Genomic DNA, 42904 nt, shown 5'->3' with positions numbered 1-42904 from the left:
CACGCCGGCGTGGGCGTAGCTGATCACGCCGGGCTTGGCCTTGGCCTGCGCCACCATGTCGCGCAGCGACTTGAAGGGCGAACTGGCCGGCACCGCGATGCCGAAGGTCTGGCCCGAGGTGCGGGCCAGGTAGCTCAGGTCCTTGAGCGGATCGATCTGCACGGTGCCGATCTGCGCGAAGCGCGTCACCGAGATGGGGATCTGCCCGATCGTGTAGCCGTCGGGCCGCGCCGAGGCCAGCGCCTTGGTGCCGATCATTCCCGAGGCGCCGGCCCGGTTTTCCAGCGCAATGGGCTGGCCGAGCTCGCGCGCGGCGATCTGGCAGACGGCGCGCATCGAGCGGTCCGCAGTGCCGCCCGCGGGCCACGGGCAGATGAAGCTGATGGGGCGGTCCGGATAGTCCGCGGCAAAGGCGCGGCCGGTGGCAGTGGCGAGCGCGGCGGCGCCGAGGCCGCCCAGCACCAGTTGGCGCCGCTGCAGGGTGCGATGGAAGTCCATGTGTGTCTCCGACAATTTGTAGTTCGATGAAAGCTGGGCGCATTCTTCAGCAGACAATCATTGCAATCCAATGAAATAGCGGACTCTCTTCATAGCCTGGAGGTTATGAAGAGGAAAAAGCCCGCAAGCCCCACGATGAGCCAGATCGACCGCGTCCTGCGTTCCAACCTCAAGTTGCGCCACCTGCAGATGCTGGTGGCGCTCGACCAGTTCCGCCACCTGGGCCGCGCGGCCGAGTTCCTGTCGGTCACGCAGCCGGCGGTGTCCAAGTCGCTGGTGGAGATCGAACGCATGTTCGGCCTGGCGCTGTTCGAGCGCTCCACGCGCGGCACCGAGCCCACGCCCTACGGCGACAGCGTGGTGCGTTTCGCGCGCTCGGTGCTGGCCGACTACGACCGCACGCGCGACGAGATCGCGGCCGTGGCCAGCGGCGCCGCGGGCCGCACCAGCGTGGGCGCCATGGTGGTGGCCATGCCGGTGCTGCTGGCGCGCGCGGTCGAAATGCTCAAGGCCAACTCCTCGCAGACCACGGTGCTGGTGGAGGAGGGCGACCTCACGCGCCTGCTGCCCAAGCTGCGCCTGGGCGAGCTCGACCTGTTCGTGGGACGGCTGGAGCCCGGCTACGCGGCGCCCGACCTCGACACCGAGGCGTTGCACCCCGAGCCCATGCAGGTGGTGGTGCGCCCGGGGCATCCGCTGGCCGCGAAGCGCCGGCTGGGCTGGGCCGACCTGGCGAAGGAGTGCTGCGTGATGCCGCCGCCCTGGGCCTCGCTGCGCGTGAAGCTCGACCAGATGTTCTTTCGCGACGGTGTGCATCCACCGGCCGACATCATCGAGTCGGCCTCCTTCCTGGCGCAGATCAGCTTTTTGCAGCAGCGCGATGCGGTGGCCTTCATGGCGCGCTCCGTGGCGCGGCATTTTCAGCAGCAGGGCATGCTGAAGGTGCTGACGCTCAAGGTGCCGATCGAGTTGCCGCCGGTGGGCCTCATCACCATGCGCGGGCGCAGGCGCACGCCCAGCACGCAGCAGCTGCTCGAATGCCTGCGGCGCGCGGCCAGGGCCAAATCCCCGGCTTGAGGCGGCGCCGTGGCTTTCCGGCACGGCATCCCCAATTCATGGGTATGCACCCTGCAGTGCCTTCGAAGACCATTCGGGCATGTACTTGCATACCCTGGTCGCCGGTCTGCCGCATGCGGACCGCACGGCATTGGACGAGGCCAGCGAACTGCGCGCCTACCAGTGCGATGAACCCGTTCTTGCCTCGGGCGAGTGGACGGACCGGGTCTATTGCGTGGCGAGCGGGCTGCTGCACGTGGTGAGCCATGGGCGCGCGAGCGGCGCCGATGTCGTGACCGACCTGATTGGCCAGCACGACTTCTTTCTTGGCCCGTCGCTCAGCGAAGACCGCTACCAGGCGAAGCACACGCTGGTGGCGGCGCAGGCTTCATCGGTGTACCTGATTCCCGTGGCGGCCATGCGCGGGCTCTGCGAAAAGCACCCGCAGGTGGCCGTGAAGCTGCTCGGCATTGCCATCGAGCGCACGAGGGCGCTGCGTGGGCAACTCGGCCTGGGGTAGGCACCGGCCGGTTGCCGTCGCGCGCTATTTGCCCGGCGGCGGATTGGCAGGTGCCGTCTGCGGCGCGCTCTGCGTCGGCGTCGACGGCTTGACCGGCCCTTCCTCGCGCGTCTGCGTCAGGAAGTTGTAGGCCAGCGCCAGGATGAATACCACGATGGCCGCGCCGATACCCCACCGGAACACCCGCGCGTTGTCGCGTTCGTCGGACTTGAGTTGTCGAGAGGGCTTCATGCGCCCAACGCTGCGCCGGTGCGCAGGCCTGCGATGTCGGACATTGGAGACGGCCGCATGGCGACGCGTGCTTACGCCTTCGCCTGCGCGATGATGCCGCGCACCAGGGCCGACAGCGTGCAGAGGTAGCGCGCGTCGGCCGAGAGCGAGCGGCTCATGGCGTGGATGAGTTCGCCGAAGTCCTCATCCCCGGGGCCGCTGCCGGCATCGAGCCGGTGGCGCGACATCGCAACGCAGATGCGGCTCTGCACCTGCATGTAGTGGGCGCGCAGCAGCACGCTGCGCGCGAGCAGTACATCCAGGTTCAACAGGTCCAATGCGGTCATGGATGTTCCTTCACTTTTCGCGGAACGACCTCGGCCCAATGCGGTGTCGAAGAAGATTCGGACGGAGGCCGGGCGCGCCGCGTAGGAAGCTTTCTCGTGTGCTGCGACAGCACAGACTACATGGCTGCCTGCCTGTCGCTGGCGCCGCGCCGCAACGCCGGCAGGCCTGCGTCAGAGCTGACCCTGGCCATCGCCGGTGCGGTCGTGCACCCAGCGCATCGCCTGCTGCTCCGCGTGCCGCAGCGCCTCCGCCTCGGTGGCATAGGCGATCTCGTCGGTGTCGTTGGGCAGCGTCTCCTTTTCCTCCGCGCCGTGCCCGCGGCCGAGGCACACGACCACGGGGCGGTACACGCCGGGGCCCGTGCGCTGCGCACCGTACTTGAAGTGCCAACCCCTGTAGATGAAGTCGATGCCCGGTTCCCCGGCGCCGCTCCCGGCGGCTGCGTCCTGCGTGATCATTGCGAATCCTCCTTGAGCGTGAAGGCGTCGAGTGCTCGAGTTGAATCGCACCAAAGCTAGGCGGCGGGCGCGATGCGAGGCGTCGGACGACGTGCCGTCGGGCAGTCCGCTGGCCCCGGCAAGATGCCGCCGCTGCCATTTGTAGGCGCAGTGGCAAAATTTGAGGATCGAACGCCGCGCATCACAGGCCAGGAGGCTCCGGTCCCGCAATGACTCCCTTGTCCCCATCGAACCCGCCACCGTCCTCTTCGGATGCCAGTGACGGCGAGTCCGAGCGCGCGCCCACCGCACTGGGCTTCCCGGTCATCGGCATCGGCGCCTCCGCGGGCGGGCTGGAAGCACTGATCCGCTTTTTCGGGAACATGCCGCCCGATGAGGGCATGGCCTTTGTCGTCATCCTGCATCTCTCGCCCGAGCACGAGAGCAACGCCGCCGACATCCTGCAGCGCGCCACCCGGATGCCCGTCGCGCAGGTCACGCGGCCGACGCCGGTCGAAGCCGACCACGTCTACGTGATTCCACCGGGCATGGAGCTCACGATGAGCGACGGCCACCTGCAGGTGGCCGCCAGCGAGCGCGCCACGGGACTTCATGCGGAGGTCGATGTGTTCTTTCGCACCCTGGCCGAGGTGCACAAGGAGCGGGCCATCTGCATCGTGATGTCGGGCATGGGCAGCGATGGCGCGGTCGGCCTCACCCGCGTGAAGGAGAACGGCGGCATCACCATGGCGCAGTCGCCCGGCGACGCGGCGCACGACGCCATGCCGCGCGCGGCCATCACCACCGGCATGGTCGACATCGTGATGCCGGTGGCCGACATGGGCCAGCGCCTGGTCGAGCTCTGGCGCAATGCGCAGCACATCCGCCTGCCGCACGAGGAGCCGGCGGGCCCGGTGGCCCAGGGGCCCGACAGCGGCGCGGAGGCCAGCCTGGCCGAGCAGGCATTGCAGGAGATCATGGAGCTCCTGCGCACCTCCACGCGGCACGACTTCCACCACTACAAGCGGGCCACGGTGCTGCGCCGCCTGGAGCGCCGGCTGCAGGTGAACCGCCTGGCCGACCTGCCGGCCTACCGCGACTTCCTGCGCGACCACCCCGAGGAAGCGGCGCCGCTGCTGCAGGACATGCTCATCAGCGTGACCAACTTCTTCCGCGATCCCGATGCCTTCGAGGCCCTCGAGCGCGAGGCCATTCCCGCGCTGATCGAGAGCAAGCAGCCAGGCGAGCAGGTGCGCGCCTGGGTGGCGGGCTGCGCCACCGGCGAGGAAGCCTATTCGCTGAGCCTGCTGCTGCGCGAGCAGGTCGACCGGCAGTCCAAGCCGCTCGATATCCAGATCTTTGCCACCGACATCGACGAGCGAGCCATTGCCGTGGCGCGCAAAGGCCTCTATGCCCAGGGCATTGCGGAAGACATCTCGCCTTCGCGGCTGCGGCAGTTCTTCGTGGCCGAGCAGGACCAGTACCGCGTCGCCACCTCGGTGCGCGAGCCGGTGCTCTTTGCATTGCACAACCTGCTGCGCGATCCGCCGTTCTCGCGGCTGGACCTCATATGCTGCCGCAATCTCCTGATCTATCTCGACCGCGCAGCCCAGGCGCATGTGCTGGAGATGTTCCGCGTTGCGCTCAAGCCCGGCGGCTACCTGTTTCTCGGCACTTCGGAATCGATCGACGTGGCGGGCAGCCTGTTCGCTTCCGTCGACAAGAAGAACCGCATCTACCGCGCCGATCCTCAGCTCTCGCCCGGACGCCACGTGCCCCTCATCAGCGATGCGCCGCCCGGGCACGGCGCGACCGGTTCCATGCAGGCGCTGCGCTCGCACAAGCGCAGCGAGCGCCTGAGCTTCGCGCAACTGCACCAGCGTGCGCTGGAGCAGTTCTCGCCGCCCAGCGTGCTCGTCAACGCCGACCATGACGTGCTGCACCTGTCCCATGGCGCGGGCCGCTTCCTGGAGCGGCCCGGCGGCGAACCTTCGAACAACCTCCTGAACAACGTGCGGCCCGACCTGCGGCTGGAATTGCGAACCGCGCTCTTCAAGGCCGCGCAGACGAACCGCAGCGTGGAGACGCGGCTCGTGCAGAAGCGGGACGACGGCCGGCAGATGTTTCTCAACATCACCGTGCGTCCGCTGCAGCAGAAGGAAGACGAGAAGGGCGGCGCTGCGCAGCTGACGCTCGTGGTGTTCGACGAAATCGAGGAAAGCATGCAACCCGAAGGCGGCGAGCCGGCCGATGCGGCGCGCGAGCAGCTCATCGGCAAGATGGAAGACGAGATCCGCCAGCTCAAGCTGCATCTGCAGGACACCATCGAGAGCTCCGAAACCGCGACCGAGGAGCTGAAGGCCTCCAACGAGGAACTGCAGGCCATCAACGAGGAGCTGCGTTCGGCCACCGAGGAACTCGAAACCAGCAAGGAAGAACTGCAGTCGATGAACGAGGAGCTCGTGACCGTCAATTTCGAGCTCAAGATGAAGGTGGAAGAGCGCGGCCACATCAACGACGACCTGCAGAACCTGATTGCCTCGTCCGAGATTGCCACCGTTTTCGTGGACCGCGGCATGCACATCAAGCGCTACACGCCGCACGCGAGCAAGCTGTTCAACCTGATTTCGTCGGACCTCGGGCGTTCGCTGTTCGACATCACCAGCCGGCTCGACTATCCGGAACTGGCGCACGACACCGCGGCGGCCTTCAAGGAGCTGCGCGCCAGCGAGCGGCACGTGGCCAGCGCGGACGGGCGGCAATTCCTGGCCCGCATTCTCCCGTACCGCACGGCGGAAGACAGGATCGAAGGCGCGATCCTCAACTTCTTCGACATCACCGAGCTGCGCGCCGCCGAAGAGCGGGTGCGCGCGGGCGAGGAGCGGCTGCGGCAGGTGGCGGCCACGACGCGCGACTTCGCCATCATCACGACCGACGAGCGGGGCCTGATCACCACGTGGAACGCGGGCGCGCAGCGCATCTTCGGCTACTCGGAAGAAGAGATGCTGCACCAGCCGCTCGCGATGATCTTCACCGCCGAAGACCAGGCGAGCGGCGTGCCTGAGGCGCAGATGCGCCGCGCGCTCGAGCTGGGCCGCGCCGAGGACGAGCGCTGGCACCAGCGCAAGGACGGCAGCCGCCTCTTCTGCAGCGGCGTCACCACGCCGCTGGAGCCCGCGGCGGGCGGCGGCTTTGCCAAGATCGCGCGCGACATGACGGGTACCAAGCAGCACGAGCTCGCGCAGGAGCATCGCCTCTTCAAGGAAAAGAAGGCCAGCCTCAGCGCGCAGATGGCCAACGAGCTCAAGGACAGGTTCCTGGCCGTGATGTCGCACGAGCTGAAGCAGCCGCTCAACCTGATCCAGATGAATGCCGAGCTGCTCATGCACATGCCGGGCACCTCCGAAAACCCGGCCGTGCGGCGGGTGGGCGAGACCATTAAGCGCGCCGTGGCGAGCCAGACGCGCATCATCAACGACCTGCTCGATCTCTCGCGCATCCGCACCGGCAAGCTGCGGTTGAACCGGGTGGCGGTCGACCTGGGCGAGCTGGTGCAGGCCGTGGCGCATGCCGCCGTGAGCGGCGCGGCCGGTAAGCAACTCGCACTGGAGCTGGACTGCGATGCCGGCGTAGCCTGCGACGGCGATCGCGTGCGCATCGAGCAGATCGCCTGGAACCTGCTGAGCAATGCGGTCAAGTTCACGCCCGATGGCGGGCGCATCCGGGTCCGCGTTGCCGCGGCCGACGAGAGTTTTGCCAAGCTCACGGTGAGCGATACGGGCTGCGGCATCGCACCGGAATTTCTTGCGCATGTGTTCGGCATGTTCAACCAGGCGAGCAGCGATGTGACGCCGCCCAATGGCGGCCTGGGCATCGGCCTGGCGCTGGTCCATGAACTGACGCGGGCCCACGGCGGCCGGGTGGAGGTGCATTCGGCGGGGCTGGGGCAGGGCGCCGAATTCAGCGTGTGGCTGCCGCGCGTGGGCGCGGCCGTGGAGCCGCCGGCGGACCGGGTGCCGGCCGAAGTCAGCCTCGTCGGCTGGCGCGTGCTCGCGGTGGACGACCATGCCGATGCGCTGGCTCCGTTCGCCGAGGTGCTGCGGCTCGAGGGCGCCATGGTCGACATTGCGCAGAGCGCGAAGAAGGGCCTGGAGCTGCTGGAGTCGAACACCTACGACCTGCTGGTATCCGACCTTGGCATGCCCGAGATGGACGGCTACCAGTTCATTGCCGAGGTGCGGCGGCGGCCGGCCACGCGCGAGCTGCCTTCCATCGCGATGTCCGGCTTCGGCCGCCGCGCCGATGCGCGCCGGGCGCTCGAGGCCGGCTTCAACGCGCACCTGCCCAAGCCCGCGTCGATCGAGGAACTCAAGGCCGCCATCGGCCGGCTGTGAGAGCTTGCGCTAGCGCGGCGTGCGGAAGATGAAGCCGCTGGCCGGCGCGATCCACGCGGCCTCGCCGGTGGCGTGCACCGCGGGCGCCGCGGCGCCGCAGCCGGTGAACAGCGTGCGCTCCTCGGCCAGCAGGAACTGGCGCGCGGGCGCGCCCTGATCGGCGGACCCGGCCTGCCGGACGTGCAGCGTCGCACCCGCAAGGCGCAGGGTGTCTCCGGGCTCCGGCGACAGCACGGTGGCATCGGGCCATGCGGATCGAAGCGCATCGAGCGACTCGGCCGATGGCTGCGGGCGCGCCGCGGTCCAGAGCAGCCACTTCACCTGGCCCGGCGCCTCGCTTCGCGCAACGCCATGCGGCGCGGGGTCGATCAATGCCCACTGGCCGCCTTCGCCGCCGACGAAATAGCTGTGATGCGAATCCGGCGCGCCAGCCACGCGCACGACGCGTGCCGACAGCCGCGTGGCGAGGCCGGGCTCGAGCGCGTAGTGCGCATGGCCCTGGCCGTCGGGGTCGATGCGGCCGATTTCCTCGTAGGCGGCTTCTTCGATGTTCACTGCGCGGCGGCCCGAAGGCCCGTCGGCCAGGCGCGGCATGTTCAGCACGATCCGTGTCTGGCTTCGCGCATGGGCCATGCAGGCGGCGGCGCTGCCGAAGCGTGCCAGCTGTTCGAGCGTGCGCCGCGTCACGTTCATCAGCTTGAGGCCGCGGCGCGGATCCGCTGCTTCCGCGGGCTTCAGCCACATGTGCTCCACCGTCTCGCGGCCGTCGGGTTTCACGTCCTGGCCCGCCGGCATCTGTGCAATGAAAAAGCGGGTATCGAAGCGGCGCGGCATGCCGGGCGGCGTGAGCCAGTGGCTGAAATAGGCCAGCCGGTCCATCGCGAGGCGCCAGCCTTGCGCCTCGCACATGGCCAGCAGCGCATCGGTGCCTTGCTCGGCGGCGTGGCGCATGGCTTCGAGCCGGCTCGGCGGCAGCCGGTCGAGTTCGACCAGGCGGTCTTCGGCATCGCTTGCGAACAGGACGCCCGCTTCCTCGAAGCATTCGCGCACCGCGGCGGCGTAGTAGTCGAGGCCGCCATCGGCCACGCCCAGGCGCGCGCTGGCCGCGGCATCGTCCAGGCCCTTGCACATCAGGTGCAGGCGGCGGTCGTGCGTATCGACCACGCCACCCGGAAACACGCTGGCACCGCTGTTCTGGTCATCGGCCTTCTCGGCGCGGCGCAGCAGCAGCACTTCCATGCCGTGGGCGCCGTCGCGCAAGAGGATCAGGGAGGCTGCAACCCGGATGGGGCGCGGCATGGACGGCGCCGGACCCGGCGGGATCGTGGTCGAAGGCTTGGCGCTCATGGGCGCCGATTGTCGGGCCAACACGGGGCCCGGCCGCGACTTTAGTCCTTGGGTGTCAGCTGCCCCGCCGCGCCGCCGGCGCTGGAGTTGGCCGACTTGCCGAGCGAGGCGCCTTCGTTGACCTTGGGCGTGGCCACGGGGCCTTCGGATTTTTTCGTCACCGGTGCCCGCTGGCTCGATGCGGGCCGGACCAGCCGCGGGGTGCGGTCCTGCTTCGACTTCGATGGGCTCATGCATACCTCCTGGCATCTTGCGCCGGTTGCGCCCGGCGCCTGAGCCCACGTTATCGCAGGCACGGCGCGCCGGTGTCGGACAGCCTGCATGCCGGCGTAGGACGCGGCGTGAGAACACGGCGTGAGAACGCCCTAGATCGCGCGCTGGTTCACCCGCTTCGAGAGCTGCTCGGCGCTTTCCCTGCGCTCGCTGTAGCGGTCGACCAGGTAGGCGGCCGCTTCGCGCGTGAGCAGGGTGAACTTCATCAGTTCCTCCATCACGTCGACCACGCGCTCGTAGCAGGCGGAGGGCTTCATCCGCCCGGCTTCGTCGAACTCCAGGAAGGCCTTGGCGACGGACGACTGGTTGGGGATGGTCAGCATGCGCATCCAGCGCCCGAGCACGCGCAGCTGGTTCACCGCGTTGAACGACTGCGAGCCGCCCGACACCTGCATGACGGCCAGCGTCTTGCCCTGCGTGGGCCGCACGGCGCCCACGCTCAGCGGAATCCAGTCGATCTGCGCCTTCATGAGGCCGGTCATGGCGCCGTGGCGTTCGGGCGAGCACCACACCATGCCTTCGGCCCACTGCGCCAGTTCGCGCAGCTGCCGCACCTTCGGATGATCGTCGGGCGCGCTGTCGGGCAGCGGCAGTCCGGCCGGATCGAAGATGCGCGTTTCGCCGCCCATGGCCTGCAGCAGCCGCGCGGCCTCTTCGGTCAGCAGGCGGCTGTAGGAGCGCTCGCGCAGCGAGCCGTACAGCAGCAGGAAGCGCGGCGCATGGTGCGCCGGCGCGGCGCTGGGAAAAAGGCGCTCGGGCGAGGGCCGGTCGAACAGCCCGGCGTCGATGTTCGGAAGCTCAGGCAGCGCGGTCGACACGGCGGCCCTCCGCGTCGATGACCATCTCGCCATCTTCCTTGGTGAACGGCCCTTTTTGCGGCGAGGGCAGGATGTCGAGCACCTCTTCCGAAGGGCGGCACAGCCGCGTGCCGATCGGCGTGGCGACGATGGGTCGGTTGATGAGGATCGGATGCGCGACCATGAAGTCGAGCAGCTGCTCGTCGGACCACTTCGGGTCGTCGAGCCCGAGTTCGTCGTAGGGCGTGCCCTTGCGGCGCAGCAGCGCGCGCGGCGACATGGCCATGGCGGCGAGCAGCTCGCGCAGCGTTTCCTTGTCGGGCGGGGTCTTGAGGTATTCGATGACCCGGGGCTCTTCGCCGCTGTTGCGGATCAGCGCGAGTGTGTTGCGCGAGGTGCCGCACGCGGGGTTGTGAAAGATGGTGATGGAGGAGCTTGTCGATTGCATTCTTGAAATTATGCAACTATTATTGAATTATGGAAGAACAAGACATCGTCAGATCCCTCGCCGCGCTGGCCCAGCCGGTGCGCCTTCAGGTGTTCCGCGCGCTGGTGGTTGCGGGCCCGGCAGGGCTCACGCCCGGCGCGCTGGTCGAGGCGCTCGGCGTGCAGGCCACCAGCCTCTCGTTTCACCTGAAGGAGCTGACCCATTCGGGGCTGGTGACGCAGGAGCGCAGCGGCCGCAACCTGATCTACCGCGCGGCGTTCGAGCAGATGAACGCGCTCATCGGCTACCTCACCGAGAACTGCTGCCAGGGCGAGGCTTGCCTGGCCGGTGCGCCGCAGGCTTGTCCGTGCTGAGAAAAAATCCGTGAGCTCCAGCTCCAGCTCCAGCTCCACCGCCGCCGCCGCGGCATCGTCCGCGCGGCCGCCCGCCATCGGCTTCTTCGAGCGCTACCTCACGGTCTGGGTCGCGCTGTGCATCGTGGTGGGCATTGCGCTGGGCCAGTGGCTGCCGGGCGTGTTCCGCGGCATTGCCGCGCTGGAGGTGGCCAAGGTCAACGTGCCGGTCGGCGTGCTGATCTGGGTGATGATCATCCCGATGCTGCTGAAGATCGATTTCGCGGCGCTCGGGCAGGTGAGGGCGCATTGGCGCGGCATCGGCGTGACGCTCTTCATCAACTGGGCCGTGAAGCCGTTTTCGATGGCGCTGCTGGGCTGGATCTTCATCCGCCATGTGTTCGCGCCGCTGCTTCCGCCGGCGCAGCTCGACAGCTACATCGCGGGTCTGATCCTGCTGGCGGCGGCACCGTGCACGGCGATGGTGTTCGTGTGGAGCCAGCTGTGCAGGGGCGACCCGTACTTCACGCTGTCGCAGGTGGCGCTCAACGACGCGATCATGGTGGTGGCCTTCGCGCCCGTGGTCGCGCTGCTGCTCGGGCTCTCTTCGATCACGGTGCCGTGGGACACGCTCTTGACCTCGGTGGGCCTGTACATCGTGGTGCCCGTGATCATTGCGCAGCTGCTGCGCAGGCATCTGCTCAAGCAGGGCACGGCGCACTTCCAGGCGGTTGCGGCGCGGCTCGGGCCATGGTCGATCTCGGCGCTGCTGCTCACGCTGGTGCTGCTGTTCGCCTTCCAGGGCGAAGCCATCATCCGGCAGCCGCTGGTGATCGCGCTGCTCGCGGTGCCGATCCTCATCCAGGTGTTCCTGAACTCGGGGCTGGCCTATGTGCTCAACCGCAGGCTGGGCGTGGCGCACTGCGTGGCCGGCCCGTCGGCGCTGATCGGCGCGAGCAATTTCTTCGAGCTCGCGGTGGCCACGGCCATCAGCCTGTTCGGCTTCCAGTCGGGCGCCGCGCTGGCCACGGTGGTGGGCGTGCTGATCGAAGTGCCGGTGATGCTGCTGGTGGTGGCGGTGGTCAACCGGTCGCAGGGTTGGTACGAAAGAGGCGCGCGGACCGCTTGACGGCCATGGGTTGAAGAGGCGCTGGCGCTGCCCCTGCAGGGCGTGTTCTCCGACATGGCCGGGGCGGCTTTGGGGCCATGATCCGGCCAACCCGCTCGTTCCATGCAGCAGCGCCCATGAAGATCGCGACCTTCAACGTCAACGGCGTCAACGGCCGGCTTCCGCTCCTGCTGGAGTGGCTGGCCGAGTCCCGTCCGGACGTGGCCTGCCTGCAGGAGCTGAAATCGCCGGACCAGAATTTTCCCGCCGCGGCAATCCGCGAGGCGGGCTACGGCGTGGTGTACCACGGCCAGCGCGCATGGAACGGCGTGGCCATTCTGGCGCGCGGAAGGGAGCCGATCGAAACCGGCCGCGGGCTAGACGGAAACTCCGACGACAGCCAGAGCCGCTATCTCGAAGCGGTGGTGGGCGGCGTGATCGTCGGCTGCCTGTACCTGCCCAACGGCAATCCGCAGCCCGGCCCCAAGTTCGACTACAAGCTCGAATGGTTCGAGCGGCTGAATGCCCATGCGCGCCTTCTCTTCGGCTGCGGCATGCCGGCGGTGCTGGCCGGCGACTTCAACGTGGTGCCCACCGATGCGGACATCTACAACCCGGCTTCATGGCGCGACGACGCCTTGCTGCAGCCGGAAAGCCGCGCGGCCTTCGCCCGCCTGCTGAAGCAGGGATGGACCGACGCGATCCGTGCGCGCCATCCCGACGAGGCGATCTACACCTATTGGGACTACTGGCGCAACCGCTGGCCGCGCAATGCCGGCCTGCGCATCGACCACCTGCTGCTCAACCGCGAACTCGCGCCCCTCTTGGCCGATGCGAACGTGGACCGCGAGGTGCGCGGGCGGCCCGGGGCGAGCGACCACGCGCCGGTCTGGGTCGAGCTCGACATGCCGGCAGGCTGATCAGGGAGGATTGTGGACGAAAGAGTTACATTTACGCACTCATCGAGCAGCCTGAACAACGTGCCCCCTTTCCCGCGAGATCCACTCCAGTGACCATCGGAACAACGGCAGATGCCTGCTTTCCCGGCTTCGATGACGGGTTCGTCATGGCCTTCCAGCCGATCGTGGATTTCGAGCGGCGCGAAGTCTTCGCGCACGAAGCCTTGGTGCGCGGCACGTCGGGAGAGGGCGCCTTCGAGGTTCTTTCGCGCGTGAATCCGCGGCACCGTTTTGCATTTCACGAGGCGTGCCGGGTGAAAGCCATCGAGACCGCCTCCGCACTGGGCATGGAGACGCGGCTGAGCCTCAACATTCTGCCCAACGACGTGGCCGGGCGGCAGGACGAGTGCTTTCATACCGCCATGGTGGCCGCGCAGCGCTGCAATTTTCCGGTGAACCACCTGATGTTCGAGATCACCGAAGGCGAACGCGTGGCCGACCTGCCCGCGCTGGCGGCGGTGTTCCGCGCTTACAAGGACTACGGCTTCACCTCCGCCATCGACGACTTCGGCGCCGCCTATGCGGGCTTCGAGCTGCTGGCCGGCTTCCAGCCCGACGTGGTGAAGATCGACATGGGCCTGGTGCGCAACATCCACAACGACCCGGTCCGGCTCAGCATCGTGAAAGGCTTCGTGGGCACCTGCGACGAGCTCGGCATCCGGGTGGTGGCCGAAGGCGTCGAGGCTTCGCAAGAGGTTCACGCGCTCCGGGCGCTGGGCGTGGACCTGTTCCAGGGCTACCTGTTCGCGAGGCCCGGCATCGCGATGCTGCCAGCCGTGGCGTGGGACGCTGCCTGAGGCGCCGCCTCACGCATTGCTGGTTGCACGGACCTCCTCGATGGTGGTCTGCCCCGACAGGACCTTGTCGATGCCGTCCTGGCGCAGGGTGCGCATGCCTTCGCGCATTGCGGCTTCCTGCAGTTCCTCGGCGCGGGCGCCGCTCTGCACCAGGCGGCGCAGCGTCCTGGAGATCACCATCAGTTCGTGAATGCCCACGCGGCCGCTGAAGCCGGTGTTGTCGCAGTGGGTGCATCCGGGGCTCGCAAAGGCCAGCAGCTGGCCGTCGCGGCTGTGGTGGCCGTGCCAGGTGCTGCGCACGGCCTCGCGTTCGGTCGGCGCCTCCTGCCCCGCGAACGCGTGCATGTAGTCGGCCAGCAGCTCCTCGATCTCCTCGGGGCGCATGGGGCGGCTCTGGACGCAACGGCTGCACAGGCGGCGCACCAGCCGCTGCGCGAGCACCGCGAGCAGCGAGTCCGCGAAGTTGAAGGGATCCATTCCCATGTCCAGCAGCCGCGTCACGGTTTCGGGTGCGCTGTTGGTGTGCAGCGTGGAAAGCACCAGGTGGCCCGTGAGCGAGGCCTCGATGGCCGTACGGGCCGTTTCCTCATCGCGGATCTCGCCGACCATGATCACGTCCGGATCGGCGCGCACGAAGGCCCGCAGCGCCTTGGCAAAGGTCCAGTCGATGCGCGGGTTCACCTGCACCTGGCGCAGGCCGGGCTGGGTGATTTCGATCGGATCTTCGGCGGTCCAGATCTTTCGCTCCGGCGTGTTGATGTGCATCAGTGCCGAATGCAGCGTGGTGGTCTTGCCCGAACCCGTGGGCCCGACGCACAGCACCATGCCGTAGGGGCGCTCCACGGCCTTGGTGAGCTCCGAGAGATTGCGCGGCGAAAGCCCGAGCTTGTCGAGCGCAACAGGCTTGGCCGAAGCCAGGATGCGCATCACCACGTCTTCCAGCCCGTTGGCAGTGGGAATGGTGGCCACGCGCAACTCGATGCGGTGCTGCGGCGAATATTTGGCGAAATTGATCTTGCCGTCCTGGGGCTTGCGCTTTTCGCTGATGTCCAGGTCGCACATGATCTTCACGCGCGCTACCACCGCGTTGCGGTAGCTGGCCGGCAGCTCCAGGTGGGTGTGCAGCCGCCCATCGCGGCGAAACCGGATGCGGGTCTTTTCCTTGCCCGGATAGCTTTCGATGTGGATGTCCGACACGCCTTCGCGGTGCGCGTCCACGATCATGCTGTTGATCATGCGCACCAGCGAGTTGTCCGATTGCTCGATGCCTTCTTCCTCGACGGCCGGCGCGGGACGCTCCTTCTCGAGGGTGACCAGCAGGTCGCTGGTGCCGGTGCCGGCTCCGGTGCCGGCGCTGCCCATGTCGAAGTCGAGCGGCCGCGAGGGATCGTGGACGATGGTCGGGTCGGCCGACTCGGTGCCGATCTTGCCGTAGGCCTTGTAGAGCACGGTGTCCAGCACCAGGCATTCGCCGATCACCGGCACCACCTTCTTCTGGCTGATGAACTCCACTTCGTCGACGGCCGCGTGGCGGCTGGCCGGATCGTCCATCGCGAGGATGAGGCGTCCCTCATGGACCATGAGCGGCATCACCTGCAGGCGCCGCGCGACGCCATGGCTGATGGTGCGCAAGGCGTCCACGGCAACCGGAAACTCGTGCAGGTTCACGAGCGGATAACCCATCTTGCGCACCAGCGCGGTCTGCAGCTGGGCCCGCGTCACCACGCGCCATGCGCACCAGGGTTTCGCCCAGCGGCACGCTGCGGTCGAGCTGCTGCTGTGCCAGGCCGGCGCGCAGCTGCTCTTCGTTGAGCAGGCCCAGGGCCATGAGGGCCTGGCCGATGCGCAGGATCGGCATGTGGCTCTGAACCTCCAGTGCGTGCAGCAATTGCTCGGGCGTGACGATTTCGGTGGGGGACATGAAGTGATTTCTCCTGTGAGGAGGATTCTGAGGCCGCCCGGGCGGGCTTGTCAGCAGGGATGCGCCCGCTGCCGCGCACGAACGCATGCGCAACGGCTACCAAAGTTCTCAATCGGAGAAGCCGAAGGTGTTGCGCCCCGCGGCCTTTGCGCGATAGAGCGCGGCGTCGGCGCGCGCCAGCAGATCGGCGGCGCCGACCGGGGCGTCGGCCGCCTGGTGGAAGGCGATGCCGATGCTGGTCGTGACCTTCAGGCTGCGGCCGTCCACCTCGAAGGCGGCGGTGCCGACCTGCTGGACGATCTTGCGCGCGACGGCCACGGCGGCTTCCCGCGTGTGCACGCTCTCCAGCACGACCACGAACTCGTCGCCGGCCAGGCGCGCCACGGTGTCGGTGGTTCGCACGCTGGCCAGCAGGCGCCGCGCATATTCCCCCAGCACGCCGTCCCCGGTGGCATGGCCGAGCGTGTCGTTGATGGTCTTGAAGTGATCCACATCGAGAAACAGCACCGCCAGCGCATGGCCCGAACGCTGCGCGCGGGCGATGGCGCCGGGCAGGAACTCGTTGAAGGCGAGCCGGTTCGCGAGCCCGGTGAGCGTATCCACCCGTGCCAGGTCGCTCAGCTTGCGCTCCACCGCCTTCAACGCGCTGATGTCCAGGCTCAGCGAAAAGATGCCGCGCGTGCTGCCGTCGGGGCCGATGTCGGGCACGTAGCTCACGCGGGTGGTTCGGTCGACACCCTGGGTCCGGGTCTGCGCCTCGAACTCCACGCGCTCGCCCGCCAGCGCATGCGCGATCATGGGCTTGCGCGAGAGATAGAGTTCGGGGCCCGCGACCTCGCTCAAGTGGCGGCCCAGGATGCCGGCGGGTTCCACGCCGAGCCATTCGCGGTAGGTGGCATTGGCAAAGGTGATCTTCTCGTCGCGGTCGATGTAGGTGATGAGTGCCGGCAGGTTGTCGGTGATGGTGCGCAGGCGCCTTTCGCTCTCGGCCTGCCGCAGCTCCGCCCGCTTCAGCGCCGTGATGTTGAAGGTCATGAGATAGAAGCCGACGAGCTTGTTGGCCTGCAGGTCCACGTCGGCCACCAGATTGACCTGGAAATAGCCATCCTTTCCATCGAACGGCGCCTGGATCGGAAAGCGCACCGACTTGCCCTCGCGCACCAGCGGAAGATAGGGCCGGATCTGCCCGTGCACCGCCTTGCCCAGGGCCGAGCGCAGGGTGACGCCGTCGAGCGGGCCGTCGCCCAGGCCGGCCATTCGCCTGGCCCGGCTGTTGACGAAGAGGCAGTTCTCCTTGCTGTCGAAGTAGCCCACCAGCGCCGGGATGCTGTCGGTCACGTCGCGCAGGCGCTTCTCCTGTTCGGTCAGGGCCTTGCGTATGTTCACCTCGTCGGTGATGTCGAAGGTCATGGCGAACACCCCCTGCACCACGCCGTCCGCGTCCCGGTCGGGGATGTAGTGGGCCTTGAAGGTCCGGTTGCCGATGCCCAGCGCGGGATCGCCGGCTTTCTCGATGACCACCGTTTCGCCGGCCAGCGCGTGCTCGTACGCGGACGCCACCACCGCGAAATCCGAGGGGCCGCGAACCTCCGGCATCGATTGGCCAATCAGCGCCTTGTCCGTGTGCAGCGCCCTGATCTGTGCGTTGACGAAGGTGTACCTGAGAGACGAATCGACGTGCGAGACCAGGGCAGGGATGTTGTCCGCAATGACACGAACCTGGGCTTCGCTGTGGGCCAGGCTGAATTCGATTCGCTTGCGCTCGGTCACGTCGGAGGCCATGGCGTAGTAGCCGCGAATCTGGCCGGCCTGGTCGCGGTCGGGAATGAGTTCGGTCTGGAAGTAGCGGTCTTCATCGCCGTGCTCGGCCTTGCCCCGGCTTTCGAAGCTGACGGCCTCGCCGGCCAGCACGCGCCGGACGGCGGCATCCACCGCTTCATCGTCGCCGATGTTCTGCGCCGTGCGGCCGATCAGCTGGGCCGCGCCGCGGTCGAACTTCCTGCACAGCGAGGCGTTCACGAAGGTGTAGCGGCCCTGCGCATCCACATGCGACACCATCGCGGGGAGGTTGTCGGTGATGTCGCGCAGGAACTTCTCGCTCGATTTGCGCTGCCGCATCAGCGTGTCGAAGGTGCGCGCGATGTCGCCGATCTCGTCGTGCGGATAGGTGCGCGGCACGGCCGTTTCCAGGGCCGGGTTGTCCACGTCGAGCATATGCCGGTGCAGATGCGTGAGCGGCCTGAGCTGCCGGCGCACCAGGCCCATTGCAATGGCCCCCGCGAACATCGCGAGCACCACGGTGCCGATCCAGGCCGAACGCTCGATGGCGCCGACCCGTGCGAATGCCTCCGCGCTCGGATACATGGACCCCAGCACCCAGTTCGTCTGCTGGACGCGCTTGAAGGCATACAGGCCGTGCACGCCGGCATGGTTGACGCCTTCGGCCGCGCCTTCGTAGCCTTCGATCGGACGTTCGATCTCGGGATTGCCCACCCCCTTCAAGCCCGTCTGGTTGATGATGCGCTCGGTACGCGGATGATCGATCACGACACCTTCCGTGCTGGTGATGAACAGATAACCCGTTTCGCCGAACTTCACGTCGGCGAGCTCGCCCAGGATGTTGCGGTCGTTCAGGTTGAGGGCGCCCGAGATCACGTACCTCACATGGCCGGCGGCATCCTGCACCGGTTCGGTCATGGCAATCTGCGCCAGGCCGCTCAGACGGTTGAGATAGGGTTCGGAGATTACGCCGGCCCGCGAGGCGATCGTTTGCTGGAAGTACGGGCGGTCCTTGATGTTCACCCTGCCGGGCTGCTGCGCTCCGTTCAAGCTGGCGATCAGGTCGCCGTCGGCCGTGAAGAACGCAACGTTGCTGAAGGCTTTGCGAAGCGATGGATGCCGCTCGAGGAAGGCCTGCAACGCCGCCGCATCCGGGAATTCGTTCGATGCCACGCTGTCGGCGAAGGTCTCCAGCAGGGTGCGGCGGCTGACGAACTTCTGGCCTACCGTGTTTGCAATGGCCGACAGGCGCGCGAACGTTTCGCTTTCGATCGAGGCCTTCATGCTGGTCTTGACCAGCTGCAGGGCAACCGTCGCAATGGCGAAGGTGGCCGCCAACACCACCGCGGCAACGCCGAGGCTCAAGCGAGTGTTCAGGCTGATGCGGATGTTCCGAAGACCAGGTAAGTTCATTGGCATGGACGTGCATCGCGAGGGGTCCGCGCTGCGCATGTAGTGTGTCAGATGCGGAGCTCGCCCCGCTTCGCGCAATCCCCCATGGCCCGCGCGGCAACGGCGCGCCTCACATCTCCTCGCGCTTGAGCAGGTAGTCGAGCGGGCCGACACGGAACCATCGGTAGCCGTAGGGCTCCAGAAGCATGCAGTGCTTCCCCTTCGAGTTGGCGCGGCTGTGCGCGTTCGAGAGCAGGTTGATCAGCTGCCCGCCATGCCTGCCGAGTGTCCTGGCCCCGAGCTTTATCTCCAGCGGACTGTCGCCCAGGTTGTGGACGAAGACCGCCGCGTTGCCTCGCCATTCGTAGCGCATGACGAGCACCGCGCGCTCCTCGTTCGGAATCACCTCGAAGTCGCCCCATCCGATCTCGGGCACTTCCTTTCGCATGCGAAAGACGCGCTCCATCCAGTTGAGCATCGAATCGGGATCGCGCCGCTGCGCCGCCACGTTCACGTGCTCGAAACCATACGCGCCGCCCGTGATCACCGGAAGCACCGGCTTCGATGAGGTGGTGAATCCGCCCTGGCGCTCGTTGGACCACTGCATGGGCGTGCGCGCGCAGTTGCGCTCCGGCAGGCTCAGGTCGTCGCCCATGCCGATCTCGTCGCCGTAGCGGATCACCGGCGTGCCGGGCAATGTGAGCATCAGGCTGTAGGCCAGTTCGAGGCGCCGCCGGTTGCCGCCGAGCATCGGTGCCAGCCTGCGGCGTATGCCGCGGTCGTACAGCTGCATGTCCTTTTCGGGGCCGAAGGCGGCGAACACGCGCTGGCGCTGCGATGCCCGCAGGCGCCCCAGGTCGAGCTCGTCGTGGTTGCGCAGGAATATGCCCCATTGCGATGTAGCAGGACGCGCCCTGGTGGCCTCGAGCGCCTTGGCCAGCGGCCGCGAGTCGCCGACAGCCATCGCGTAGAACAGGTTCTGGTTGACCGGAAAGTTGAACATCATGTGAAGCCGCTCGCCTTCGTCGCCGAAGTAGGCCATGTTGGTCCTGGGCAGCACGTTGGCCTCGGCAAGAATGATGGCATCGCCGCGGCGCCATTGGAGCAGCTCGCGGAACTGCCGCAGCATGTCGAACTTCTCCGTCGGGCGCACGACCCTCGCGCCCTTCGCGCCGATCACGAAAGGCACGGCGTCCATGCGAAAACCGGACACGCCCATCTGGGTCCAGAAGCCCATGATCTTCAGGATCTCCGCCTGCACTTCGGGGTTGGCCGTATTCAGGTCGGGCTGGAATTCATAGAAGCGGTGGAAGTACCAGCGCCTGGCGGTCTTGTCGAAGGTCCAGGTCGATTTCTGCACGCCCGGGAAAACCACGCCATCGGTGTAGCGGGGCGGCTTCCTGTCGGACCATACGTACCAGTTGTGATATTTTGAGTTCCGGTCCTTGTGCGCCTGCTGGAACCACGGGTGCTGGTCCGAGGTGTGGTTCACCACCAAGTCCATCAGCACGCGCATGCCCAGGCGCGAAGCCGAATGCGTGAATTCGACGAAGTCGCCGAGCGTGCCGAAGCGGGGATCGACGTTGTAAAAGTCCGAAACATCGTAGCCGTCGTCCCGCCCCGGCGAAGGATGGAAGGGCATCAGCCACAAGGTGGTGACACCCAGGCCGTGAAGATACTCCAGCCGCCGTGTCAGCCCCTCGAAGTCGCCGCAGCCGTCGCCGTTGGAGTCCATGAAGGTTCCTACGGAGAGGCAATACACCACGGCGTTTTTGTACCAAAGGTCGTTGATCATGCCGGGGAACCTCCTGAAGATCGGAACCTCGCAAACACGGAACACACGAAAGGAAACTCGATGTCGGCCGATGCTTGGTGGAAGAACGGAATCGTCTATCAGATCTATCCGCGTTCGTTCCAGGACAGCGATGGAGACGGCATCGGCGACCTGCGCGGCATCCGCAAGCGGCTCGATTATCTGGTCGAGCTTGGCGTGGATGCCGTCTGGATATCGCCGATCTACCCCTCACCAATGGCCGACTTCGGGTACGACATATCCGACTACTGCAACATCGATCCGCGCTTCGGCACGCTCGAAGACTTCGATGCGCTCGCGGCGGAATGCGGGGCGCGCGGGCTTGAAGCTGGTGCTGGACTTCGTGCCCAACCACACCTCCGACCAGCACCCGTGGTTCGTGCAGAGCCGCGCCTCGCGTACCAGCCCCAAGCGCGACTGGTATCTCTGGCGCGACCCGGCGCCGGATGGCGGCCCGCCGAACAACTGGCTCAGCAATTTCGGCGGTCCGGCATGGACCTTCGACGAAGCGAGCGGCCAGTACTACTGCCACTCCTTCCTGAAGGAACAGCCCGACCTCAACTGGCGCAATCGCGAGGTGCGCGAGGCGATGTACGAGGTGCTGCGCTTCTGGCTGCGGCGCGGGGTGGATGGCTTTCGCATCGACGTGCTGTACCACCTCGTCAAGGACGACCAGTTCCGCGACAACCCGCCGAACCCGTCCTTCCAGCCGGGGCAGGACCCCTCGCACCAGCTGCTTGCGCTCTACACGACGGACCGCCCCGAGATGCAGGAGATCGTCGCCGAGTTGCGCCGCGTGGTCGATGCGTTCAGCGACGAGGCGTCGGCCAGGGTACTGATCGGCGAACTCTATCTTCCGCTCGAGCGGCTCATGGCCTACTACGGACTCACGTCCGAAGGCCTGCTGCAGGGCGTGCAACTGCCGTTCAACTTCCAGCTCATCGCGGCGCCGTGGCATGCCGTCGAGATCGACCGCATCGTGCGCACCTACGAAGCCGCATTGCCACATGGCGCGGCGCCCAACTGGGTGCTCGGCAACCACGACAAGCCGCGCATCGCGAGCCGCGTGGGCCAGGAGCGCGCGCGGCTCGCGGCGATGCTGCTCCTGACGCTGCGCGGCACACCCACGCTCTATTACGGCGACGAGATCGGCCTGACCGACGTTCCCATTCCGCCCGGCGAAGTGCAGGACCCGTTCGAGAAGAACGAACCAGGCAAGGGCCTCGGGCGCGATCCGCAGCGCACGCCCATGCAGTGGAGCCGCGCGCATGCCGCGGGCTTTACCGACGGCACGCCATGGCTGCGCCTTGGCGGCGACTGGGGCATGCGCAACGTGGAGTCGCAGCTGGCCGATCCGGCCTCGATGCTGCAGCTCTACAAGCGGCTCATCGCGCTGCGTCGCCACGAGTCCGCGCTGCACGAAGGAAGCCATGAGCAACTCGATGCGGGCGCCGACGTGCTGGCCTATGCAAGAACGTCTGGAACAAGGCGGCTGATCGTGCTGCTGAACTTCGCCACCGCCGAGACCAGGGTGGACCCCGAACTGCTGCCAGCGGAAGTGGTGGTGCTGGCCTCGACCCACACGGAGCGGACCGGAACGGTGGCTGGCGAGCTGGTGCTGCAGCCGCTCGAAGGCGTGATCGTCACGCACTGAGCAGCCTGAGCAGTGCGTGAAGGGCGCGGTTACTGGCCCGATGGATAGGTTTCAGGAACCTCCGCGTCCATTGCTGCCGCATCGCGCTCCAGCGGTTCGACCGCGCGGCTGCGGTCGAAGTGCAGCAGTGCATCGAACTGCACCGGCAGCCGCGCGAAGAAATAGTGGCTCTGCCGTTCGGTCTCGGGCCGGTAGATGACGCCGATGGCGCGCTCGAGCCGCGGCTCCCGCAACGCGAAGAAGTGGCTTCCCTCGCCGCGCAGGGGCAGCATGAAGCGCTCGAGGCCGGTCTCGTGCATGAGGCCCTCGTAGCTGTCGGCGCGCGCTGGAACCACCTGCTTGCGTTCGGCGGCTGCGCCCCAGTCGGAGGCCGCCATCACGGTGCCGGTATGCGTGGTGCAGCCCACCAGCACCGCATCGCGGCCCTGGCGTTCGCGCACCAGCTGGCCGACGTTGAGTTCCCCGCGCTGCTCGCCCATCTCGGTGGCGCGCGCATCGCCCAGGTGCGAGTTGTGCGCCCACACCACGATCTTCGGACGTTCGCTCGCGCGCCATAGGTGGCGCTCGATCTCGCCCAGCGTTTCCACCATGTGGCGGTCGCGCTGGTTCCAGGAGGACACGTCGCTCAGGTACATCGAGCGGTAGTAGGCCTCGGCGTTCTTGATCAGGCGCGCGTTCTGCTCGGCATTGAAGGCATCTTCCTCGTTGCTCGCGTTGCCGCTGCGCCATGCGTCGGCGGCGGCGCGGCGCATCTCGACCAGCATGTCGACCACCTCCCGCTGGCATGAAGGCGTGTTGCCGACGCCGGCCATCAGACCGTAGACCTGCCCGCCATCGCCGAAGCGGTCGAAGCATCCGTAGTGCTCGCGGGCGCTGCGCGCCGCCTCGGGGTCGGTGCGGTCGAAGTAGGCGAGCACCGCTTCTATGGAGGCGTGCAGGCTGTAGAGGTCCAGCCCGTAGAAGCCGGTCTTTCCCTGCGGCGGACCCGCGTCGTTGAAGGCGCGCTGCCATTCGACGAAGCTTGCGACGTCCTCGTTGCGCCACATCCAGGTCGGGAAGCGCCGGAAGCCCGCGAGCGCGTCGCGCGCATTGGCATCGTCGCCGGCGCCCCGCACATAACGGTTCACGCGATAGGCATCGGGCCAGTCGCCTTCGATGGCCACCGCGTTGAAGCCTTTCTCGGCCAGCAGGCGCCGCGTGATGTCCGCGCGCGCGGCGTAGAAATCGTGCGTGCCGTGCGAGGCTTCGCCGAGCAGCACGTAGTGCGCATCGCCGATCAGCTCGAGCAGGGCGTCATGGTCGGTGGAAGATCCGTCCATCGGATGCGCCGCAATGCCCAGCGCCTCTGCCTCCTTCGAAGTATGGGGTGGTTTCATCGTCAATGTCCTCACGCTGGAAGCGCGCCATGATGATTGGCGTCTTCGATCAGGCTGCAGACTTCCTCGTCGCTCGTCTGCGAAAAATCCAGGTACCAGCGGCCCACGCCGAGGAAGGGCTCCGGTGTTTCGGCGCAGACCACGTCGTCCGCTTCCTCGCGCAGCAGCGCGCAGGCTTCGGTCGATGCGACGGGGGTGGCAACCACGACACGTGCCGGTGACTGCCGGCGCACTGCGCGAACGGCCACGCGCATCGTCGAACCGGTGGCAAGGCCGTCGTCCACCAGGATGGCGATGCGGCCATGCAGGTCGGGCGCAGGCCGATTGCCGCGGTAGGTGTGCTCGCGCCGTTCGAGCTCGTATTGCTCGTTGCGTACGACTTCGTCGACTTCCTTCGCGCCGATGCCGAGTTCGCGCACGAGGTCATTGTCCAGCACCCGCTCGCCGCCGCCCGCAATGGCACCCATGGCGAACTCCTCGTGCCCCGGCACGCCCAGCTTGCGCACCACCAGCACGTCGAGCGGGGCGTGCAGCGCCTTGGCCACTTCGTACGCCACCGGCGTGCCGCCGCGCGGCAGGGCCAGCACGATCACATCCGGCCTTTTGGCATAGCTTGCCAACCTCCGGGCGAGCGCGCGGCCTGCCTGCTGCCGGTTTCTGAAAGACTCGAACGCCATTTTCTCGAATGTCCTTGCGGCCACCTTATTTCTTGCTGGCGCACGGTGGCTGTAGGGGGATGCTCACATCGGCGTAGGCGTGAACTGCCAACAGTCGTCTGGAAGCGAGGCGGTTGGCAACGGGTCGCGCTGTAAACAGGTGGTGTTCGCCTCCAAACGCGCAATACGAGTACCCGTCAGGTTCCAGCCCCCAACCCACCCCGCCCGCGCCGCTCCGCCTCCCGCCATGCATTCACGATCAGTTCCCGCGCCTTCGGATGCTCGGGGTCGGTAACCACCCATTCGGGGTATGCATGCGGAAGGCTGGCCGCGGTCACGCGGATCGCGTCGAACTCGATGGGGGAGAGCGGCGCGGCCGCGCCGGCGCGGTGGGTCAGGGTCTTGCGCAGGCCCGCCTTCCATGCATCCGGCAGGTGATCGACGGCGGGCAGGAGCGCCAGCGCGATGTGCGCGGCGCGCGGGCTCAGGGCTGCGGCGTCGGCGCGCAGGCGCGCGAGGCACTCGGTGCCGCTCATCTTTCACCTCCGGAGCACATGCTGCGCGCCTCGCTCAGGCGGCCTGGATCTCGATGCGCCGCGGCTGGGCGTGTTCGGCCTTGGGAATGCGCAGCTTCAGCACGCCCTGCGAAAGCTCGGCCGAGATGGCGTTGGTGTCGAGCTCCTTGCTGAGCGTGAAGACGCGGCGAAAGCGTGCCAGGCCCACCTCCGTGTGGCTCGATTCCAGTCCCTCGGGCACCGAGAGCCCGGACTCGGCGTCGATGGTCAGCGTGTCGGAGGCGACTTGCAGGCTGAGCTTGTCGCGCGAGACGCCCGGCAGGTCGGCAAAGAGCGTGATGCCGCCGCTGTCCTCGACCACGTCCACCGGCGGAGTGAGCGCGGCGTCGCTGTAGCGCGAGCTGTCGTCCTTGCGCGCGAGCTCCTTCGATTCGGCCACGCGAGGCGAAGTGGTGGTGCTTTTTTCCATGATCGTCTCTCCTTTCTTCATCGTTTCGCCGTCATCACTGAACGGAAATGCGCCGGGGCTGCGAAGAAGCGCGGCGCTGCACGGTGATGTGCAGCACGCCGTCGCGGTACTTGGCGGTCACGGCGTCGGGGTCGGCATCGTCGGGCAGCGTGAGCACGCGGCGGAACGAGCCCTCGAAGCGCTCGTTGATGTGCACGGCTGCCTTGGCGTTGGACCCGGGCAGGTTGTTGATGCGCTGGCCGGCAATGGTGAGCAGGCCGCGCTCCAGGTTGACTTCGAGGCTGGACGGGTCGACGCCGGGCGCGAACGCGTAGACCTCCACGGTCTTGGGCGTGCCGCCGATGTTCAGGGCCGGAAAGCCGTTGCGGCCGAAGCCCCGGATGGTCGGAGACAGATCGAAGGCCTGCTGCATCTCGCGCTGCAGGCGATCCATCTCTGCAAACATGTCGCGCGGAAACAAGGATCGGTACATGGCGAAACCTCCATTGAAGAACAAGTTGAACGGTGCGCCGCAGGCGTGCATCTCCAGCGCTTCCGATCAGCGAAATAGGTGCTGGCGGCGGGGTTTCAAGAGGGGGATGCCCGCAGCGGAAAACCGATCGCTCGAGCACTATGAGAGCAGGCGTTGCGATTGAAAAAACTCGGCTCCGGGTCTCTTGAACGTGCGCTGGGCGGACCTAGATCGATCCTCGTCGAAATCGTCAATCGCCATTCCAGACCTGAAGGAGATTTGTCATGCCGATGGACCTGCTCAAGCAGATTGCCGCATCCCGCCTGCCCATGTCTTTCCGCACGCCCAAGGAGATCGACGAGGTCAGGATCCTTCGCCAGGCGGGGCTCGTGATTGCATTGATTCCGGCGCCGGCCGATCCCCTGAAGCTGGCGGGCAGCGAGCCCGCGGCGCAGGTGCTGGCCATCACCGAAAAAGGACGCGAGGAACTCGCGCGGATCCGCTATCCGGGCGAGTTGCCGCAGACAAAACGCCGCCACCCAGGCCTGAAGAACTGGCTTGGCGGCAAGCGCTTCGGACATGCATTGCAGCAAGTCTTACCTGCGCGCGGCCACGACTCCCATTCCACCCGAGGCTTGTAGGCTGCATCCTTCCTGAACATGCGCGCAAATCCATGCCGCCGGATGCATGGGTCCGCGCTGAATCCGATTCGCTCATGCAATCGAAAGAATTCATCAGGAGACAGACATGGACTTCGAAGGCATCTACTGCTTTGACACGGCGGCCGTCCGCTTCGCGATCTACCCGGACGGCCACGATGGTGCACGGATCATCGGGCAGATTTCAGAGGAAACCCTGCACGACGTGTTCGGTACCCGGAACCTGGGCGACCGCCTGCTGGAAACCTGCAGGGCGCACTTCGATGTCATTGGCGCCGCCGCGCTCAAGCGGTACCGCGCGAACCCGAACCAGCCCATCGTCCTGACCGTGGACGACTTTTCTCGGCGCATCCCTCCAAGATCCGGGGGCGCGCAAGCCGCGTTGCGGCCGACGCCGCTTGCAGCCTGAAATGAGCCGCGCGCGGTGCGCGGCCATTTTTCGTCCCTGATCGCGTTATGGGCAACTCTCCGACACGGCAAGGGGGTTTAAGCCTTACCCGCTGCGCGCGGATTCTTTGCAAATTGTGTGCTCAGGCCTTGTAGATGCCGAAAGCGTGTTCCGTTGGACACCCGGTCGCTGGCCTTCATGCAAGCAAGGAACACCGGTGCCAGTGACCCAACTGCTTTCAGAGCCTGAGGCGCAAGACGCCTACCTGTTCCGCGAAGGAACGCATTCCCGCCTGTACGACCTCCTGGGTTGCCATCTTCTGAAGGAGGGCGGCGCGCGCTTCGCGGTGTGGGCGCCCAACGCGGAATCGGTGGCGGTGGTCGGCGACTGGAACCATTGGTCCGGCGATGCCGATCCGCTGGCCCCGTCCGCGGACGGCACGGGCATCTGGCTGGGCCGCGCACCCCATGCGGCGCCGGGCCAGGCCTACAAATACCGCATTCGCTCGCGCTTTGGTGGCTACGTGGTCGACAAGGCCGATCCGTTCGCGTTCTGCGCCGAGCTGCCGCCCGCCACGGCTTCGCGCGTCTGCGAACTTTCCTACGACTGGAGCGACGCCGAATGGATGGCCACGCGGGCCGCGCGCAATGCGCTCGATGCGCCGATGTCGGTCTACGAGGTGCACCTGGGCTCATGGCGGCGCCGCGATGGCCGGTTCATGGGCTACCGCGAGATCGCGCATGAACTCGCGGCCTACATGAAGGACATGGGCTTCACGCACGTGGAGCTCATGCCCGTGACGGAGCATCCCTTCTACGGCTCCTGGGGCTACCAGACCACCGGCTACTTTGCGCCCACGTCGCGCTTTGGCTCTCCGCAGGACTTCATGTACCTGGTCGATCATCTGCACCAGAACGGCATCGGCGTGCTGCTGGACTGGGTGCCTTCGCACTTTCCGACCGACGAGCACGGGCTCGCGTACTTCGACGGCACGCACCTCTACGAGCATGCTGATCCGCGCCAGGGCTTTCACCCGGAGTGGAACTCCAGCATCTTCAACTACGGCCGCGCGGAGGTGCGCAGCTTCCTGGTGTCGTCGGGCCTGTTCTGGCTCGACAGGTACCACCTCGACGGGCTGCGCGTCGACGCGGTCGCGTCCATGCTCTACCTCGACTATGCGCGGCAGCACGGCGAATGGATTCCCAACCGCCACGGCGGCCGCGAGAACCTCGAAGCGATCGACTTTCTGCGTACGCTGAACCGCGCCGTCTACCGCGAGCACCCCGACACGATCACGGTAGCCGAGGAATCGACCGCCTGGCCGCGCGTCTCGCGGCCGACCGACATGGACGGGCTGGGCTTCGGCGAGAAATGGAACATGGGCTGGATGCACGACGTGCTTGCCTACATGAAGGAAGAGCCCATCCACCGCAAGTACCACCACCACAAGATGACCTTCTCGCTGGTGTATGCGTTCCACGAGAACTTCGTGCTGCCGCTGTCGCATGACGAAGTGGTGCACGGCAAGGGCTCGCTGCTCGGCAAGATGCCGGGCGACCAATGGCAGCAGTTCGCCAACCTGCGCGCACTGTTCGGCTTCATGTGGGCGCACCCGGGCAAGAAACTGCTGTTCATGGGGGGCGAGTTCGGCCAGCGGCGCGAGTGGACGCACGACGGCGAGCTCGAATGGTGGGTCTGCGATCTCGAAGGGCACGGCGGCCTGCAGCGGCTGGTGGCGCAGCTCAACCGCGTGTACCGCGGCGCGCCCGCGCTCTACCAGCAGGATTTTTCCGCATCGGGTTTCGAATGGATCGCGGCCGACGACGCCGAGGCCAGTGTGTTCGCCTTCCTGCGCAAGCCTCGCGACGGCCATCCGCCGCTGCTGGTGGTTAGCAACATGACGCCGGTGCCGCGCACCAACTACCTCTTGGGCGTGCCGCTGCCAGGCTTCTGGAGCGAGCTCGTCAACACCGATGCCGTCGAGTTCGGCGGCGCGGGCTGGGGCAACCTTGGCGGCGTCGAGGCCGCGCCCGTGCGTTCGCATGGCCGCATGCACTCGGTATGCATGACCCTGCCGCCGCTGTCCACGCTGATTCTCGAGCACCGGCCATCATGAAGAAACTGTTCGCAACCTCCCAGGCGTCCGCGTCTTCCGTGGTGCCCGACGTGCGCGATGGCAACCGGCGCGCGGTCATCGATGCCGTGCTGCCGTCGGTGGACAACGGCCGCTTCGCAGTCAAGTGCATCGTCGGCGAAAGGGTGCAGGTGAAGGCGCACTGCTTCACCGACGGCCACGACGTGCTGCGCGTGCAGCTGTGCTGGCGTCCGCACGGCAAGAACGAGTTCCGCGAAGTGCCGATGAAGCCGCTCGTCAACGACGTGTGGGAGGCATCGTTCGCGCCGCCGGCGCTCGGGCGCTACCTCTACACCGTGGTGGCCTGGGTCGATCCCTTCGAGTCGTGGCGCCATGAAATGACGCGCCGCGTGGACCCCGACGATGTGCGCATCGCATCGCAGGTGGGCGCGCTGGAGGTGGCCGGCGCGGCCGAGCGGGCCGAGGGTGCGGACCGGCAGGCGCTCGCCAACTGGGCTACCGAGCTCGATGCCGTGGCCGCCGACCCCGGGGCGGATGTGTCGGCGCTCAAGGCGCTGGCGCTGGACGAAGAGCTTGCGATGCTGGCGCGCCGGCATCCCGACCGGCGGCACGAGGTGCGCTTTTCTCTCGAGCTGCCGCTGGAGGCCGAACGCGAGCGCGCGCGCTTCAGCACCTGGTACGAACTGTTCCCGCGCTCGGCCAGTGCCACACCCGGCGTGCACGGCACCTTCAAGGACGTGGAGGCCCGGCTGCCGGCAATCGCGGCCATGGGCTTCGACGTGCTCTACTTTCCGCCGATCCATCCCATCGGCCGCCTGCAGCGCAAGGGCCCCAACAACGCATTGGCCGGCGGCGCCGACGACGTCGGCAGCCCCTGGGCCATCGGCGCGGCCGAGGGCGGCCACAAGGCCATTCTTCCGGCGCTGGGCACGGCGGAAGACTTTCGCCGCCTCTGCGCGCAGGCCGCCTCGCACGGCCTGGAGGTTGCGCTGGACATCGCCTTCCAATGCGCGCCCGACCATCCCTATGTGAAGGCGCACCCCGACTGGTTCCGCTGGCGCCCCGACGGCAGCGTGCAGTACGCGGAGAACCCGCCCAAGAAGTACCAGGACATCTATCCCTTCAACTTCGAGAGCGAGGACTGGCGCGGCCTGTGGGCCGAGCTGCGCAGCGTGATCGAGCACTGGATCGGCGAGGGCGTGCGCATCTTCCGCGTCGACAACCCGCACACCAAGGCCTTCGCGTTCTGGGAATGGACCATCGGCGAGATCCGGCGCGAGCACCCGGAGGTGATCTTCCTTGCCGAGGCCTTCACGCGGCCCAAGGTGATGCACCGGCTGGCAAAGCTGGGCTTCTCGCAGTCCTACACCTACTTCACCTGGCGCAACACCAAGCAGGAGCTCATCGAGTACTTCACCGAGCTTTCCACGCCGCCGGGCGTGGACTACTTCAGGCCCAACGTGTGGCCCAACACGCCCGACATCCTGCACGAGCAGTTGCAGGGCGGCGAAGCCTCGGTGTACATGGCGCGGCTGGTGCTTGCCGCCACGCTGTCGGCCAACTACGGCATCTACGGGCCGGCCTACGAACTGCGCCAGCACCGGCCGCGCTCGCCCGGCAGCGAGGAATACCTCGATTCCGAAAAGTACCAGCTGCGCCACTGGAACCACGACGACCCCGACAGCCTGGCGCCGTTCATCACCCGGGTGAACCGCATCCGCCACGAGAACCCGGCGCTGCACCGGGACCGCGGCCTGCGCTTCCTGCGGATCGACAACGAGCAGTTGCTGGCCTATGCCAAGGTGTCGGAGAGCGGCGACAACGTGGTGGTGACCGTGGTCAACCTCGATCCGCACAACGTGCAGTCGGGGTGGCTCGAATTCGATCCGGAGAGCGTGGGCGTCGATCGTTCGCGCGCATTCCAGATGCACGACCTGCTCAGCGGTCAGCGCTTCACCTGGCAGGGCGGCTGGCACTACGTCAAGCTCGATCCGCACAGCGTGCCCGCGCACATCTTCGTCGTGAGGCGGCGCCACGGCGACGAGCGCGACTTCGACTACTTCCTGTGAGGCCGCAACGATGAACGCCCCTGTCTCCCACATTGCGCTCGAAACGGTAGAGATCGACATCAGCGACGACCCGCTCTGGTATCGCGACGCGGTGATCTACCAGCTCAACGTCAAGGCGTTCTTCGACTCCAACAACGACGGCATCGGCGACTTCAAGGGCGTGACGGCCAAGCTCGACTACGTGAAGGAGCTGGGCGTCAACACCATCTGGCTGATGCCTTTCTATCCATCGCCGCTGCGCGACGACGGCTACGACATCTCGGCCTACGAAGACGTGAACCCGCAGTACGGCACGCTGGACGACTTCCGCGAGATGCTCGAGGCTGCGCACGAACGCGGCCTGCGGGTGATCACCGAGCTGGTCATCAACCACACCTCGAGCGACCACCCGTGGTTCCAGGCCGCGCGCCGCGCGCCGGCCGGCTCGCCCGAGCGCGACTTCTACGTGTGGAGCGACACCGACCAGATCTACCAGGGCACGCGCATCATCTTCACCGACACCGAGAGTTCCAACTGGGCCTGGGACCCGGTGGCCAAGGCCTACTACTGGCACCGCTTCTTCAGCCACCAGCCGGATCTCAACTTCGACAACCCCGCGGTGCTCGAAGCCATCTTCAAGGTGATGCGCTTCTGGCTCGACATGGGCGTGGACGGCTTCCGCCTGGACGCCATTCCCTACCTGGTGGAGCGCGACGGCACCAGCAACGAGAACCTGCCCGAGACCCACGCGGTGATCAAGAAGGTGCGTGCCGCCATCGACGCGCAGTACAAGAACCGCTTCCTCCTGGCCGAAGCCAACATGTGGCCGGAAGACGTGCGCGAGTATTTCGGCGACGGCGACGAATGCCACATGGCGTACCACTTTCCGCTGATGCCGCGCATGTACATGGCCATTGCGCAGGAAGACCGGCATCCCATCGTCGAGATCATGGCGCAGACGCCCGACATCCCCGAGGGCTGCCAGTGGGCCATCTTCCTGCGCAACCACGACGAGCTCACGCTCGAGATGGTGACCAGCAAGGAGCGCGACTACATGTACACCATGTACGCGGCCGACCTGCGCGCGCGCATCAACCTGGGCATCCGCCGGCGCCTGGCGCCGCTGATGGAAAACGACATCGACCGCGTGAAGCTCATGAACGGCATGCTGCTGTCGATGCCCGGCTCGCCCATCATCTACTACGGCGACGAGATCGGCATGGGCGACAACGTGTTCGTGGGCGACCGCAACGGCGTGCGCACGCCCATGCAGTGGAGCCCCGACCGCAACGCCGGCTTCTCGCGCGCCGATCCGCAGCGCCTGTACCTGCAGCCCATCATGGACCCGATGTTCGGCTACGAGGCGCTCAACGTGGAGGCGCAGGCGCGCGACAGCAGTTCGCTGCTCAACTGGACCAAGCGCATGCTGGCCGTGCGCAAGACCAGCCACGCCTTCGGCCGCGGCAAGCGGCGCTTCCTGAAGCCGGGCAACCGCAAGATCCTGGCCTACCTGAGCGAGTACGACCAGGACATCATCCTCACGGTGTTCAACCTGTCGCGCGCCGCGCAGCCGGTGGAGCTGGACCTGTCGGCCTTCAAGGGCCGCGTGCCCATCGAGATGCTGGGCCGCGCGCCGTTCCCGCCCATTGGCGAGCTGCCGTACCTGCTCACGCTGGCCTCGTACGGCTTCTACTGGTTCAGGCTCACGTCGGATGCCGAAATGCCCAGCTGGCACCAGGAGGGCGTGGCGCTGCAGGAGTGGCCCACGCTGGTGCTGTTCGACGGCTGGACCAGCTTCTTCCGCGAGCGCGTGATGCCGTGGCGCATCGGCATGTCGGAGCGCATGCGCGCCCAGTTCGAAACCGAAATCCTCCCGCGCCACATCGAGATCCAGCGCTGGTATGCGTCGAAGGGAACCGCCATCGAACGCGCGCGGCTGGCGGACCACGCCATGTGGGAGGTGGGGCCGCTCAGCTGGATGCTGCCGCTGCTCGAACTCGACGGGCCGCCCGGCGGCGCCACCTACTTCATGCCGCTGGCGCTGGCCTGGGAAGAGCGCGACGAGGAGCGCATGGCCGGCGTCGCGCAGGCGGCGATCGCCAAGGTGCGGCAGCAGGCGCAAGTGGGCTTGATGGGCGATGCGTTCTACGACGAAGCTTTTTGCCGCGCGCTGGTGCAGGCCATTCGCGGCGGCATGGAACTGGAAACAGCGAACGGGCGGCTCGCGTTCCGCGCGACAGCCGCCTTTGCCGATGTCGAGGCCGACATCGCCAGCCTGCCGGTGGGGCGGCCCAGCGGCGTGAGCAGCAACACCGTGGTGACGCTGGACGAGACCCTGTTCCTCAAGGGCTATCGCCACCTGCGCGAGGGCCTGAACCCCGAGCTGGAGATGGGCCGCTTCCTGACCGAGGTCGCCAGATATCCGCACTGCGTTCCGGTGCTGGGCGCGCTCGAATACACCGGCAACGACGGCCGCACCATGACGCTGGCCATGGTGCAGTCCTATGTGTCGAACCAGGGCGACGGCTGGGACCACACGCTGGGTTACCTGGAGCGCTTCCTGCGCGACTTTGCCACCACCGACGGCACGCTGCCGAACCCGATGGCCGTGCATGGCGGCTTTCTCGCGCTCATGGAAACACTGGGCCGGCGCACGGCCGAGCTGCACCGGGCGCTGGCGCGGCGCACCGGCGCGGCGGCCTTCGACCCCGAGCCGCTGGTGGCCGACGACATCGCCCGCTATTCGGAGCAGGCCCGCGCGGACGCCGCCAACACGCTGGCGCTGCTGCGCGAAAGGCTGGGCCAGCTGCCGGCGCTTGCGCAGCCCGACGCCCAGGCCCTGCTCGCGATGGAGGCTGCGCTGCAGGAGGCCATTGCCGCACGCACGCCGCAGGCGCACGGCGGCATCAAGAGCCGCTACCACGGCGACTACCACCTGGGGCAGGTGCTGCTGCGGGACAACGACTTCGTGATCATCGACTTCGAAGGCGAGCCGGCGCGCAGCTTCGACGAGCGCCGCGCCAAGGGTTCGCCGCTGCGCGACGTGGCCGGCATGCTGCGTTCGTTCAACTACGCGCGCTGGTCCGCCCTGCGTCGCGTGGCGCAGAACGTGGAGGAGGCCGCCTACCTGGGGCCGCCCGCCGCCGCCTGGGAGCAGTCGGCACGCCAGGCCTTCCTGGACGGCTACACGGAAGCCGGCTCGGGAGAAGAAGGCGCCCGCATCGACACCGACCTGCTCGCGCTGTTCGAGATCGAGAAGGCGCTGTACGAGCTGCGCTACGAGCTCAACAACCGCATCGACTGGGCGCAGGTGCCGCTGAACGGCGTGCTCGCGCTGCTGCAGGTGGAGCGGCCCGGTTGATGCTTGCACCGCATTCGCCGCCTTCGTTCGCCACCGCCACCGCAACCGCAACCGCAATCACGCACCGGAGAGAAACATGGACCGATTCGGCATTCACCTGGAGCCGCTGAACGCGATGCTCTACCAGGTCGGGGCCTTCGTGCCCCGCCTGGCGATTGCATTGGTGGTGGTGCTGGCCGGCTGGCTCATCGCCAAGACGGTGCGCTTTGCGGTCACCAAGGCGCTGCGCGCCATCAACTTCAACGTGCTGACCGAGCGCGCCGGGCTGGACAACTTCCTGCGCCAGGGCGGATGGCCGGGCGACACCAGCAGCCTGTTCGGCGTGCTGGCCTACTGGCTGGTGATCTTTGCGGCGCTGCTGCTGGCGTTCAACGGCATGGGCCTGAGCTACATCGCCGACCTGCTCGGGCGCGTGGTGTGGTTCGTGCCCAACCTTTTCGTGGCCCTGCTGGTGCTGGCCTTCGGTTCGTACTTTGCCCGCTTCGTGGGAGAGGCGGTGTCGAGCTACTTTCGGGGCGCGCAGCTGCGCGACGCCATGCTGCTGGGGCAGATCGCGCGCTATGCGGTCATGGCCTTCGTCATCCTGATTGCGCTGGACCAGGTCAAGGTGGGCGGCGACATCGTGCGCGAAAGCTTCCTGGTGGTGCTGGCGGGCGTGGTGTTTGCGCTGGCGCTGGCCTTCGGCCTTGCAGGCAAGGACTGGGCGGCCGAGCAGATCGAACGCTGGTGGCCCCGGCTGCCGAAGGACAACGGCAACAGCAACAGCGTCCACAAGGGCGGCCCGCCCGACGAGCGCCCGCCGCGCTGAGATTTCTTTCTCCCACATCCAATTTGATGACACGCAGCAGCCAACGCAATTCGATCTCGGCCGTCTGGCCGGGGCGCCCCTATCCCAGGGGCGCCAACTGGGACGGGGAGGGCGTGAACTTCGCGCTTTTTTCTCAGCACGCGCAAGGCGTGGACCTGTGCCTCTTCGACGACAAGGGCCGCCATGAGATCCAGCGCATCCCGATCCGGGAGCGCACCGACGGCGTATGGCACTGCTACCTGCCCGAGGCCCGGCCCGGGCAGGCCTACGGGTATCGCGTGCACGGCCCCTACAAGCCCGAAGAGGGCCATCGCTTCAATCCGCACAAGCTGCTGGTCGACCCCTATGCGAAAGACCTGGTGGGCGAACTGCGCTGGGGCGACGCGCTCTATGGCTACACGGTCGGCAGCAAGCGCGAAGACCTGTCGTTCGACCGCCGCGACAGCGCTCCGCTCGTGCCCAAGGGCCGCGTGCTGGAACCCGCCTTCACCTGGGGCGACGACCGCCGGCCCTCGGTACCCTGGCAGGACATGGTGATCTACGAGCTGCACGTGCGCGGCTTCACCATGCGCCACCCCGACGTGCCGCCCGAGCTGCGCGGCACCTATGGCGGCCTGTGCTGCGCGCCCGTGGTCGACTATCTCAAGCGCCTGGGCGTGACCACCATCGAGCTGCTGCCGGTGCACAGCTTCCTGAACGACCGGCACCTGGCGGAGAAGGGCCTGCAGAACTACTGGGGCTACAACTCGCTGGCCTACTTCGCCCCCGAGACGCGCTACAGCGCCTCGGGCAAGGTGAAGGAATTCAAGACCATGGTCAAGACGCTGCACTCGGCCGGCATCGAGGTGATCCTGGACGTGGTCTACAACCACACCTGCGAAGGCAACCAACTCGGGCCCACGCTCTCGATGCGCGGCGTGGACAACGCGTCCTACTACATCGTCAATGCCGAGCACCGGCGCTACTACGACGACTTCACCGGCTGCGGCAACACCGTCAACCTGGAGCATCCGCATGCGCTGCAGCTGGTGATGGATTCGCTGCGCTACTGGGCCGAGGAAATGCATGTCGACGGCTTCCGCTTCGACTTGGCCTCGGCGCTGGCGCGCGAGGCCGGCAAGGTCGAGAACCTGGGCGGCTTCTTCGACGCCATCCGGCAAGACCCGACGCTCAACCGCGTCAAGCTCATCGCCGAGCCCTGGGACCTGGGCCACGGCGGCTACCAGGTGGGCAACTTTCCGCTCGGTTGGGCCGAGTGGAACGACCGCTACCGCGACGGCATGCGCGGCTTCTGGAAAGGCGACTCGGGCGTGATCGGCGAGGTCGGCAAGCGCCTCACCGGATCTGAAGACCTCTACGGCTGGTCAGGCAAGCGGCCCAACGCGAGCATCAACTTCATCACTGCGCACGACGGCTTCACGCTGAACGACCTGGTCTCCTACAACGACAAGCACAACGAGGCCAACGGCGAGGACAACCGCGACGGCAGCAACCACAACATCTCCTGGAACTGCGGCGCGGAAGGACCGACCCCGGACGCCGAGATCGCCGCGCTGCGCGAGCGCCAGAAGCGCAACCTGCTGGCCACGCTGCTTCTGTCGCAGGGCGTGCCCATGCTGCTGGCCGGCGACGAGCGCGGCCACACGCAGAACGGCAACAACAACGCCTACTGCCAGGACAACGACATCAGCTGGATCGACTGGACGCCCACGCCCGAGCGGCAGGCGCTGGTCACCTTCGTGGAGCGCACCATCGCGCTCAGGCGCGCCCACCCCTCGTTCCGGCGCAGCAGCTTCTTCGCCGGCAAGCCCTCGGAGGTCGAGAGCGTGACCGACGTGGTCTGGCTCAGGCCCGACGGCGCCGAGATGCGCCCCGAGGACTGGAGCGACGCCAACGCGCGCTGCCTTGCGATGTACATGTCCGGCGGTGGCATCGCCGACCGCGGGCCGCGCGGCGAGGCGCTGCACGACGACGATTTTCTGGTGCTGTTCAACGCGCACCACGACGAGATCTCGTTCACGCTGCCGGCCGCGCCCTACGGCGCATGGCGGCTCTTGCTCGACACCGCCAGCGGCACGCCGCCGCCCGCCACCGAGGACGTGGCCGCGCTCGCGCCCGCCTGGTCCGAGCCCGCCTATCCGCTGCAGTGCCGCTCGCTGGTGGTGCTGAGCCGGCCGGATGTGCGGCCATGAGCCATATCCACCGCATGCCCTTCGGCGCCACGGTGCACGGCGGCGGTGTGGACTTTGCGCTCTGGGCGCCGTCGATGGACCGCATCGTGCTCGTGCACACGCCGGCCGGAGGAGCCGCCTCGTCGCATGCGATGCAGCGCAGCGCGGACGGCTGGCACCGCCTCACGCTCGCCGAAGCCGGCCACGGCGACAGCTACGCCTACCGGCTGCCCGACGGCACCACCATGCCCGACCCGGCCTCGCGCTTCAATCCGCAGGACGTGCACGGCCCGAGCCGGATCGTCGATCCGGGCCGCTTCGCGTGGACCGACACCGCTTGGCGCGGGCGGCCCTGGCACGAGGCCGTGATCTACGAGCTGCACGTGGGAACCTTCACCGAAGAAGGCACCTTCCAGGCGGCACGCGAGCGGCTCGGCGAGCTGGCGGAGCTCGGCATCACCGCGGTCGAACTCATGCCGCTCGCGGATTTTCCCGGTGCGCGCAACTGGGGCTACGACGGCGTGCTGCAGTTCGCGCCCGATGCCAGCTACGGATCGCCCGACGACCTCAAGGCACTGGTCGACACCGCGCATGCGCTGGGGCTGATGGTGCTGCTCGACGTGGTCTACAACCACTTCGGGCCGGAGGGCAACTACCTGCATGCATGCTGCCCCGAATTCTTCGATGCGGCGCAGCACACGCCGTGGGGCTCGGCCATCAACTTCGGCGGCCCGGGCTCGCGCACCGTGCGCGACTTCTTCATCCATAACGCGCTGTACTGGGTGGAAGAGTTCCACTTCGACGGCCTGCGCATGGATGCGATCCATGCCATTCGCGATGCCTCGCCCATGCACATCGTGCGCGAGATCCGCGAGGCGCTGAACGCCGGCCCGGCGCGCGAAAGGCCAGTGCACCTGGTGCTGGAGAACGACGCCAACCAGGCCTCGCTGCTGGCGCGCGACGGCAATGGCCTGCCTGTCGCGGGCACCGCGCAGTGGAACGACGACCTTCACCACGCCGTGCACGTGCTGGCCACCGGCGAGCGCGACGGCTACTACGCGGACTACGCCGACGACGCTGCAGCCGGCTTTGCGCGCGCGCTCGCCGAAGGCTTCGTCTACCAGGGGCAGCCATCGGCATTCCGCGGCGGAGAACCGCGTGGTGAACCCAGCACGCAGCTGCCGTCGACTGCGTTCGTGTCCTACCTGCAGACCCACGACCAGGTCGGCAACCGCGCGTTCGGCGAGCGCATCCACGCGCTGGGCGATCCCGTGCTGGTGCGCGCCGCGCTGGCCTGCGTGCTGCTGTCGCCGCATGTGCCCATGTTCTTCATGGGCGACGAATTCGCGGCTTCGTCGCCGTTCCTGTACTTCTGCGATTTCGGCCCCGAACTGGCCTCGGCCGTCGCCGAAGGGCGCCGCGCGGAGTTCGGCCGCTTCGCCGCCTTTGCCGACGAAGCGGCGCGTGCGCGCATTCCCGATCCCAACGCCGCCGAGACCTTCCAGGCCTCGAAGCTGCGCTGGCGCGAGCGCGGCACGCGGGCGCACTTCGCGCACCTGTGCAAGGTGCAGCAACTGCTCGACGTGCGCCATCGCCTGCTGGTGCCGCACCTGGCCGGCGCGCTCGGCGCGGGAAGCCATGGCTGCGAAGAGGGCGTCATCCGGGTTCAGTGGGAGCTGTCGGGCAAGCGTCTTCATCTGCTCGCGAATTTCGGTACACAGCCTGCCGCGGAAGCCGCCGCGCCCGCTGGCGCGCTGCTCTACAGCTGGGGCATCGTGGCCGATGCGGCGGGCCTGCAGCTCGAGCGCGGGGCCGTGCATGCCACGCTGGAGGACATGGCTGGTGGCTGAACCAGGGCAATGGACCGACGATGCGCTGGAGCGCCTGTGCCGGCGCTGCGGCATTTCCGCGACCTACCACGACGCCTTCGGAACGCTTCGCCATGCAACGCCCGGGAACCTGGCCGCGCTGCTGGCCGAGTTCGGCGTGCAGGCGGGTGGCGCGATCGGCGAGGAGGCCGGTTCTTCGTCCGCGCCCGCCATGCCGCCGGTGCTGGTGGTGGAGGCGCACGCGCCGCACTGGTCGCTGCAGCTGCCGCAGGTCCCGGGCCGCCTTCGATGGCGGCTGCGCGACGAGGAAGGGCGTTCGCGCCATGGAGAAGCCGATGCGCAGCCGTGGCCGCATGGCAGCTGCACGCTGCAGCTGGCAGAGCCGCTCGCGCCCGGCTATCACTGGCTGCAGATCGACGGCCTGGCCGGCGAGACCATGCTCATCGCTTCGCCCGGCCGCTGCTACCGGCCGCCCGCCGTGCAGGGTGGCGGCCGCGTCTGGGGGCCGGCGCTCCAGCTGTACGCGCTGCGCTCGCCGCGCAACTGGGGCATGGGCGATTTCGGCGACCTCGAGGCGCTGATCGACCGCATGGCCGGACAGGGCGCCGACGTGATCGGGCTGAACCCGCTGCATGCGCTGTTCCCGACCGATCCGCCGCGCGCCAGCCCCTACAGCCCGTCGTCGCGGCAATGGATCAACGTGCTGTACATCGATGTCGAGGCGGTGGACGATTTCGCCGCCTGCGAGGCCGCGCGCCGGCACGTGGAATCGCCCGAGTTCCAGGGGCGGCTGGCGGCGCTGCGGGCCGCGCCGCTGGTCGACCATGCCGGCGTGGCCGCCGCCAAGTTCGAGGTGCTGGAGCTGCTGTTCGAGCACTTCCGCGCGCGACATCTTTCGCCGGCCGGCGCGCCGGATGCAAGAGGCGAGGCCTTCCTGGCCTTTGTCTCGGCGCATGGTGAGCCGTTGCGCCAGCACGCGCTCTTCGAAACCCTGCAAGCCCACTTCGCCGCCGCCGACCCGCAGTGCTGGGGCTGGCTCGCATGGCCCGAAGCCTATCGACAGGTGGATTCGCCCGAGGTGCGGGCCTTCGCGGTGCAGCATGCGGAACGCCTGCAGTACCACCAGTACCTGCAATGGGTGGCCGAGCACCAACTCGCGCGCGCTGGCGAGCGCTGCACCGCGCTGGGCATGGGCATCGGCCTCTACCTGGACCTGGCCGTCTCGGCGGACCGGGGCGGCTCCGACGCCTGGACCGCGCGGCATTGCTTTGCGGTCGGCGCCAGCATTGGCGCGCCGCCCGACGAGTTCAACCCGGCCGGGCAGAACTGGGGCCTGCCGCCGCTGCGTCCGGACCACCTGCGCACGCATCACTACCAGCCCTTCGTGCAGATGCTGCGCGCCAACATGCGGCATGCGGGCGCGCTGCGCATCGACCATGTGATGGGCCTGATGCGCCTGTTTTGGATTCCGCCGGGCCGTTCGCCGCACGATGGCGCGTACGTGCGCTATCCGGTGGACGAAATGCTGGCCATCGTGGCGGTCGAAAGCCATCGCCATCGCTGCATGGTCGTGGGCGAGGACCTGGGCACGGTGGAAGACGCCATGCGCGAAGCCCTCGCGCGTGCCGACGTGCTCTCCTACCGGTTGCTCTACTTCGAGAAGCAGCAGGACGGCGGGTTCACGCCCCCCGCGGCCTATCCGCCGGCCGCGCTGGTCGCCATCAGCACGCACGATCTCGCCACGCTCGCGGGCTGGTGGTCGGGCCACGACCTTCGGCTGCGGCTGGCGCTCGGGCTCTTTCCCGATCCGCGGCTGTTCGATGCGCAGCTGCTGGGCCGCGCGCAGGAGCGCATTCGGCTGATGCTGGCGGTGCGGGAGACCGGGCTTCTGTCGCCGGACGAGGCGGCGCAGGCGCTGTCGCTCGCAACGCCGTCGCCGCGGATCATGCAGGCGATCCACGCGTTTCTTGCCGCGGCCCCGTCGGCGCTGATGGTGTTCCAGCTCGAGGATGTGGCTGGCGAGGTGGAGCAGGCCAACATGCCCGGCACCACCGACACGCATCCCAACTGGCGGCGCAAGCTGGCGCCGACGGTGCAGGAGCTGGCGGCGAGCGAGGCCATGCTGGGGCTCACGCAACACCTGCGCACCGCGCGCCCGCGCCGCGGCCCGGGCGCGGACGCCGCGCCGCCGCTGCTGCAGGCGCGCGTGCCACGTGCCACCTACAGGCTGCAGTTCCACAAGGGCTTCGGCTTCGACGACGCCATCCGCGTGCTGCCCTACCTCGCGCAGCTCGGCGTGAGCCATGTGTATTGCTCGCCGATCCAGCGCGCCCGCGCGGGCAGCACGCACGGCTACGACGTGGTGGCCCATGCCGAGATCAACCCCGAGCTCGGCGGCGCCGAAGGCTTTGCGCGCTTCGTCGCGGCGCTGCAGGCGCACGGGCTGGGACAGCTGCTCGACATGGTGCCCAACCACATGGGCGTGCTCGGCGCCGACAACGCATGGTGGATGGACGTGCTGGAGAACGGCCCGGCCTCGCTGTTCGCGCACCACTTCGACATCGACTGGCAGCCGCTCAACAAGGAGCTGGCCGGCAAGGTGCTGCTGCCGGTGCTCGGCGGGCACTACGGCGAGGTGCTCGCCAGCGGGGAACTGGCGCTGCACTTCGAAGCGGCGCAGGGCAGCTTTGCGCTGCGCTATTTCGACCACCGGTTTCCGCTGGCGCCCGAGAGCTACCCCGTGGTTCTTGCGCTGGCGCTGCAGCATCTGAAGGAGCCCGCGCTTGCGGCGCAACTCGCGAGCCTCTCGACGGCCTTCGGCCATTTGCCCGGGCGCCGCGCGCAAACGCCTTCGGAGTGCACGGAACGCGTGCGCGACACGGAACTGTTCAAGGCCCGCCTCGCGCACCTGGCGCAGGCGCATCCGTCGCTGGCGCGTGCGGTGCTGGCAGCGGTGGCCGAATTCAACCTGGCCTCCGACGAGGCGCGCGACCAGCTGCACCGGCTCATCGACATGCAGGCCTACCGCCTCGCGTATTGGCGCGTGGCGGCCGACGAGATCAACTACCGGCGCTTCTTCGACATCAACGACCTGGCGGCCGTGCGCATGGAGCGCGACGAGGTGTTCGAGGCCACGCAGTCCTTCGCACTCGACCTTGCCGCGGCTGGCACGGTGGATGGCTTGCGCATCGACCATCCCGATGGCCTGTACGACCCCGCACGCTACTTCCGGCAGCTGCAGGAAGGCTATGCGCGCCGGGCGGGCATCGTGCTGCCCGCCAGCAACGGCCCCGACGGCCGGCCGCCGCGCCCGCTGTACGTCGTCGCCGAGAAGATCGCCGCTGCCGAAGAAGAGGTGCCGATCGAATGGCATGTGCACGGCACCACCGGCTATCGCTTTGCCAACGTGGCCAACGGCGTGCTGGTGGACACCGCCGCGGCCGAGGCCTTGCGGCAGGCCTGGCATGGCTTCACCGGCGAAACGCAGGACTTCGAATCCGTGGCCCGCTCGGGCAAGCGCGAGGTCATGCGCAATGCGCTGTCGTCGGAACTGAACGTGCTCTCCAGCGAGCTGCTCAGGATCGCGCGGGCCGACCGCGGCACGCGCGACTACACGCTCAACGCGCTGCGCCGCGCGCTCGCGGAAGTGGCGGCCTGCATGCCGGTCTACCGCACCTACATCGTCGATGCGCCTTCCGCGCAGGACGCGCATTTCATCGACGCCGCCACCGAGGCGGCCGAGCGCCAGAGCGTCGATGCCGACCGCTCCGTCTTCGCCTTCGTGCGCCGCTCGCTGCGCGGCGAGACCGCGGCCGCGCATTCACCGGCGGGCCTGGCCGAGCGCGTGCGCCGGTTCGCCATGCGCTTCCAGCAGTTCAGCGCGCCGGTCGCGGCCAAGGGCGTGGAGGACACCTCGTTCTATCGCTACTTTCCGCTCAGTTCGCTCAACGAGGTGGGTGGCGAGCCCGACCATTTCGGGTTCGACGTGCCCGAGT

The 42904-nt window shown here is 67.6% G+C and carries 32 protein-coding genes and 2 pseudogenes (1 of these 34 running past the window's edge); 18 read left to right on the top strand and 16 right to left on the bottom strand.

What is annotated here, in order from left to right; translation table 11 throughout:
* Positions 1–498: Bug family tripartite tricarboxylate transporter substrate binding protein (locus QFZ47_RS28830; RefSeq protein ID WP_307658876.1), on the bottom strand; the 498-nt coding region annotated here is incomplete at its 3' end.
* A gap of 135 nt (positions 499–633) precedes the next feature.
* Between QFZ47_RS28830 and QFZ47_RS28825 the strand changes: the two genes are divergently transcribed.
* Complete coding sequence (locus QFZ47_RS28825) at positions 634–1575, top strand: LysR substrate-binding domain-containing protein (protein ID WP_307658875.1); 942 nt, start codon at positions 634–636, stop codon at positions 1573–1575.
* Positions 1576–1654: 79 nt separating this feature from the next.
* On the top strand, positions 1655–2074 hold the full coding sequence (locus QFZ47_RS28820) for a Crp/Fnr family transcriptional regulator (RefSeq protein WP_307658874.1): 420 nt from the start codon (positions 1655–1657) through the stop codon (positions 2072–2074).
* Between the two features lie 24 nt (positions 2075–2098).
* Here the strand turns inward: QFZ47_RS28820 and QFZ47_RS28815 are convergent, their stop codons facing one another.
* The 3 genes from QFZ47_RS28815 to QFZ47_RS28805 form a co-directional block, all read right to left on the bottom strand.
* On the bottom strand, positions 2099–2305 hold the full coding sequence (locus QFZ47_RS28815) for a hypothetical protein (protein ID WP_307658873.1): 207 nt from the start codon (positions 2303–2305) through the stop codon (positions 2099–2101).
* 71 nt (positions 2306–2376) lie between these two features.
* Entirely contained in the window at positions 2377–2631 is a 255-nt protein-coding gene (locus tag QFZ47_RS28810; RefSeq protein WP_307658872.1) for a hypothetical protein, read from the bottom strand.
* A 171-nt stretch (positions 2632–2802) separates the two neighbouring features.
* Positions 2803–3090 (bottom strand): hypothetical protein, encoded by a 288-nt coding sequence (locus QFZ47_RS28805; protein WP_307658871.1) that lies wholly within the window; start codon positions 3088–3090, stop codon positions 2803–2805.
* Between the two features lie 209 nt (positions 3091–3299).
* Between QFZ47_RS28805 and QFZ47_RS28800 the strand changes: the two genes are divergently transcribed.
* Positions 3300–7463 carry a CheR family methyltransferase gene (locus tag QFZ47_RS28800; protein WP_307658870.1) on the top strand — a complete coding sequence of 1388 codons (4164 nt, stop codon included), beginning with the start codon at positions 3300–3302 and terminating at the stop codon, positions 7461–7463.
* Between the two features lie 9 nt (positions 7464–7472).
* Here QFZ47_RS28800 and QFZ47_RS28795 read toward each other — a convergent pair whose 3' ends face one another.
* From QFZ47_RS28795 to arsC, 4 genes are all read right to left on the bottom strand, one after another.
* A complete protein-coding gene (locus QFZ47_RS28795) occupies positions 7473–8810 on the bottom strand; it encodes an NUDIX hydrolase (protein WP_307658869.1) in 1338 nt (445 codons plus the stop codon).
* 41 nt (positions 8811–8851) lie between these two features.
* Entirely contained in the window at positions 8852–9043 is a 192-nt protein-coding gene (locus QFZ47_RS28790) for a hypothetical protein (RefSeq protein ID WP_307658868.1), read from the bottom strand.
* 132 nt (positions 9044–9175) lie between these two features.
* Positions 9176–9934 (bottom strand): arsenical resistance protein ArsH, encoded by a 759-nt coding sequence (gene arsH / locus QFZ47_RS28785; RefSeq protein WP_307658867.1) that lies wholly within the window; start codon positions 9932–9934, stop codon positions 9176–9178.
* Complete coding sequence (arsC, locus tag QFZ47_RS28780; protein ID WP_307658866.1) at positions 9882–10328, bottom strand: arsenate reductase (glutaredoxin); 447 nt, start codon at positions 10326–10328, stop codon at positions 9882–9884. Before arsC ends, arsH begins: the two co-directional genes overlap by 53 nt.
* 29 nt (positions 10329–10357) lie before the next feature.
* Between arsC and QFZ47_RS28775 the strand changes: the two genes are divergently transcribed.
* The 4 genes from QFZ47_RS28775 (at position 10358) to QFZ47_RS28760 (ending at position 13524) form a co-directional block, all read left to right on the top strand.
* Complete coding sequence (locus QFZ47_RS28775; RefSeq protein ID WP_307658865.1) at positions 10358–10681, top strand: ArsR/SmtB family transcription factor; 324 nt, start codon at positions 10358–10360, stop codon at positions 10679–10681.
* A 10-nt stretch (positions 10682–10691) separates the two neighbouring features.
* Positions 10692–11789 (top strand): ACR3 family arsenite efflux transporter, encoded by a 1098-nt coding sequence (gene arsB, locus QFZ47_RS28770; RefSeq protein ID WP_307658864.1) that lies wholly within the window; start codon positions 10692–10694, stop codon positions 11787–11789.
* A 116-nt stretch (positions 11790–11905) separates the two neighbouring features.
* Positions 11906–12688, top strand: coding sequence for an exodeoxyribonuclease III (locus QFZ47_RS28765; protein ID WP_307658863.1), 783 nt, complete (start codon positions 11906–11908; stop codon positions 12686–12688).
* An 89-nt stretch (positions 12689–12777) separates the two neighbouring features.
* On the top strand, positions 12778–13524 hold the full coding sequence (locus tag QFZ47_RS28760; protein WP_307658862.1) for an EAL domain-containing protein: 747 nt from the start codon (positions 12778–12780) through the stop codon (positions 13522–13524).
* A 9-nt stretch (positions 13525–13533) separates the two neighbouring features.
* Here QFZ47_RS28760 and QFZ47_RS28755 read toward each other — a convergent pair.
* The 3 genes and pseudogenes from QFZ47_RS28755 to QFZ47_RS28745 all read right to left on the bottom strand — a co-directional run bounded on the left by QFZ47_RS28755 (position 13534) and on the right by QFZ47_RS28745 (position 20411).
* A pseudogene (locus tag QFZ47_RS28755) lies at positions 13534–15445 on the bottom strand (GspE/PulE family protein).
* A 108-nt stretch (positions 15446–15553) separates the two neighbouring features.
* On the bottom strand, positions 15554–18637 hold the full coding sequence (locus tag QFZ47_RS28750) for a sensor domain-containing diguanylate cyclase (protein WP_370880653.1): 3084 nt from the start codon (positions 18635–18637) through the stop codon (positions 15554–15556).
* A 109-nt stretch (positions 18638–18746) separates the two neighbouring features.
* Positions 18747–20411 (bottom strand): alpha-amylase family protein, encoded by a 1665-nt coding sequence (locus QFZ47_RS28745; protein ID WP_307658860.1) that lies wholly within the window; start codon positions 20409–20411, stop codon positions 18747–18749.
* A gap of 60 nt (positions 20412–20471) precedes the next feature.
* Between QFZ47_RS28745 and QFZ47_RS28740 the strand changes: the two are divergent.
* Together QFZ47_RS28740 and QFZ47_RS28735 are read left to right on the top strand one after the other, a co-directional pair.
* A pseudogene (locus QFZ47_RS28740) lies at positions 20472–20693 on the top strand (alpha-amylase family glycosyl hydrolase); the annotation flags it as partial.
* Positions 20694–20718: 25 nt separating this feature from the next.
* On the top strand, positions 20719–22083 hold the full coding sequence (locus tag QFZ47_RS28735) for an alpha-amylase family glycosyl hydrolase (protein ID WP_307658859.1): 1365 nt from the start codon (positions 20719–20721) through the stop codon (positions 22081–22083).
* A 29-nt stretch (positions 22084–22112) separates the two neighbouring features.
* On the opposite strand, the gene QFZ47_RS28730 is transcribed toward QFZ47_RS28735, so the two are convergent.
* From QFZ47_RS28730 to QFZ47_RS28710, 5 genes are all read right to left on the bottom strand, one after another.
* Positions 22113–23459, bottom strand: a complete 1347-nt coding sequence (locus QFZ47_RS28730) for an erythromycin esterase family protein (RefSeq protein WP_307658858.1) — start codon at positions 23457–23459, stop codon at positions 22113–22115.
* Positions 23460–23470: 11 nt separating this feature from the next.
* On the bottom strand, positions 23471–24136 hold the full coding sequence (locus QFZ47_RS28725; RefSeq protein ID WP_307658857.1) for a phosphoribosyltransferase: 666 nt from the start codon (positions 24134–24136) through the stop codon (positions 23471–23473).
* A gap of 176 nt (positions 24137–24312) precedes the next feature.
* Positions 24313–24651, bottom strand: coding sequence for a hypothetical protein (locus QFZ47_RS28720; protein WP_307658856.1), 339 nt, complete (start codon positions 24649–24651; stop codon positions 24313–24315).
* A 34-nt stretch (positions 24652–24685) separates the two neighbouring features.
* Entirely contained in the window at positions 24686–25099 is a 414-nt protein-coding gene (locus QFZ47_RS28715; protein ID WP_307658855.1) for an Hsp20/alpha crystallin family protein, read from the bottom strand.
* Positions 25100–25133: 34 nt separating this feature from the next.
* The gene (locus QFZ47_RS28710; RefSeq protein WP_307658854.1) at positions 25134–25571 is read right to left on the bottom strand and encodes an Hsp20/alpha crystallin family protein; all 438 of its coding nucleotides are present in this window, start codon (positions 25569–25571) and stop codon (positions 25134–25136) included.
* A 263-nt stretch (positions 25572–25834) separates the two neighbouring features.
* On the opposite strand from QFZ47_RS28710, the gene QFZ47_RS28705 reads away from it, so the two are divergent.
* The 9 genes from QFZ47_RS28705 to QFZ47_RS28665 all read left to right on the top strand — a co-directional run.
* Positions 25835–26191 carry a hypothetical protein gene (locus QFZ47_RS28705; RefSeq protein WP_307658853.1) on the top strand — a complete coding sequence of 119 codons (357 nt, stop codon included), beginning with the start codon at positions 25835–25837 and terminating at the stop codon, positions 26189–26191.
* A gap of 106 nt (positions 26192–26297) precedes the next feature.
* Positions 26298–26618, top strand: coding sequence for a hypothetical protein (locus QFZ47_RS28700; protein ID WP_307658852.1), 321 nt, complete (start codon positions 26298–26300; stop codon positions 26616–26618).
* Between the two features lie 196 nt (positions 26619–26814).
* Positions 26815–28713, top strand: a complete 1899-nt coding sequence (glgB, locus tag QFZ47_RS28695; protein ID WP_307658851.1) for a 1,4-alpha-glucan branching protein GlgB — start codon at positions 26815–26817, stop codon at positions 28711–28713.
* Positions 28710–30761: an alpha-1,4-glucan--maltose-1-phosphate maltosyltransferase gene (locus QFZ47_RS28690; RefSeq protein ID WP_307658850.1), complete on the top strand. Its 2052-nt coding sequence runs from the start codon at positions 28710–28712 to the stop codon at positions 30759–30761. Before glgB ends, QFZ47_RS28690 begins: the two co-directional genes overlap by 4 nt.
* 10 nt (positions 30762–30771) lie before the next feature.
* A complete protein-coding gene (gene treS, locus QFZ47_RS28685; RefSeq protein WP_307658849.1) occupies positions 30772–34101 on the top strand; it encodes a maltose alpha-D-glucosyltransferase in 3330 nt (1109 codons plus the stop codon).
* A gap of 76 nt (positions 34102–34177) precedes the next feature.
* Complete coding sequence (locus QFZ47_RS28680) at positions 34178–34909, top strand: mechanosensitive ion channel family protein (protein WP_307658848.1); 732 nt, start codon at positions 34178–34180, stop codon at positions 34907–34909.
* 26 nt (positions 34910–34935) lie between these two features.
* Entirely contained in the window at positions 34936–37101 is a 2166-nt protein-coding gene (gene glgX, locus QFZ47_RS28675; RefSeq protein ID WP_307658847.1) for a glycogen debranching protein GlgX, read from the top strand.
* Positions 37098–38930, top strand: coding sequence for a malto-oligosyltrehalose trehalohydrolase (gene treZ, locus QFZ47_RS28670; protein WP_307658846.1), 1833 nt, complete (start codon positions 37098–37100; stop codon positions 38928–38930). Before glgX ends, treZ begins: the two co-directional genes overlap by 4 nt.
* Positions 38923–42904: the 5' portion of a malto-oligosyltrehalose synthase gene (locus QFZ47_RS28665; RefSeq protein ID WP_307658845.1), read on the top strand. 1115 nt of this gene lie beyond the right edge of the window; the window shows 3982 of its 5097 coding nt (coding positions 1–3982); its start codon is at positions 38923–38925; the stop codon falls past the right edge of the window. Before treZ ends, QFZ47_RS28665 begins: the two co-directional genes overlap by 8 nt.

It is taken from the genome of Variovorax paradoxus, from assembly GCF_030815975.1.
GTDB classification, from domain to species: Bacteria; Pseudomonadota; Gammaproteobacteria; order Burkholderiales; family Burkholderiaceae_C; genus Variovorax; species Variovorax paradoxus_N.
The sequence above is the reverse complement of the archived record's forward strand: the minus strand, read 5'-3'. Positions and strand labels throughout refer to the sequence as shown.

Coding starts and splice junctions, on each gene's coding strand:
- QFZ47_RS28825 (WP_307658875.1), top strand. CDS start 634: ATGAGCCAGATCGACCGCGTCCTGCGTTCCAACCTCAAGTTGCGCCAC.
- QFZ47_RS28820 (WP_307658874.1), top strand. CDS start 1,655: ATGTACTTGCATACCCTGGTCGCCGGTCTGCCGCATGCGGACCGCACG.
- QFZ47_RS28815 (WP_307658873.1), bottom strand. CDS start 2,305: ATGAAGCCCTCTCGACAACTCAAGTCCGACGAACGCGACAACGCGCGG.
- QFZ47_RS28810 (WP_307658872.1), bottom strand. CDS start 2,631: ATGACCGCATTGGACCTGTTGAACCTGGATGTACTGCTCGCGCGCAGC.
- QFZ47_RS28805 (WP_307658871.1), bottom strand. CDS start 3,090: ATGATCACGCAGGACGCAGCCGCCGGGAGCGGCGCCGGGGAACCGGGC.
- QFZ47_RS28800 (WP_307658870.1), top strand. CDS start 3,300: ATGACTCCCTTGTCCCCATCGAACCCGCCACCGTCCTCTTCGGATGCC.
- QFZ47_RS28795 (WP_307658869.1), bottom strand. CDS start 8,810: ATGAGCGCCAAGCCTTCGACCACGATCCCGCCGGGTCCGGCGCCGTCC.
- QFZ47_RS28790 (WP_307658868.1), bottom strand. CDS start 9,043: ATGAGCCCATCGAAGTCGAAGCAGGACCGCACCCCGCGGCTGGTCCGG.
- arsH (WP_307658867.1), bottom strand. CDS start 9,934: ATGGCGAGATGGTCATCGACGCGGAGGGCCGCCGTGTCGACCGCGCTG.
- arsC (WP_307658866.1), bottom strand. CDS start 10,328: ATGCAATCGACAAGCTCCTCCATCACCATCTTTCACAACCCCGCGTGC.
- QFZ47_RS28775 (WP_307658865.1), top strand. CDS start 10,358: ATGGAAGAACAAGACATCGTCAGATCCCTCGCCGCGCTGGCCCAGCCG.
- QFZ47_RS28765 (WP_307658863.1), top strand. CDS start 11,906: ATGAAGATCGCGACCTTCAACGTCAACGGCGTCAACGGCCGGCTTCCG.
- QFZ47_RS28750 (WP_370880653.1), bottom strand. CDS start 18,637: ATGAACTTACCTGGTCTTCGGAACATCCGCATCAGCCTGAACACTCGC.
- QFZ47_RS28745 (WP_307658860.1), bottom strand. CDS start 20,411: ATGATCAACGACCTTTGGTACAAAAACGCCGTGGTGTATTGCCTCTCC.
- QFZ47_RS28735 (WP_307658859.1), top strand. CDS start 20,719: ATGCGCTCGCGGCGGAATGCGGGGCGCGCGGGCTTGAAGCTGGTGCTG.
- QFZ47_RS28730 (WP_307658858.1), bottom strand. CDS start 23,459: ATGAAACCACCCCATACTTCGAAGGAGGCAGAGGCGCTGGGCATTGCG.
- QFZ47_RS28725 (WP_307658857.1), bottom strand. CDS start 24,136: ATGGCGTTCGAGTCTTTCAGAAACCGGCAGCAGGCAGGCCGCGCGCTC.
- QFZ47_RS28720 (WP_307658856.1), bottom strand. CDS start 24,651: ATGAGCGGCACCGAGTGCCTCGCGCGCCTGCGCGCCGACGCCGCAGCC.
- QFZ47_RS28715 (WP_307658855.1), bottom strand. CDS start 25,099: ATGGAAAAAAGCACCACCACTTCGCCTCGCGTGGCCGAATCGAAGGAG.
- QFZ47_RS28710 (WP_307658854.1), bottom strand. CDS start 25,571: ATGTACCGATCCTTGTTTCCGCGCGACATGTTTGCAGAGATGGATCGC.
- QFZ47_RS28705 (WP_307658853.1), top strand. CDS start 25,835: ATGCCGATGGACCTGCTCAAGCAGATTGCCGCATCCCGCCTGCCCATG.
- QFZ47_RS28700 (WP_307658852.1), top strand. CDS start 26,298: ATGGACTTCGAAGGCATCTACTGCTTTGACACGGCGGCCGTCCGCTTC.
- QFZ47_RS28690 (WP_307658850.1), top strand. CDS start 28,710: ATGAAGAAACTGTTCGCAACCTCCCAGGCGTCCGCGTCTTCCGTGGTG.
- treS (WP_307658849.1), top strand. CDS start 30,772: ATGAACGCCCCTGTCTCCCACATTGCGCTCGAAACGGTAGAGATCGAC.
- QFZ47_RS28680 (WP_307658848.1), top strand. CDS start 34,178: ATGGACCGATTCGGCATTCACCTGGAGCCGCTGAACGCGATGCTCTAC.
- glgX (WP_307658847.1), top strand. CDS start 34,936: ATGACACGCAGCAGCCAACGCAATTCGATCTCGGCCGTCTGGCCGGGG.
- treZ (WP_307658846.1), top strand. CDS start 37,098: ATGAGCCATATCCACCGCATGCCCTTCGGCGCCACGGTGCACGGCGGC.